The organism is Pandoraea pneumonica (assembly GCF_902459645.1).
GTDB classification, from domain to species: domain Bacteria; phylum Pseudomonadota; class Gammaproteobacteria; order Burkholderiales; family Burkholderiaceae; genus Pandoraea; species Pandoraea pneumonica.
The window spans coordinates 56,330-114,000 of the sequence record NZ_CABPSK010000004.1 but is presented as its reverse complement, the minus strand read 5'-3'; the positions used below and the strand labels follow the sequence as shown (position 1 = coordinate 114,000).

The 57,671-nt window shown below is 58.1% G+C and carries 48 protein-coding genes, 1 tRNA gene and 2 pseudogenes (1 of these 51 cut by a window edge); 26 read left to right on the top strand and 25 right to left on the bottom strand.

The features are described from left to right. The first annotated feature begins 45 nt into the window (after window positions 1-45). On the top strand, window positions 46-783 hold the full coding sequence (gene aqpZ / locus PPN31114_RS19795) for an aquaporin Z (protein ID WP_150681242.1): 738 nt from the start codon (window positions 46-48) through the stop codon (window positions 781-783). A 55-nt stretch (window positions 784-838) separates the two neighbouring features. On the opposite strand, the gene PPN31114_RS19790 is transcribed toward aqpZ, so the two are convergent. Together PPN31114_RS19790 and PPN31114_RS19785 are read right to left on the bottom strand one after the other, a co-directional pair. Then, window positions 839-1,480 carry an HD domain-containing protein gene (locus tag PPN31114_RS19790; RefSeq protein WP_150681241.1) on the bottom strand — a complete coding sequence of 214 codons (642 nt, stop codon included), beginning with the start codon at window positions 1,478-1,480 and terminating at the stop codon, window positions 839-841. A 147-nt stretch (window positions 1,481-1,627) separates the two neighbouring features. After that, window positions 1,628-2,533 carry a LysR family transcriptional regulator gene (locus PPN31114_RS19785; protein ID WP_150681240.1) on the bottom strand — a complete coding sequence of 302 codons (906 nt, stop codon included), beginning with the start codon at window positions 2,531-2,533 and terminating at the stop codon, window positions 1,628-1,630. A 156-nt stretch (window positions 2,534-2,689) separates the two neighbouring features. On the opposite strand from PPN31114_RS19785, the gene PPN31114_RS19780 reads away from it, so the two are divergent. Continuing rightward, window positions 2,690-4,255: an MFS transporter gene (locus PPN31114_RS19780; RefSeq protein WP_150681239.1), complete on the top strand. Its 1,566-nt coding sequence runs from the start codon at window positions 2,690-2,692 to the stop codon at window positions 4,253-4,255. A gap of 539 nt (window positions 4,256-4,794) precedes the next feature. Here PPN31114_RS19780 and acnB read toward each other — a convergent pair. Continuing rightward, window positions 4,795-7,380, bottom strand: coding sequence for a bifunctional aconitate hydratase 2/2-methylisocitrate dehydratase (acnB, locus tag PPN31114_RS19770; RefSeq protein ID WP_150681238.1), 2,586 nt, complete (start codon window positions 7,378-7,380; stop codon window positions 4,795-4,797). Between the two features lie 247 nt (window positions 7,381-7,627). Here acnB and PPN31114_RS19765 point away from each other — a divergent pair, with 247 nt between their 5' ends. The 3 genes from PPN31114_RS19765 (at window position 7,628) to PPN31114_RS19755 (ending at window position 10,690) form a co-directional block, all read left to right on the top strand. Beyond that, on the top strand, window positions 7,628-7,840 hold the full coding sequence (locus PPN31114_RS19765; protein WP_150681237.1) for a DUF1059 domain-containing protein: 213 nt from the start codon (window positions 7,628-7,630) through the stop codon (window positions 7,838-7,840). 128 nt (window positions 7,841-7,968) lie between these two features. Further along, complete coding sequence (locus tag PPN31114_RS19760) at window positions 7,969-9,360, top strand: FAD-binding oxidoreductase (RefSeq protein ID WP_150681236.1); 1,392 nt, start codon at window positions 7,969-7,971, stop codon at window positions 9,358-9,360. Window positions 9,361-9,508: 148 nt separating this feature from the next. Then, entirely contained in the window at window positions 9,509-10,690 is a 1,182-nt protein-coding gene (locus PPN31114_RS19755) for an alpha/beta hydrolase (RefSeq protein ID WP_150681235.1), read from the top strand. A 41-nt stretch (window positions 10,691-10,731) separates the two neighbouring features. Here PPN31114_RS19755 and PPN31114_RS19750 read toward each other — a convergent pair whose 3' ends face one another. Continuing rightward, a complete protein-coding gene (locus PPN31114_RS19750; RefSeq protein ID WP_150681234.1) occupies window positions 10,732-11,658 on the bottom strand; it encodes a LysR family transcriptional regulator in 927 nt (308 codons plus the stop codon). Window positions 11,659-11,828: 170 nt separating this feature from the next. Between PPN31114_RS19750 and PPN31114_RS19745 the strand changes: the two genes are divergently transcribed. After that, window positions 11,829-13,238, top strand: a complete 1,410-nt coding sequence (locus PPN31114_RS19745) for a dipeptidase (protein WP_246182658.1) — start codon at window positions 11,829-11,831, stop codon at window positions 13,236-13,238. 18 nt (window positions 13,239-13,256) lie between these two features. After that, a complete protein-coding gene (locus PPN31114_RS19740; protein WP_150681233.1) occupies window positions 13,257-14,582 on the top strand; it encodes an MFS transporter in 1,326 nt (441 codons plus the stop codon). A 37-nt stretch (window positions 14,583-14,619) separates the two neighbouring features. Here PPN31114_RS19740 and PPN31114_RS19735 read toward each other — a convergent pair whose 3' ends face one another. From PPN31114_RS19735 to PPN31114_RS19715, 5 genes are all read right to left on the bottom strand, one after another. After that, window positions 14,620-15,423, bottom strand: coding sequence for an alpha/beta fold hydrolase (locus tag PPN31114_RS19735; RefSeq protein WP_150681232.1), 804 nt, complete (start codon window positions 15,421-15,423; stop codon window positions 14,620-14,622). Between the two features lie 95 nt (window positions 15,424-15,518). Further along, window positions 15,519-16,208 carry an AroM family protein gene (locus tag PPN31114_RS19730; RefSeq protein ID WP_150681231.1) on the bottom strand — a complete coding sequence of 230 codons (690 nt, stop codon included), beginning with the start codon at window positions 16,206-16,208 and terminating at the stop codon, window positions 15,519-15,521. A gap of 10 nt (window positions 16,209-16,218) precedes the next feature. After that, a complete protein-coding gene (locus PPN31114_RS19725; RefSeq protein ID WP_150681230.1) occupies window positions 16,219-17,160 on the bottom strand; it encodes a DUF1177 domain-containing protein in 942 nt (313 codons plus the stop codon). A gap of 48 nt (window positions 17,161-17,208) precedes the next feature. After that, complete coding sequence (locus PPN31114_RS19720) at window positions 17,209-18,855, bottom strand: OPT/YSL family transporter (protein WP_246182657.1); 1,647 nt, start codon at window positions 18,853-18,855, stop codon at window positions 17,209-17,211. Window positions 18,856-18,881: 26 nt separating this feature from the next. Next, a complete protein-coding gene (locus PPN31114_RS19715) occupies window positions 18,882-19,658 on the bottom strand; it encodes an IclR family transcriptional regulator (protein WP_150681229.1) in 777 nt (258 codons plus the stop codon). Window positions 19,659-19,882: 224 nt separating this feature from the next. Here PPN31114_RS19715 and PPN31114_RS19710 point away from each other — a divergent pair, with 224 nt between their 5' ends. The 10 genes from PPN31114_RS19710 to PPN31114_RS19665 all read left to right on the top strand — a co-directional run bounded on the left by PPN31114_RS19710 (window position 19,883) and on the right by PPN31114_RS19665 (window position 31,002). Further along, on the top strand, window positions 19,883-20,737 hold the full coding sequence (locus PPN31114_RS19710) for a MurR/RpiR family transcriptional regulator (protein WP_246182656.1): 855 nt from the start codon (window positions 19,883-19,885) through the stop codon (window positions 20,735-20,737). A gap of 190 nt (window positions 20,738-20,927) precedes the next feature. Continuing rightward, complete coding sequence (locus PPN31114_RS19705) at window positions 20,928-22,391, top strand: MFS transporter (RefSeq protein ID WP_150681227.1); 1,464 nt, start codon at window positions 20,928-20,930, stop codon at window positions 22,389-22,391. Window positions 22,392-22,433: 42 nt separating this feature from the next. Continuing rightward, window positions 22,434-23,111: an aspartate/glutamate racemase family protein gene (locus tag PPN31114_RS19700; protein WP_150681226.1), complete on the top strand. Its 678-nt coding sequence runs from the start codon at window positions 22,434-22,436 to the stop codon at window positions 23,109-23,111. Window positions 23,112-23,201: 90 nt separating this feature from the next. Further along, on the top strand, window positions 23,202-24,560 hold the full coding sequence (locus tag PPN31114_RS19695; protein ID WP_306439740.1) for an MFS transporter: 1,359 nt from the start codon (window positions 23,202-23,204) through the stop codon (window positions 24,558-24,560). Between the two features lie 170 nt (window positions 24,561-24,730). Further along, window positions 24,731-25,351, top strand: coding sequence for a hypothetical protein (locus PPN31114_RS19690; RefSeq protein ID WP_150681225.1), 621 nt, complete (start codon window positions 24,731-24,733; stop codon window positions 25,349-25,351). A gap of 5 nt (window positions 25,352-25,356) precedes the next feature. Beyond that, complete coding sequence (locus tag PPN31114_RS19685) at window positions 25,357-25,713, top strand: hypothetical protein (protein ID WP_150681224.1); 357 nt, start codon at window positions 25,357-25,359, stop codon at window positions 25,711-25,713. 357 nt (window positions 25,714-26,070) lie between these two features. Next, entirely contained in the window at window positions 26,071-27,228 is a 1,158-nt protein-coding gene (locus PPN31114_RS19680) for a tyrosine-type recombinase/integrase (protein WP_150681223.1), read from the top strand. Between the two features lie 376 nt (window positions 27,229-27,604). Then, window positions 27,605-27,892, top strand: coding sequence for a helix-turn-helix transcriptional regulator (locus PPN31114_RS19675; protein WP_150681222.1), 288 nt, complete (start codon window positions 27,605-27,607; stop codon window positions 27,890-27,892). Continuing rightward, window positions 27,889-29,667 carry a DUF927 domain-containing protein gene (locus PPN31114_RS19670; protein WP_150681221.1) on the top strand — a complete coding sequence of 593 codons (1,779 nt, stop codon included), beginning with the start codon at window positions 27,889-27,891 and terminating at the stop codon, window positions 29,665-29,667. The genes PPN31114_RS19675 and PPN31114_RS19670 overlap by 4 nt, the downstream gene beginning before the upstream one ends. 264 nt (window positions 29,668-29,931) lie before the next feature. Then, window positions 29,932-31,002: a phage/plasmid replication protein, II/X family gene (locus PPN31114_RS19665; protein WP_174988265.1), complete on the top strand. Its 1,071-nt coding sequence runs from the start codon at window positions 29,932-29,934 to the stop codon at window positions 31,000-31,002. A 160-nt stretch (window positions 31,003-31,162) separates the two neighbouring features. On the opposite strand, the gene PPN31114_RS19660 is transcribed toward PPN31114_RS19665, so the two are convergent. Continuing rightward, on the bottom strand, window positions 31,163-31,396 hold the full coding sequence (locus PPN31114_RS19660) for a hypothetical protein (RefSeq protein WP_150681219.1): 234 nt from the start codon (window positions 31,394-31,396) through the stop codon (window positions 31,163-31,165). A 394-nt stretch (window positions 31,397-31,790) separates the two neighbouring features. Between PPN31114_RS19660 and PPN31114_RS26565 the strand changes: the two genes are divergently transcribed. Further along, window positions 31,791-31,913 carry a DUF2514 family protein gene (locus PPN31114_RS26565; RefSeq protein WP_150681722.1) on the top strand — a complete coding sequence of 41 codons (123 nt, stop codon included), beginning with the start codon at window positions 31,791-31,793 and terminating at the stop codon, window positions 31,911-31,913. Between the two features lie 110 nt (window positions 31,914-32,023). On the opposite strand, the gene PPN31114_RS19650 is transcribed toward PPN31114_RS26565, so the two are convergent. The 6 genes from PPN31114_RS19650 to PPN31114_RS19625 form a co-directional block, all read right to left on the bottom strand. Next, entirely contained in the window at window positions 32,024-32,227 is a 204-nt protein-coding gene (locus PPN31114_RS19650) for a hypothetical protein (protein WP_150681218.1), read from the bottom strand. A gap of 608 nt (window positions 32,228-32,835) precedes the next feature. Then, window positions 32,836-33,048, bottom strand: a complete 213-nt coding sequence (locus PPN31114_RS19645; protein ID WP_150681217.1) for a cold-shock protein — start codon at window positions 33,046-33,048, stop codon at window positions 32,836-32,838. A 463-nt stretch (window positions 33,049-33,511) separates the two neighbouring features. Beyond that, window positions 33,512-33,742 carry a hypothetical protein gene (locus tag PPN31114_RS19640; RefSeq protein WP_150665769.1) on the bottom strand — a complete coding sequence of 77 codons (231 nt, stop codon included), beginning with the start codon at window positions 33,740-33,742 and terminating at the stop codon, window positions 33,512-33,514. Window positions 33,743-33,935: 193 nt separating this feature from the next. After that, the gene (locus tag PPN31114_RS19635) at window positions 33,936-34,139 is read right to left on the bottom strand and encodes a cold-shock protein (RefSeq protein ID WP_107338538.1); all 204 of its coding nucleotides are present in this window, start codon (window positions 34,137-34,139) and stop codon (window positions 33,936-33,938) included. A gap of 655 nt (window positions 34,140-34,794) precedes the next feature. After that, window positions 34,795-35,034 (bottom strand): hypothetical protein, encoded by a 240-nt coding sequence (locus PPN31114_RS19630; protein ID WP_150681216.1) that lies wholly within the window; start codon window positions 35,032-35,034, stop codon window positions 34,795-34,797. 244 nt (window positions 35,035-35,278) lie between these two features. Continuing rightward, window positions 35,279-35,971 carry a hypothetical protein gene (locus PPN31114_RS19625; RefSeq protein ID WP_246182655.1) on the bottom strand — a complete coding sequence of 231 codons (693 nt, stop codon included), beginning with the start codon at window positions 35,969-35,971 and terminating at the stop codon, window positions 35,279-35,281. 38 nt (window positions 35,972-36,009) lie between these two features. On the opposite strand from PPN31114_RS19625, the gene PPN31114_RS19620 reads away from it, so the two are divergent. Continuing rightward, entirely contained in the window at window positions 36,010-36,402 is a 393-nt protein-coding gene (locus tag PPN31114_RS19620) for a helix-turn-helix domain-containing protein (protein WP_246182654.1), read from the top strand. 1,671 nt (window positions 36,403-38,073) lie between these two features. Here the strand turns inward: PPN31114_RS19620 and PPN31114_RS19605 are convergent. Then, window positions 38,074-38,400, bottom strand: coding sequence for a helix-turn-helix domain-containing protein (locus PPN31114_RS19605; protein ID WP_150681214.1), 327 nt, complete (start codon window positions 38,398-38,400; stop codon window positions 38,074-38,076). A 193-nt stretch (window positions 38,401-38,593) separates the two neighbouring features. Here PPN31114_RS19605 and PPN31114_RS19600 point away from each other — a divergent pair, with 193 nt between their 5' ends. From PPN31114_RS19600 to PPN31114_RS19590, 4 genes and pseudogenes are all read left to right on the top strand, one after another. After that, complete coding sequence (locus PPN31114_RS19600; RefSeq protein ID WP_150681213.1) at window positions 38,594-39,352, top strand: class I SAM-dependent methyltransferase; 759 nt, start codon at window positions 38,594-38,596, stop codon at window positions 39,350-39,352. Window positions 39,353-40,849: 1,497 nt separating this feature from the next. After that, the gene (locus PPN31114_RS19595) at window positions 40,850-42,277 is read left to right on the top strand and encodes a hypothetical protein (RefSeq protein WP_217426970.1); all 1,428 of its coding nucleotides are present in this window, start codon (window positions 40,850-40,852) and stop codon (window positions 42,275-42,277) included. 604 nt (window positions 42,278-42,881) lie between these two features. Further along, window positions 42,882-42,962 (top strand): annotated as a pseudogene (locus tag PPN31114_RS26315) (VapC toxin family PIN domain ribonuclease); the annotation flags it as partial. An 80-nt stretch (window positions 42,963-43,042) separates the two neighbouring features. Beyond that, window positions 43,043-43,162, top strand: a pseudogene (locus PPN31114_RS19590) (transposase); the annotation flags it as partial. Between the two features lie 77 nt (window positions 43,163-43,239). Here PPN31114_RS19590 and PPN31114_RS19585 read toward each other — a convergent pair. Together PPN31114_RS19585 and PPN31114_RS19580 are read right to left on the bottom strand one after the other, a co-directional pair. Then, window positions 43,240-45,876 carry an autotransporter family protein gene (locus PPN31114_RS19585; RefSeq protein ID WP_174988260.1) on the bottom strand — a complete coding sequence of 879 codons (2,637 nt, stop codon included), beginning with the start codon at window positions 45,874-45,876 and terminating at the stop codon, window positions 43,240-43,242. A 754-nt stretch (window positions 45,877-46,630) separates the two neighbouring features. After that, window positions 46,631-47,584 (bottom strand): SphA family protein, encoded by a 954-nt coding sequence (locus PPN31114_RS19580; RefSeq protein ID WP_150681211.1) that lies wholly within the window; start codon window positions 47,582-47,584, stop codon window positions 46,631-46,633. A gap of 724 nt (window positions 47,585-48,308) precedes the next feature. Here PPN31114_RS19580 and PPN31114_RS19575 point away from each other — a divergent pair. Further along, window positions 48,309-48,908 (top strand): recombinase family protein, encoded by a 600-nt coding sequence (locus PPN31114_RS19575; RefSeq protein ID WP_150681210.1) that lies wholly within the window; start codon window positions 48,309-48,311, stop codon window positions 48,906-48,908. Window positions 48,909-49,223: 315 nt separating this feature from the next. Here PPN31114_RS19575 and PPN31114_RS19570 read toward each other — a convergent pair whose 3' ends face one another. Then, window positions 49,224-50,936 (bottom strand): coiled-coil domain-containing protein, encoded by a 1,713-nt coding sequence (locus PPN31114_RS19570; RefSeq protein WP_150681209.1) that lies wholly within the window; start codon window positions 50,934-50,936, stop codon window positions 49,224-49,226. Between the two features lie 53 nt (window positions 50,937-50,989). Beyond that, window positions 50,990-52,147 carry a dsDNA nuclease domain-containing protein gene (locus tag PPN31114_RS19565; protein ID WP_150681208.1) on the bottom strand — a complete coding sequence of 386 codons (1,158 nt, stop codon included), beginning with the start codon at window positions 52,145-52,147 and terminating at the stop codon, window positions 50,990-50,992. 242 nt (window positions 52,148-52,389) lie between these two features. Between PPN31114_RS19565 and PPN31114_RS26650 the strand changes: the two genes are divergently transcribed. After that, entirely contained in the window at window positions 52,390-53,226 is an 837-nt protein-coding gene (locus tag PPN31114_RS26650; RefSeq protein WP_370865903.1) for a DUF6216 family protein, read from the top strand. 219 nt (window positions 53,227-53,445) lie between these two features. Here PPN31114_RS26650 and PPN31114_RS19560 read toward each other — a convergent pair. Continuing rightward, a tRNA-Ser gene (locus PPN31114_RS19560) sits at window positions 53,446-53,535 on the bottom strand. 315 nt (window positions 53,536-53,850) lie between these two features. Between PPN31114_RS19560 and PPN31114_RS19555 the strand changes: the two genes are divergently transcribed. After that, window positions 53,851-55,593 carry an acyl-CoA synthetase gene (locus tag PPN31114_RS19555; protein ID WP_150681207.1) on the top strand — a complete coding sequence of 581 codons (1,743 nt, stop codon included), beginning with the start codon at window positions 53,851-53,853 and terminating at the stop codon, window positions 55,591-55,593. 102 nt (window positions 55,594-55,695) lie between these two features. Here PPN31114_RS19555 and hemW read toward each other — a convergent pair whose 3' ends face one another. The 3 genes in view from hemW to rph are tightly spaced (at most 5 nt apart) and all read right to left on the bottom strand, a layout consistent with a single transcriptional unit that may run on beyond the window. Beyond that, a complete protein-coding gene (hemW, locus tag PPN31114_RS19550; protein ID WP_150681206.1) occupies window positions 55,696-56,916 on the bottom strand; it encodes a radical SAM family heme chaperone HemW in 1,221 nt (406 codons plus the stop codon). A 5-nt stretch (window positions 56,917-56,921) separates the two neighbouring features. Further along, window positions 56,922-57,539 carry an RdgB/HAM1 family non-canonical purine NTP pyrophosphatase gene (rdgB, locus tag PPN31114_RS19545; protein ID WP_150681205.1) on the bottom strand — a complete coding sequence of 206 codons (618 nt, stop codon included), beginning with the start codon at window positions 57,537-57,539 and terminating at the stop codon, window positions 56,922-56,924. Between the two features lie 2 nt (window positions 57,540-57,541). Next, a protein-coding gene (rph, locus tag PPN31114_RS19540) for a ribonuclease PH (RefSeq protein ID WP_150681204.1) crosses the window boundary here: on the bottom strand, window positions 57,542-57,671 show its end. It continues 599 nt past the right edge of the window; the window shows 130 of its 729 coding nt (coding positions 600-729); its start codon lies off the right edge, out of view — the gene reads right to left on this strand; it ends in the stop codon at window positions 57,542-57,544.

The following is a 57,671-nucleotide window of genomic DNA, read 5'->3' as shown; positions in this document are numbered from 1 at the left end:
TCCCTACGCAGCCGTAACATCGCGCCTCTTTTCATCGGAGGCATCATGATGCGACCTATGTTGGCGGAAGGTATCGGGACGTTCTGGCTGGTGTTTGGCGGCTGTGGCAGTGCCGTGCTGGCGGCCGCGTTTCCGCAATTGGGTATCGGCTTTGCTGGCGTCGCGCTGGCATTTGGCTTGAGCGTGCTGACCATGGCATACGCCGTCGGTCATATCTCCGGCGGGCATTTCAACCCGGCTGTGACGCTGGGGCAGTGGGCGGGTGGATTGTTCCCGGCCAATCGCATTGCGCCTTATGTGGTGGCACAGGTCGTTGGTGGCGTCGTCGCGGCGGGCGTGCTGTTCGTCATTGCAAGCGGGCTGCCCGGCTTCGACGCCGCAGCGTCGGGCTTCGCATCGAATGGGTACGGGGCGCATTCGCCAGGAAAATTTGCGCTGGCCGCGTGCTTGTTGATCGAACTGGTGCTCACGGCAGTGTTCGTGGTGATCATCAACGGCGTCGTGTCGCGCCCGTCGCTAGCGGCAGTGGCCCCGATTGCGATCGGCTTGGCGCTCACCCTGATTCACCTGATCTCGATTCCGGTCACCAACACGTCGGTGAACCCCGCGCGTAGCACCGCCGCAGCGATTTTTCAGGGCGGCTGGGCAATAGAGCAACTGTGGATGTTCTGGCTGATGCCGTTGCTTGGCGGCGTTATTGGCGGCGCAGTGTCGCGTGGCTTGCGCACGGCTGAGTCGGCGAACCGCCGGGGCCGAGGCGGGCTGATGTCAAACGCCCGATAAGAACGTATCGGACGTATCAAACAACATGCGGGCAGCGAGGCTGCCCGCCTGAGTTTCAGCCAATCCACGCGGAATTGCGAATCACGCTACAGAAATTGCCGCGATGGAAATGCGGGTCTTTGTCGGCCAGCACATCGGCCTTGACGTTACCGAACGTCGTTTCCGGCTTGTGCTTGATGCCGTCGTAGAACGCCTGAATGATGTCTTCCTTGAAATGCGCCGTGCGCGGATGCGCATGCACGACGGCTTCGCGCTCGACGTCGGTGTACTCGGGATAGGTCAAGCCCAGTACATCCATTTCGACGCCCGCCGTGACCAGCGCGATCAACGGGTGCATGTGCTGCGGAATGCCGGGGGTGGTGTGCAGTGCAATGGCGGTCCACACGAGGTCGATATCCTGTTGCGAAATACCTTTGCTCTTGAGGAAATCGCTGGCGGCATTGGCACCGTCGACTTCGAATCGCTCGCAGGCGCTGCTGTGTTGGTGCGTGAGCCCCATGTCGTGAAACATGCAGCCGCAGTACAGCAGTTCGGGGTCGAACTTCAGCCCGCGATGCTGACCGGCGAGCGCAGCGAAATAGAACACTCGGCTTGAGTGGTGGAACAGCAAGGGCGACGCCGTGTCGCGAACAATCTCGGTAATTTCACGGGCGAACTGGCTATCGGGAACGGCAATACCGGCAATGGCGGCAGACATAAGAGACCTCCAGAAGGGAACGAATCGAACAGTTCCATTCTGGACAGCGGCGCTTCGCATCGCCACCGGCGCGCGGTGCCCGTTTCCGCCAGATACGTGTTCATGTCGGCCAGCGCGTGGGTGCGCCGAGCGCGAATGCCGATGTGTTCAGTCGAGGTCGATCTTCGGAAGATTTGCCACCAGCGCGTCGATCGCACAGCGCGTTTTCAGCGGCATATAAGGCGTTTTCGGCCACACCGCATGGATCGCCAGCGGCCGCACGCCGCATCGCTCCCTTAGCGCTACCAGCTCACCCGAGGCGACGTAGCGTGCCATCAACCAGCACGGCAACTGCACCAGCCCCAGACCGGCAACCCCCGCGCCAGCAATCGCCTGCACATCGTCGAGACTGAGTTGCGGCTTGATCTGCAACTCACGCTCCACGCCTTGCGCGTCGTACATGCGCCAAGTGCTCACAACGCCCGCCCGGGAATACATCACGCCCGCATGCCCGGCAAAGTCGTCGATATCGACAGGGCTGCCGTGCTTCGCCAAATAGGCGGGCGAGCCGCCGATGCTCACGTCCTGAATGCCCAGACGCCGCGCCGCAAGGCTCGTGCTGTCGCGAAGCTCGCCAATGCGGACCGCAAGGTCGATGTTCTCTTCCACGAGATCGACGGCCCGGTCGGTGAAGGAGATATCGATCTGAAGTTCGGGGTGCTGGCGCGCGAGGTCGAACAGCACCGGCGCCACGCAGTGATGGCCGAAGGCAATGGGCGCACTCACGCGCAAACGCCCGCGCGGCTCGCCGTGGCCGCTGTCTAGCTCGGCTTCACCCGCTTCGAGTTCTGCAAGCGCGCGCACGCATCGATCGTAATAGGCCTGCCCGGCTTCCGTGAGGGTTTGACTGCGCGTGGTGCGGTGGAGCAAGCGCGCCCCCAACCGGTCTTCGAGGCGCGTAATGACCTTGCCGATGGCCGAGCGTGTGAGGTTCAGCCGCTCGGCTGCCAGCGTGAAGCTGCCTGCCTCGACCACTTGAACGAAGACGGCGACGCCGTCGAGATTGATCGACATATTCGGTCCTTGTGGTCGCAATTTATGGGAAAAACTGTCAGCAATGGGGAATCTTGTTCCCGATATAGTACAGCCAAGACGCAACTGTCGAGCACCCGTTGTTGTGCTTCGGTTGCGAATGGCGCCCACGGGCCAACACTTCTTTTCGCGATACCCATGACTGCCTCTCGAACTTCCAAGAACCACCTCGCGCTCGCTGCGATATGCCTGACATCGCTGATGTTCGGCCTAGAAATTTCGAGCGTGCCGACGGTCCTCCCCACCCTTGAGAGCGTGTTGCACGCGGACTTCAAGGCCCTGCAATGGATCATGAACGCCTACACGCTGGCCTGTACCACCGTCCTGATGGCGACGGGCACGCTGGCCGACCGCTTCGGGCGCCGACGTGTTTATGTGGCCAGCATCGTGGTGTTCGCGGTGACGTCGCTTATCTGCGGATTGGCGCAAAGCGCCTCTGTGTTGATCGTCAGCCGCTTTCTGCAAGGCGTGGGCGGCGGCGCGATGTTGATTTGTATGGTGGCGGTGTTGTCGCACCAATTTCGCGAGGGGCGTGAGCGCAGCCGGGCGTTCGGTGCTTGGGGGATCGTCTTCGGCAGCGGGCTGGGGTTTGGCCCCATCGTCGGCGGTTTGATCGTTGCGGTGTCCAGTTGGCAGTGGGTCTTTCTCATCCACGTGGTGATTGCGATGGTGGCGCTCGGCCTCGTCTTTGCAGGTGTGCAGGAGTCGCGCGACCCGCATGCCGAGCATCTAGATGTGCCGGGCATCGTGACGTTGTCGCTCTCGACGTTCGGCCTCGTCTACTACATCACGCAGGGGCCAGACTTTGGTTTTAACAGCCCCACGGGGTTGAGCATCATCGCGGCAACGGTGTTGAGTTTCATCGCGTTTCTTATCGTCGAGAAGCGCAATCCCCGGCCGATGTTCGACTTTTCGGTCTTCCGTATTCGTGCCTTTTCCGGTGCGATGTTTGGCTCGATGGGGATGAATTTCAGCTACTGGCCGTTCATCGTTTATCTGCCGATCTACTTTCAAGGCGCGCTCGGCTACAGCAGCGTGAACACCGGGTTATCGCTGCTGGCGTATACCGTGCCGACGCTCGTGGTGCCGCCGTTTGCCGAACGTCTGGCGCTTCGCATCGGCGCACATCGGGTGATTCCGCTGGGGATGTTCACGATCGGTCTTGGTTTCTTGTTGATGCGTTTCGGCATCGATATGGCGCATGCCAGTTGGCTCACAGTGTTGCCGGGATGCGTGTTGTGCGGGGCAGGGCTGGGAATGACCAACACGCCGGTGACGAACACGGCAACGGGGGCCGTGTCCTCGAACCGTGCTGGCATGGCGTCTGGCATCGACATGAGTGCGCGATTGATCAGTCTGGCCATCAACATCGCGGTGATGGGCTTCGTGTTGCTCGAAGGGGTGAGTGCTTATCTCACGCGTGCGTTGCCAGCGTCGACCGATGCGCTATCGCTGCGCTGGCTTGCCGAGAAGGTTGCCGCGGGCAATCTCGATCAACTCGCGCAAGGGAATGCTGCACTGGCCGTTGCCGACCCGAACGGTGCCATCGTTCACGCGGCGCTCGTGCACGGTTTCGGCGTGGTGATGTGGTACGGCGTGATCGGCGCGTGGGCGATGGCCGCATTGAGTGCGGTGGCGTTCGGCGCGGGGTCGCTACAGCCGAAGCGGGCGCTTGAAGGGGAGGCGCATCCGCCGGGTTTGTAGGCAGAGCTGGTGCCCACGAACTATCGGCTCACTTTCGAAAGTACGACTTGCTTCCGTTGTCGGAATAGCAAAAAGTACCGCCTCGCGGACCGGTACAAAACTTTCCGCTGCGACAATTGCATTCGTTATCGACGGTCGGTGACAGCGGCTTTGCGGTCAACGATAGCGCGCGAGCGCTTGAATCATTGCAAATGCGTTTCGATGCACTTATCGACCCATCTCTGCAAAGGAACTGTTCGCCGACACAATGATCGATGCCGCCCTTCTTTCCGGAGCATGGATAGTTCGTCGCATTGGCAGTCACCGTGAAAAACGCCATGACCAATAAAAGGCTAAGACGCATCGTAGTCCTTATCGAAAATTGGGAAATAATACGCCGAGTTTTCGATATTTAATGACGCCGCTTCTCTTTTCCTTCTTTATTTCGTTCATTGGCCAATCAATAAAAAAGCGCCCCGAGCATTTCACTCGGGGCGCTTTTTTACGCGAAGTAACGGCAGAACCGGTCAGAACCGACCTGCCGTAACCTCACCGCAGGCTTACGCCTTGACGGTGTCGGCGACTTCCTTGAAGTCAGCGATTTGATCGAAGTTCATGTACTGATAGATCTTGTCGCTGTTGGCCGTGAGCACGCCCATGTCGGCCATGTACTCTTCCTTGCTCGGAATCTTGCCCAGACGCGAGCAGATAGCGGCCAGTTCCGCCGAGCCAAGGTACACGTTCGTGTTCTTGCCCAGACGGTTCGGGAAGTTACGGGTCGACGTCGACATGACCGTGGCACCTTCGCGCACTTGTGCCTGGTTACCCATGCACAGCGAGCAGCCCGGCATTTCGGTGCGGGCACCGGCCGTGCCGAACACGCCGTAGTGGCCTTCTTCGGTCAGTTGCTTCTGGTCCATCTTGGTCGGCGGGGCCACCCACAGCTTCACCGGGATGTCGCGCTTGCCTTCGAGCAGCTTCGACGCGGCGCGGAAGTGGCCAATGTTGGTCATGCACGAGCCGATGAATACTTCGTCGATCTTGGCGCCAGCCACGTCCGACAGCGTCTTCACATCATCCGGGTCGTTCGGGCAGGCCACGATCGGCTCATGGATGTCGGCCAGATCGATCTCGATCACGGCAGCGTATTCAGCGTCGGCATCCGGCGACAGCAGTTGCGGGTCGGCCAGCCATTGCTCCATGCCAGCGATACGGCGTTGCAGGCTGCGCGGGTCTTGGTAACCCTCGGCGATCATCCACTTCAGCAGCGTGATATTGCTGTTGATGTACTCGATGATCGGATCCTTGTTCAGGTGAACCGTGCAACCGGCGGCCGAACGCTCAGCCGAGGCGTCCGACAATTCGAACGCTTGCTCGACCTTCAGATCGGGCAGGCCTTCGATTTCGAGAATACGGCCCGAGAAGATGTTCTTCTTGCCTTGCTTGGCCACCGTCAGCATGCCTTGCTTGATGGCGTACAGCGGAATGGCGTTGACCAGATCGCGCAGCGTCACGCCCGGCTGCATCTTGCCCTTGAAGCGGACCAGCACCGATTCCGGCATGTCCAGCGGCATCGTGCCGGTAGCTGCCGCGAAGGCGACCAGACCCGAGCCTGCCGGGAAGCTGATGCCGATCGGGAAACGGGTGTGCGAGTCGCCGCCCGTGCCCACCGTGTCGGGCAGCAGCATGCGGTTGAGCCACGAGTGGATCACGCCGTCGCCCGGGCGCAGCGAGATACCGCCGCGGTTGCTGATGAAGTTCGGCAGGGTGTGGTGCGTCTTCACGTCCACCGGCTTCGGATAAGCGGCGGTGTGGCAGAACGACTGCATGACGAGGTCGGCCGAGAAGCCCAGGCAGGCCAGATCCTTCAGTTCGTCACGGGTCATCGGGCCCGTGGTGTCTTGCGAGCCGACCGAGGTCATCTTCGGTTCGCAGTACGTGCCCGGACGCACGCCTTGACCTTCCGGCAGACCGCAAGCGCGGCCAACCATCTTCTGTGCCAGCGAGAAGCCACGGCCGCTGTTGACCGGCTGCTGCGGCAGGCGGAACAGCGTCGACGGGGCCAGACCCAGCGCTTCACGCGCCTTGGCGGTCAGGCCTCGGCCGATGATCAGGGGAATACGGCCACCGGCGCGCACTTCGTCGAACAGCACGTCCGACTTGACTTGGAATTCAGCGATGACTTCGCCGTTCTTGAGGGCTTTGCCGTCGTACGGGCGCAGCTCAACCACGTCGCCCATTTCCATCTGCGACACGTCGAGTTCGATCGGCAGGGCGCCGGCATCTTCCATCGTGTTGTAGAAGATCGGAGCGATCTTGCTGCCCAGACACACGCCACCGAAACGCTTGTTCGGCACGAACGGGATGTCTTCGCCCGTGAACCACAGCACCGAGTTGGTCGCCGACTTACGCGACGAGCCAGTACCGACCACATCGCCCACGTAGGCGACCAGATGGCCCTTTTCCTTCAGCGATTCAATGAACTTGATCGGGCCGCGCTTGCCGTCTTCTTCCGGGGTGATGCCGGGGCGAGCGTTCTTGAGCATCGCGAGCGCGTGCATCGGGATGTCCGGGCGCGTGGTCGCATCCGGGGCCGGCGACAGGTCGTCGGTGTTGGTTTCGCCCGTGACCTTGAAAACGGTGATCGTCAGGCTTTGCGGCACTTCCGGACGGCTGGTGAACCATTCGGCGTCGGCCCAGCTTTGCAGCACGGCCTTTGCGTTGGCGTTGCCCTTGTCGGCCAGTTCCTTGACGTCGTGGAACTGATCGAACATCAGCAGGGTTTTCTTCAGCGCGTCGGCGGCAACGGTGCCCACTTCGGCGTCGGCGAGCAGTTCGATGAGCGGGGCGATGTTATAGCCGCCGAGCATCGTGCCGAGCAGTTCGGTGGCACGGGCGCGCGAGATCAGCGAGCAAGCGGTCTGGCCCTTGGCCACGGCGGCCAGGAAGCCGGCCTTCACGCGGGCGGCTTCGTCGACGCCGGCGGGCACGCGGTGCGTGATCAGGTCGACCAGCGTTTGTTCTTCACCTGCGGGCGGGTTCGTCAGCAGTTCCACCAGTTCGGCGGTCTGTTGCGCCGACAGCGGCAGGGGGGGAATACCGAGTGCGGCGCGTTCGGCCACGTGAGCACGAAAGTTTTCAAGCATTTGGGGACCTGCTGGTATTGAGTTTCGGGGGGAGACCTTGTGAGCCTCCAAGGGTGTTCCGGGCAGTACTTTGTCCGCGATTTTAGTCCCCACGACTCATAAGGTCAAATGTCTTATGTCTTATATAAGAGTTGAAAAGCAACACTGACCGTCTGGACACCACTGTGTTCCGTGGCGAAGCCACATGCTGGGCACCTGCGACCTATACTTTTTAAGCGACTTTGTTCGCAAGAAGGAGGAGAGAGTCATGGCCCGAAAATACATCGATTGCCGGGAATTCCCGAGCGAAACGAACTGCTCGGTCGCCCTGTGTGCCGATTCTGAAGGTGAACTGTTGGAGGCTGCCGTGCAGCACGCGATCACGGTTCACAAGCACACCGATTCGCCGGAGTTGCGCTCGCAATTGAAAACACTTTTCCACGACGGCACCCCGCCCGTCGAAGCACCGCCGCGCGGTTAAATAGCGTCACACAGTCACCCAAGACGACACCCACAGTCGCGCCCCTTTTTAAGCGGGCAAAACCTTAGAGATTTATCGAGTCTCCCTGCGATTGCCTCAGGCCTGGGCCACACAGCATGAGGTGTCTTATGGCTAAGTTATCTACCGAAGCCATCGGCGCGCTAAGCGCGTCCGTCAGAGGCCGGGTGTTGCTGCCCGGCGACCCCGATTTCGATTCGTCACGACGGCTTTGGAATGCGATGATCGACCGCCATCCGGCCGTGATCGCACGCTGCGCGGGCGTCGCTGACGTTCGCTGCGCCGTGAATTTCGCACGCGAAAACCACTTGCCGCTCGCCGTGCGTGGCGGCGCGCACAACATCGCAGGCACGGCGGCGTGCGACGACGGGCTGATGATCGACTTGTCGCCAATGAAGTCCGTGCGCGTCGATCCGGCAGCGCGTCGAGCCTTTGTCGAACCGGGTGCCACGCTGCGCGATTTCGACCACGAGGCACAGGCGTTCGGCCTCGCGACACCGCTCGGTATCAACTCGACCACCGGCGTGTCGGGTTTGACGCTCGGCGGCGGGTTCGGCTGGCTGACCCGGAAATACGGCATGACCGTCGATAATCTCGTGTCGGCGGATGTCGTGACTGCCGCCGGGGAACTGGTGCACACCGCCGCCGATGCGCATGAGGACCTCTTCTGGGCGATTCGCGGCGGCGGTGGCAATTTCGGCGTCGTCACGATGTTCGAGTTTGCGCTGCACCGTGTCGGTCCCGAAGTGTACGGCGGGCTGGTGGTGTTGCCGTTGGCGGAGGCGAAAGATGCACTCCAACGCTATCGCGTCGCCGCGCGCGATATGCCAGACGAGCTTTCCGTATGGGCGGTGTTGCGCCTTGCACCGCCGTTGCCGTTTCTGCCAGAGGAGGTCCACGGCAAGCCGATGGTCGCGTTTGCGAGCTGTTACACCGGTGCCCTTGAAGACGGCCCGGCGGCGCTCGAGGCGGTGCGCCACTTCGGCACCCCGTATGGCGAGCACCTCGGCCCGATGCCGTACGCCATGTGGCAACAGGCGTTCGATCCGCTGTTGACCCCGGGTGCGCGCAATTACTGGAAGTCGCACAATCTCGCCGACTTGCCGGACGGACTGCTGGACGTATTGATCGACGCGATCGGCAGGCTGCCGTCGCCGCAATGCGAAATTTTCTTTGGACAGATTGGAGGGCAAGCCAGCCGCTATACGGAGGAGGCTACGGCTTACCCGAGCCGGAGTACCCAATATGTCATGAACGTGCACGGGCGCTGGGAAGACCCGGGCGACGATGCGCGCTGCATCGCGTGGGCACGCGCGTTCTTCGACGCGGCGGCGCCTTTTGCACTGGGTAGCGCTTACGTCAATTTCCTCACGCAGGACGAAGCGGAGCGGGTCGGCGCAGCCTATGGCCCGAACTACGAGCGTCTCGTAGCGGCGAAAACCCGGTATGACCCGCACAACCTGTTCCACCACAACCAGAACATCAAGCCTGCTGGTGTGTAGCGCTCGAAGCGGAGGGCTCGGGCGGGGGCGTCGTCGATGTCTGCCCCAGTAGCGGCGGTGCGAAAGATGCGGTAGCGTTGCGCGGAATTTGTTGGACTGCACTATCCACGTAAGCTGTCATTAGAACAACGCATCGGGGGAGGCTGCTATGAAACGGGGTTGGGGGCTTGGCGGGGTGTTGACGAGCGCGCTGCTGCTTGCGGCATGTACGTTACCGGGAGTAACGACCGACAAAACACTAAGTGCGGTGGGCTATCTGCCGCCGACAACGGGCGAAATACCGCTCAAGACAGGACCGACGGCGCAGACGTTCGACTATCCGGTCATGTTCGGTACGACGCGAAAGGCATTGCCCGCCGGGGCGGGCTTTTCCGACGATCGGGATGAGGCGCTGCACTATGGCCGCGTTTTCGTGACCATCCCCAAGAACCACCGGACGGGGTCGTTGGGCTCCACGCTCGGGACGGTGATGGGGACGGATCCAAAGCTAACCGTGAGCCGATTCGAGTCGGTCCAAAGCGAAGCGCAATTCCTTGCCCTTGCGCAACGCGCGCTTCAGCCGGTCACCGGGCCTGAGAACGGGTATGTCGTGGTGTTCATCCACGGCTACAACAACTCGTTCAACGCTGCGGCATTGCGCGCGGCGCAACTGGGGGCGGATCTGGATATCCCCGCGAACAACATGTTCATGTTTTCGTGGGCGGCGCGAAGCGATGTCATCAAGTACACCTTCGACGAGGCCACCGTCGATGCCAGCGAAGTCTATTTCCGTTCGTTCCTGAATACGGTTGCGCAGGCGGCGCATGGGCGAAAGATTCACATCGTGGCGCACAGCATGGGGAACCGGGCGTTGCTGCGCGTGATTGCGTCCGGGGTGAATGCGGTGTCGTCGGATCGGGGGATTCGATTCGGCCAGATCATTCTCGCTGCGGCCGATGTCGACCGGGATCTGTTTGCCCAACTTGGGCCCAATTACTTGAAGGTGGCGGACAGGACGACGGTTTATCTGTCGCCGTACGATTTTGCGGTGGCGGCATCGAGCCATGTTCACGACTATCCGCGGGTCGGATGCGGGACGGCGCCTCAAGTGATCGTTCCCGGCATCGACAACGTGGTGTCGAACCTGCCGGACGACTTCCCCTCGCATGCCTACTTTGCCGAGACGCTTCCCCTGCTCACGGACATCAAGAACCTAATGCTGCGCAATACGCCAGCGCGATCCGGTGACAAGTGGCGCTGGGCGAACGGCTATTGGACCGTCGGCGGAGACGCCAACAGCGCCAAGGTGGTCTGCCGCACGCGCAATACGTTGATGCCTGCGGCACGGTAACCCTGCGTCAGGTTGTCGTCGCCCACGGCAAGCGGGGGAGGCTATCGAGAGACGGGGCTCTGCTTCGACTCGCCCAGTGCTAGGTCGAAGCAGAACTGACGGACCGTCTCGAGCACGGGAGACTGCGTGCGCCCCTCCAGCGTGATGAACGCGTACTGTGCGCTGGCGGCCTCTGGTAGATCGAGGGGCACGACCGAGATATCGCCGCTGTTCAGCCACGCACGCGCTGTCGCGATGACGCCGAAGAAAACGGCGTCTGTTGTCAGCACTGTTTCGATCAGCGCAGCAACCGAGTCAGACGACGCACGCAGCAAATGCGCAGGATGCGCATCGGGACCGAAACGCTGCACGAGTTCGCGCGAAATCTCGTCACTGAGCATGGTCCCCACCACCGGGTACTGCATCAGATCGGCAAACTCCACCTTGCGTCGCTTCGACAACGGATGACCGCGCCGACACAAGAAGCCTGACTGCACGCTGCCAAGTAACTGGACGTGAAGGTCTTCCTGCGGCGCGATGGCACGCGAGTGCACCAGCAGCGCATCGAACGTGCGTTCGCGCAGCGCTGCGAGCTGTGCTTCCGGGCTGCCTGTCGACAGGTGAATGCCCACGTGCGGATAGTCACGCAGCATGTACGACAGCAATGGCCCGGCGAACATCGCATTGGGCGCTGATCCCAACCCGAGACGAACCGTTCCGCCATCGCCCTGCACGAGCAACTGAGCGGTGTGCTTCAAGTCGACCGAGTCCGACACGATCTTGCGCGCCCGCTCTGCCACCAACACGCCAAACGGTGTGAGTTCGTTGCGCTTCCCAATGCGGTCGATCAACCGCACCCCGAGTTCCTGCTCAAGCATCTGGATGCTGCGGCTCAAGGCGGGCTGCGTGAGATGGAGTGCCTCCGACGCTCTGCTGAAGGAGCCTGTCTCGACCAACGCCAGAAAGTGTTCAAGGTGATGCAAGTTCATCGCGAAATCCAGTGCGAGGGCGGGATGCGTTGCGTCATTCTCTCAGACTGGTATCAGGAAATGTAATTAAAATTACAAAAATAATGCATTGGACACATGGTTTTTGGGTTCCTAACATGAGCCATCACTTAGCGGCCTGCGAAGCCGATCATTCATCGATGGAGACACCCGTGGTCCAACGCGTACTGGAATTCCTTGAAACCGAACACGATGCGATTTTGTCGCGCCTGAAGACTTATCTGCGCATCCCGAGCGTCAGCCCCGATCCGGCATTCGGCGTGCACATGGCGCATGCACGGCAATATCTCGCCGCTCGCTTGAGCGACATCGGTCTGGCCAATATTCGTGAATTGGACGGCGGCGGCGAACCTGCCGTCTATGGCGAATGGCTCGGCGCGCCCGGCAAGCCGACAGTGCTGATCTACGGGCATTACGACGTGCAGCCCGAAGACCCTATCGAGCTTTGGAAGAGTCCGCCGTTCGAGCCGACCGAGCGCGACGGTTGCCTGTTTGCGCGTGGCGCGTCCGATGTGAAAGGGCCAACCAGCATTGCGCTGGAGGTTGTCGCGGCATTTCTAGCCGTGGCCGGTGGCTGCCCGGTCAACGTGAAGGTTTTTCTCGAAGGCGAGGAAGAAACCGGGAGCCCGACGCTCGCGGAAATCATCACGCGACATCGCGAGTTGCTCAGCGTGGATGCGGTGCTGTCTGCCGATGGTGGCCGCGCGAGCGCCGTCGTGCCGACCATCAACACCGGCGCACGCGGCAACGGGCAGTTGGAGTTTCGTATTCAGACGGCGGTGAAAGATTTGCACTCCGGGCGATATGGCGGATGCGTGCGCAACGCGCTGCACGAGATGGCGAGACTCGTGAGTTCGCTTCACGATAGCGATGGCGCGGTCGCCGTCGAGGGCTTTTACGCCGATGCCAAGACGCCGACATCGCTGCAACGATCCGACACCGCGGCATTTCCGTTCGATGAAAACGCGTTCATTGCCGACGTGGCCGCCAGCCATCACGGTGAGCCGGGCTTCACGCTGCGCGAACAGGTGACGCTGCGTCCGGCGCTCGATGTGAACGGGATGTGGGGCGGCTACACCGGGCAGGGCGGCAAGACGATCATTCCCAACGTCGCGACGGCAAAGCTCACGGTGCGATTGGTCGAGGGGCAGCAGTCGAAGGATGTTCTCGGGCACGTCGTGCAGCACCTGCGTCGCCATTGTCCTGAGGGCGTGTCGCTCGAAATTCTCCATCAACATAACGGGGCTCCGGCTTCATCGTTGCCGTCGTGGCATCCGCTGGTGCGCGCCACGCAAACGGTGCTGCGCAACGAGACGGGCCGCGAGCCGATACAGGTGCGGCTTGGTGCAAGTGTGCCGATCACCGCGATTTTCAAATCGATGCTGGGGATCGAAACGCTCATGTTCGGCTACAACCTGCCCGACGAAGATGTGCACGCACCGAATGAGTTTTTCCGCCTCCGCTCGATCGGTGAAGGGCTTCGCGGCTGGTCGCTTCTGCTCGACGAACTGGGCCGCTACGAGATTCCGGCCTTCCACACTGAAAGCGCTCGACAACGATAAGAACGTCAGGAGACGGACATGAGAGAGGCACGGAACACGGCGGCACTTCCGCCCGCGCGCACCACGCGCACCCGGTTGTTGGTGGCGACGACGATCGGCAACGCGATGGAGTTTTTCGATTTCACGGTATTCGGATTCTTTTCGATCGTGATCGGCCATTTGTTCTTTTCACCACTGAGCGCGGACGGGCAACTGATGTCGGCGGTCGCCACGTTCGGTGTGGGCTTCGTGATGCGGCCGATTGGCGGCATCGTCATTGGCATCTACGCCGATCGGGCTGGACGGCGCGCCGCGATGACGCTCACGCTCTCGCTGATGGCGCTGGGCGTTTGTATGGCGGGGCTGGCACCCACATATGCCGATATCGGTATTGCCGCACCGATCATCATGGTTTTGGCGCGTCTGATCCAAGGCTTTTCGGCGGGCGGTGAAGTCGGCCCTGCTACGACGGTGATGCTTGAGCATGCCCCGAAAGGCGCGCGTGCCTTCTATACGAGCTGGCAGCTTGCGAGCCAAGGCATGGGGATCTGCGCCGGTGCGGCGATGGCGGCGGCGCTCTCGCACTTTCTTTCGCCCGAAGCGCTGTACTCGTGGGGATGGCGCGTGCCGTTCCTGCTGGGCGCGTTGATTCTGCCCGCTGGTATTGTCATTCGGCGTCAGTTGGGGGCGATGGAGCCGCAGTCCTCGGACGGTGAGGTCACGCCCGAGCATTCGCCGCTGGGCGACTTGTTGCGCACGCAGCGGCGCAATCTCTTTGCTGGGATTTTGCTGGTCATGGGCGGTGTGGTGACGGCGTACATGCTGATCTTTTTCTTGCCGACGTACGCGATTCGGGAGTTGAAACTCGACGAGTCGGCGTCGTACGCGTGTGCGATGGCATCGGGCTTGATACTGGCTGTCGTGTCGCCGATTGCAGGGAAGATTGCTGATGCCTATGGCCGCATGAAGCCGATCTTGCTCTCGCGTCTGGTGCTGATCGGGATCTTGTATCCGGCGTACATGTGGCTCAGCAGCGGGCCGAGTGTATTCCGTCTGTTCGTGATCATCGTTGGCCTGAGCTTCGTGTACACGCTTCAGGGCGCGCCGTCGGTCACGCTGATTCCCGAACTGTTTCCCCGCTCGATGCGGGCTACGGCTACCGGGGCGGTGTATAGCTTCGGCGTCGCCATCTTCGGTGGACTCACGCAACTGGTCGCGGTTTGGCTGATTCACGTCACAGGCGACCGATCGTCGCCAGCGGTGGCCACAACGCTTTGTCTGATTCTCTCGACGTTCTCGCTGCTAATGATTCGGCCCGCGCCCGAGATGGAGGGGAATGGAAAACTCGGAGGCTATGCGGCGTGAATCGTGCGTTGCCGGTCAGTTGCCGGTCAGTTGCCGGTCAGTTGCTGGGATTGCGGATCCAGTCGGCGATCAAGTGGACGGTTTGTGGCTCGACGTTGGGGTAGCCGTGCCAATGCTGGGCTTCGCACGGGTCGCCCTTCGGTGGCCCGCCGCCGTCAACAAGGATGAACTTCTTCGCGGGGGCGTTCTTTAGCTCGCCGATGAGGGCTTCGGCCTGACTCGGCACGCAGATCGGGCAAGCATCGAACTTGTGGTGAAGCACCAGCGTGGGCATGACGATCTTTTCAATGTCCTGTGCACCAATCGCGCCGACCTTTCGATTGGTGACACTGGACGTCAACACCAAGCCCGCAATATGCGCTTTGCCGAGCGCGATGGCGGCCGCTGTGGCCGAGACGGTGCCGCGGCTGGTGCCTACGAGCCAGACCGGTTTGCCGAACGTCTGGGGCGCATAGTCGATCACGTTGCTGATTTCCTTCACGTGCTCGCTGCTGATGCGCTCGGGGAAATCCAGCGTTCGCAGGTCGCTCGCCCGGAACATCACCAGCACGTTGAAGCCCTCGTCGGCAAACAACTGCCGGGAACGCACAAGGAAGTTCATGCTGCCGGGCTGACCGTTGCTGAGGCGGCCCGTACCCGAGTCACCGCCGGGCAGCAGGATGACTGTCGCGGTGGCGTTGGGCTTCTCCATCGCGTACACCGGAACGTAGGCGTCAGCGCGTCCCGTATCGATGTGGACAAAGCCGTCGGCAGCGCGCGCAAAGACAGGCAGGACGAGCGCGATGACCCAAAGTATCGCGAGTTTGGCGAGTTTGGCGAGTTTGGCGTTAGGCAGACGCATGGTTGCCCCCTCGAGGGTGTCAATTCGATCGGATGCGATCTGAAGCGATCCGATGATAACGGACGAATATTTCCCTCGGGGGCGGTGTTGTCGCCTTACATCAACGTCGCAGTCAATCGCGCGACGAGCGTGTTGGACAACACTACGGGCAGGTTGGACGCCGCGCGCGCAATCTCGCGATGGCGCTCGACGAAACCCATGCAATCGAGCACCAGCATCTGTGCGCCCTGTTCGCGCAAGGCGAGTGCGGCGTTGGCGAGGGCTTCATCGCCCTCGGCACCCGCGGCATACGGCGACGCCGCCGCGCAGATCGGCGGGCGCTGCAACGCACCCCACTTGTGAAACTCGCTCTCGATCTGCCCGGCGAGCGGCACGACGATGCCGACCTGACGTTCACCGGCAAGGGCTGCGGCCGCTGGTGGAACGAGGCGGTCTGGTTCCACGAGCCAAGCGTGGCGGCACGCAAGGCCTTCGAATTCCCCCGTGCACAGAATCAGGATGACCGTGCAGCCCTGCGCTTCAAGCGCGTCGAGTTTTGCCTGCAACGCTCGCTGAATCGCGGGCTTGTCGAGTTCCACGGAGTCGCCGCTGAGCAGACGCGAAATCAATACGCCATTGCCCGCTTGCGGTGCGAAGGCGCGCCCGATGGTGGCGCGGTCCAGTCCGTCGAGCACGCCCATGTGGACGACTGGCACGTGGGCGGGCAGATAGGCGTCGAGAATCGGCGTGATGTCGGCGCGCGGCGCTTGCCCGATCGTCAGCGTCCCCAGTTTTGGCTGGCTCATCGGCAGTGCCTCATTTGGGTTGGCGCTTCGAGAGGTGGGCCAGCGAGCCGTACAACGCGATCAGCCGCGCATAGTCCTCGGTGTCGTAGAACTGACACGTGCCCCGGCCAAATTCCTTGGCGACCTCGACGGCAAACTTCACCGTGAGTGCGATATCCGCTTCATGGCTGGCTCCCGTGCCGCAGCCGGGCACGACGCTCTCGGTGGTGATCGCGACGCCAACCACCGGGGCACGGGTAGCGATCGACGGCTGCATGATGCTGTTCAGGTGATAGACGCCGTTGCCGTAAGGCGTGATGTCCTGCGTGGTTATCGGGAACGTGACAGCGGGCCGACCGCTCGTCATTTCCATAATGCGCAGCAGGTCTTCCGAGACGCGCAGGATGTAGCCCTCTTTGACCGTCGGCGAGATCGCATAGCCCTTGTGGTTGATGATGCGGTTGCCCTTGGTGGTGTCGAGGGAGAGCACCGCGTCCATCTCGTCCCACACTTCGTGGGCGTTCACATCTTCCGTGTCGATCGGGGAGTCCATGAAATCGACGGGTTCGTGCGGGCGCGTCGGGGCGTTGGGGCAAATATGCGTCGTGATGAAAACGTCACCGACAAGGGCGTCGCCCTGGGTGCGCATATGGGCGAGCTTGAGCGCGGCGGCGACAGCCGCGATGGCGCCGTCGGCGTCAGACACCAAGCCGATGCGCGACGGCCGGGCACCGATGCCGCCCAGACGGCCGACGATGCCGAGGCTTGGGGCCGTGCCACCGGCGCGCTTGCCAGCGGTGCCGGGGATGCAAATCTTGACGAAATCGGTCGCACCTTTCTGGCCTTCGATTTTCAGGACATCGACAGTGACACCCTGCGATGCATAGGGCGCGAGCAGGTCGACCACGGTTTGGCCCGACGCATGGGCGCTGTCGAAGGCTTCGAAGACTTGGAGTGTTTGGCTAAAGCTCATGATGACAATCTAGGGAAATGGGTGAGCGGGCATCGCGCAGCTTCAATCTCAATGCGTGCGCGAGCGGATTAACGAACTGCCGAAACTGAAGATGGCGTCGCCTGCGATGATCCCGGCGGCGAAGACTTCCATCGTGTTGCGTGTGCGCTCGCCAGTGGTGCGCTCGATGACGAAGCGCAAGGCGATCCCGACGAGCACAGCCCATCCGGCAGCGGGGTTGGCGATGAGCAGGCCCGTGGAGAACAGCACGCCGAGTTGGCGCTTGGGGCCGCCGATGAATTGCAGCGCAGCGCCCGCAATGGCCCAGAGCATCAGGGAGTGCAGGACGCCAGGTGCCACGCCGGCTTTGATCGTGGACACGTAGACCGCCGCCACAGGCGGCACTTGCCCGTTGGCGAAGAAGCTCGAATGGGCGAAGTAGACGACCGGAATCGCGATGACGAAGGCGAGCATCGCGGCCATCAACTGTTGTCGGCGGCCCGCGAGTTCGAAGGCCGGATCACTGCCGTGACCGCGCAGGATGAACCCTGCACGCAAGTCGTAGCCCATGTCGGCAAAGGCCGGGCCGGTAGCGGCTGAAAAGCCGCACAGCACCACGAGCGCCGCTGGCGGGAAGCCGATCAACATGCCGATCAGCAGCGTGATGAGCGCGACGGCAAACGCCGGGAACCAGCCCGAGTGCATCGCGGCAATGCCGACGATCAATTCATGCACGAACGCGGCGAACGCGGCATACACGATGAACAGGATCAACATGCCTGGCGACATGTCGGCATAGAGGCCCGCGCCGAACGCGACGAGCGTCGCCAAGCCGATATAAGCCACGCCACCGAAACGCAACGAGCGGCGGATGCTGGGGGTGCCTGCCGGATTGGTTACGCGCTGTTCAGCCGCGTTGTCGGTAGCGCTGCGTACCGGCCGGTCGCGCCAGACCATTCTTACGATCTGGAGCAGCGCGACGATGCCCGCGCCGATCATCATGCCGTGCGGAATGTAGGCCTTCTCGACAGCGAAACCGAACAACGGCATCGAATAACCGCGCAGTAGAAAGCCGAAGCCGAGCATGGTCAGCGCCCAGATGTTGCCGATGAAGGCGGTACCGAATGCCGACATCGGGATGCCGAACCACGAGCCGAGCATGCCGATGCCGAGACCCGCACCGAGCACGCGTGCCTGACGTCCGCCGACGTCGCCCGCCTTGATCGCTTCAGCCGCCGCGACGCCCTGCGGCCACGTACCGGTCGCAGGGAAAATCTTGGTGTCGAACATGCGGTAGAGCATGTAGCCGTCGAGCAGCATTGCCAGTGAGACGCCGATAAACATCGGCATCACAAGGTCGGCGCGGCCCATCAAAAACGGAATGCCGATGGGCAGCAACAGGCTGTTGGCGGCACCGAATGTGGCGGCGGAGATGGCGCTTTGCGCGAGGTTCTGCACGTGAATCGAGCGGTACTGTGCGAAGGCCCGCAACGGCACGCGGGCGCAAATCATGGCGACCAGCGCCCCAATGATCGCGGTGTTGGGCGTGACGCCCAGCTTGACCAGCAGTTCGATGCCGATGATGGCGCCGAAGACGCTCAGGACGCTGAGCAACAGCAGATTGGCGGGTGAGAAAGTCGACGGATGTTGCGGCGGCGGAGCCTCGGTGCTCGTGGCATCGGGAGGCGTCGGCATGGCAGAGGACGACGGATTCATGGTGAGAGATCGACAGGGCGTGCAGATTAACGGAGCGAGGTCCAGAACGGATCGCCAACGGAGCGACCGATCAGCTCTGCGTGGGAGGCCACGCGCTGCGCAATCGCCTGAATTTCCGCCGCGGGGAGCATCGCGGAGGGAAAAGTCATACAGAACGACAAACACTCGCCGCTGTTGGGATCGGCGACAGCGCATCCCACCGAGCAGACGCCAGAGAGGGCTTCGTTCTCTGCCACCGCGTAGCGACGCTCGCGCACGGTTTGAAGTTTCGTCAGAAGGGCATCGAGCGTGGCGGGGCCGCCGATGGGCTGGCCGTTTTCGCGCAACGTCGGCAAGCCGTCGGGGAAGCGGGCGCGGATCTGGTCATCGGTTTCGCGCGCCAGGAGCGAGCGACCGGTGGAGGTCGCCCACGAGGCCAATCGATGCCCCGGGTTGGTCATGGCGCGCAGTGCCTGCGAGCCGGGCCGCACGCGCAGGACAACGACATCGTCACCGTCGAGCACCGAGACGTAGCCCGTGTGGCCATATGTCTGACCCAGTTCGTCGAGTGCCTGTGCGCACATTTCGATCAGCGGCGTCGATGCGCGCACCAGATGAGAGAGTTCGAGCAACAGCAGCGAAGGGCGATAAGCCAGCGTTGTCGCGTTGCGAACCAACAGGCCCTCGTCGGCCATTTGTTTCAGCACGCGCGAGGCGGTGCTCTTTGGCATGGCGAGGTGATCGACCAGATCGGTCATCGTCACTTCGGCTTGTCGTGTCGCCATCAGGCGCAGCACGGCCGTTGCGGTTTCCAAGATGCTCATTTGCGTTAGCGGCTACGTGATCGGTTGGGCCATCGGTTCCATAAAATGGAACTGAGTTCCATTTAATAAGATCCAGTCTATGCCGCAAAATCGAGCGTCAAAATGAAATCGATCTAGATGTTTACCCTTGGATGAATTCGCGATATTCCGCGACGCGCCCGAATTCCCGTGGATTCGCGCGACAATAGCCCGCCCCAACCACGCATACGTTTATGGCATCGCACGTGAAGAAGTCTTTCGTCGGCAGGATTCGAGAACAGTTGGATCAACTCTCGCCATCGGAGCGTCGTCTGGCGGAATTCGCCTTGGATCTGCCGGGCGATTTGGCGGGGTACACGGCGTCGGAGCTCGCGACGCTGGCGCAGGTGTCGAATGCCACGGTCACGCGTTTCGTGCGGCGTCTGGGCTACGCGTCGTTCGACGATGCGCGTAAGCATGTCCGTTCAGAGCAACGTGCGGGTTCGCCGTTGGCGATGGCTGCGACGACGCCAGTGACGGAAGCGGTCGCGGACGATTTCGTCGGCGCGCACCGCCAACAGAGTCTCGCGAATATCGATGCGACCTATCGGCGGCTCTCTTCCAACGAAATCTCGCAGATTGCTGAGGCGATTCTCGCGGCGCGCAAGGTGTGGGTGGTGGGCTTTCGGTCGAGCCATCCGCTCGCGATGTACTTCCGCTGGCAATTGCTACAAATCGTGCCTAGCGCGCAAGTGATTCCGGGCGCAGGGGAGACGCTGGGCGAGCATCTCGCGGGCATTAGTGCTGACGATGTTGTGATCGTGTTTGCGCTGCGCCGACGTATTCGTCCGATGCCCGCCATCGTGGCGCAACTGGCCAAGGCTTGCCCGAATCTCGTCTACATCACCGAGCGTAACGTTTTGGCAAAGGCTTCGGCAAAGACGCCCGCAAAGTGGTCGCTGCAATGCGACGTGCAAGGGCCGGGCGTGCTCGACAACCACACAGCCGTGATTGGTCTGTGTCACCTGATCGTGATGCAAGTCATGACGCTGGCAGGCAATCCGGGGCGTCGTCAGCTTGGATTGGTCGAGGCGTTTCACGACGCGCTGGACGAGATCTAAGTCCTACTTTTCCTGATTGGTTTTTCGCGATTGGCGTCTCTCGCCAAGGACTTCGCACGTCCGGTGAAACCCGAATATGAAAAATAATTTTCAAAAACAAATAATCTGAAAAAATATTAACCGAATCGGATTCATCAGAGGGCGAGGCAATCGGTCGCAAGGCGCTAATTGAGGCGCAGGGAGTTTTACGATGGGCGCAGAAGTGGTCGTATCTTCGTCGGAACCGAGGTTGCAGCAGCTTGAGAAAGCGCTCGACGACATTGGCGTGACGCCGTCACACAAGAAAATCCTCGCGCTGATTCTGTTCGGGGTGTTGTTCGACGTTTTCGAGCAAAACGCCGTTGGCCTCGTCGGGCCACTGCTGCGTGAGTACTGGGGCCTTTCCGGCGCGCAGATCGGCTTTCTCAATACGCTGACGTTCGGTGCTGCCGCGATTGGGCGGTTGGGGTCGGGATACATCGCCGACCGCTACGGACGCCGCACCATGCTGAGCATCAACCTGATGCTCTTCACGCTGGGCGCACTGATCTGCGCACTGGCGACCAACTACACCATGCTTGCCGCAGGACGCTTCATCGTCGGCTTCGGTTTGGGCGGTGAGATATCGATCGCCGTCACGATGCTCGCGGAGTTCTGCTCCTCGCGCTTCCGTGGTGTGGCGGTGGGGGCGATCAACGTCGCTGGGGGCGGGCTGGGGAATATGCTCGCGCCGGCGTTCGGTCTGGCGGTGTTTGCGTTCTTCCCCGGGCCGGATAGCTGGCGCTGGCTGTTCGGGTGTCTGGTGCTGCCCGCGTTCTTCGTGCTGCTGTATCGCCGCTTTATTCCTGAGACGCCGCGGTTTCTGTTCTCCAAAGGCCGGGTGGAGGAAGCGAATCGTGTGCTCAATATTCTTGCCTCGGGCAAGCTCGGCAAGCGTGCTGGCGGGGAGAAGCGCTATCTGAGCGAAGCGCCAGAGGGGGCGCATCACGCGGAGAAAGTGCGGTTGCGTGAAGTCTTTGTCGGGCCGCTGGCTCGCCGCACGGTGGCTGTCGGCATCGCCGTTTGCATGACGTACGGCGCGCAGATTTCGGTGCTCACGCTGATGCCGACGATTCTCATGGCGCAGGGCTATACGCTCTCCAAGAGCTTCGTGTTCACCATCGTGATGCAGTCGGGCAGCTTGCTCGGGGCGATCACGGCGTCTTATTTCGGTTTCCGCTTTCCGCGCAAACGTGTGCTGACGATCGGTGCGATTGCGGCGTGCGTGATTGGGTTGTGCTTCGGCTTTCTGTCGAAATCGCAGCCGCTGATTCTTGCGTTCGGGGCAGCGTTTCAGTTTTGTGTGCTGCTGCTGAATACGTCCATTTGGATTTATGCGCCTGAGTTGTACCCGACGCGAGTGCGTGCGTTTGGTACGGCGTTCATCCTCGCGCTGGGCACGTTGGCAGGTGCTGCTATGCCGCTGATCGCCGGACGCGTGTTCGATCAATACGGTATCGGCGGGATGTTCGGAATGATGGCGGCGATGTACGCCGTGTTCGCCATCGCGCTGACGTTTGCGCCGGAGACGTTTGGTAAGCCGATCGATGGTCCCGATGCGCCGGGGGAGGGGGCGAGCGATGCGAATACGCCTGCTGCTGCGCGTACGGCTGCCGGTGCGTCGCCCGCCGCCTGATGCTTTTGATGTTCCCAATTGTTCTGACTCGCCGAGATTTTCATGACTCAAATCCTGCTTATCAATCCGAATACGTCGACGGCGACGACGCAAATGATGGTCGACATCGCTCGATCGTATTTCGCCAGCGTGATGGCGTCGCCGCCGACGGTGATCGGCGCGACAGTGGCGCGCGGTGCGCCGATGATCGTCAATGAACAGAATCTTGCTGTGGCGGCGGAGGCGATGAATGACCCGCAGATTCTGGCGCTGGCGTCGCAAGCGGATGGGGTGATCGTCGGCGCGTTTGGTGACCCCGGCATAGAGGCTTTGCGGGCGCGTTTGGAGGTGCCGGTCGTGGGGATCGGCTCGGCCTCGGTGCGTGAGGCGGGGGAGGGCGGGCGACGTTTCGGTATCGCTACTACTACGCCGTTGTTGGCCGATTCGATTGCGGCGAATGTTCGCAAGCTTGGGTTAGGTGCGAGCTTTACTGGATCGCGCTTTACGACGGGTGACCCGTTGGCGCTTGGGGATGTGCCGGTGCAATTGGAGAACAGTCTTGCCAGTGCGGTGCAGGCTTGCATTGCGCAAGACGGTGCGCAAGCCGTGGTCATAGGCGGTGGGCCGTTAGGGGAGGCAGCGCAGGCGTTGTGCGAACGCTTCTCGATCCCCGTGATCGGGCCGGTGCCTGCCGCGTGCCGTGCGTTGCTTCAGGCGATGCGTTTGGATGAGGCGGCTTGAATCTGCTTGCTCCGTAACGCGACATAACAACTCAACATGTGCGCCCTTGATGGCGCGCAACACCGAATGCCGAATCCGGCAGGAGATGCCATGAACCAACAACCCATGTCGCCGACACGCGATGCGAACAATGCGTTCGCGAATCCGAGCCAGCAAATGCTCGACCCCATCTACAAGAAGATCATGTGGCGGATCATCCCGTTCATCTTCGTGCTGTGGATGCTGGCGTGGATCGACCGCGTGAACGTCGGTTTCGCGAAGCTGCAAATGCAGCAGGATCTGGGCTTTAGCGAAACGGTGTACGGCATCGGCGCGGGCATCTTCTTCCTCGGATACTTCTTTCTGGAGATTCCGAGCAACTGGCTGTTGCTGCGCATCGGTGCGCGACGCACGCTGGCGCGCATCACATTGGGCTGGGGAACGATCTGCGTGCTGATGATGTTCACGCATTCGCCTGCTTATTTTTATGTGATGCGGTTTTTGCTCGGAGCATTTGAAGCGGGTTTTCAGCCGGGCGTGTTGCTCTATCTGACGTTCTGGTTTCCGGCGCATCGACGTGCGAAAGCGTTTGCTTGGTTTATTTCTGCATCGGCGGTGTCGTCCGTCGTGGGGGCGCCGCTGGCCGGAGCGATTCTCAACGGGATGCACGGCGTGAATGGATGGGCAGGATGGCAATGGTTGTTCCTGCTTGAAGGCGTGCCGACGGTGCTTGCTGGCGTGTTGGCGGTTTGGTTTTTGGTGGATAAGCCGGAGCAGGCTAGCTGGTTGTCGGAGCACGAGAAGCGGTTGCTGCAAGCGGATTTGGATATCGATCGTGCGAGTGCCGGTAAGCGCGAACACAGCTTCATGCTGGCGGTGCGTAGCCCGAAGCTGTGGCTGCTCACGGGGATCTACTTCGGCATCGTGGCGGCGAACGCGACGCTCTCGTTCTTCGCACCGACCATCGTTCGCGCGTTGGGGCCGACCAATCCGTTGCATATCGGATTGCTGGTTGGCGTGATGTACGTGTTCGGGGCGATCTTCCAAATTGCGATTGGATACAGCGCGGATAAACGTCGCGAGGCACGGATGCATTGCGCGATTCCGGTGTTTATTGGCGCTTGTGGACTGGCAGGGGTAGGGGTGTTTGCTGGGAGCAACGGCGTCGCGGCATTCCTGTGCCTTGTGGTGGCCGTGTCGGGAACGATGGGCGCGATTCCAGTGTTCTGGCAACTGCCGAATGCCTACCTTGCGGGTGGTGCCGCCGCGATGGGGGTGGCGTTTATCAACTCGGTGGCGAATCTGGCAGGTTTCGGCTCGCCGTACTTGCTGGGTATCGTCAAGGACGCGACGGGTAACTTCAACGCGGGTCTGTGGATCGTGGCGGCGCTCGAAGCGTTTGTCGCGGTGCTGATCTGGTGGCGGATGCGTCGGAAAGAGACGCCGGCTGGGGTGGGGGCGTTGGCTTGATTGGCGCTGTGCTTCAACTGACGGGGTGGTTCTCCCCACATGATAAGTGATGCTAAAGAAAATTTAGGATGTGCCGATAACGCCATTGGGGTGTGGTGTTGCATCTCCGTAGTTTCAGATGACAGATTGATGTTGCTGAAAGACGGCGAGTTAATCAAATACTTATAAACATGCTCGATATCTTAAATGTCTTATTTTTGACCGGAACTATCGCTAGTCAAACGCTAAATGTTGTTGGTCTTGCAGAATCAGATGTTAAGGTCCAGGAGGATGTGCGGGTCTACGCCATCGCGATGAAGCAACAGGGGCCGTTTTGGGTGGACAAATGCCACTACGATGGCGTGATGGTGCAGTACGCCCGCGACTGGGAAGAAGTACAGCGGGTGACTGGCGTGGTATTCCCGCCAGAACCCGATAAGCCAGTTGGGTACGCATTAATCCTGACGCAAGAGAAATGTCCCGGTAAGGATGAGCGAAACATTTTTAGTGTGGATAGTAAGTATTTTTATCCATTCAATAAATCGTACGTGATCCGTGAGGGACACCGGATGGATGCGGTCGACTATGCGAGTCTGAGTGAAGACGCGAGGCCAAAATGGATGCCTCAGGTCCTCAAGACAATCGAGGCAGACGCGCCGCGAAACGCTGCGGCGCAAAGCTTCCTTGCGGAGATGAAGGCTCGTGCTGCGCCAGGCGCTGTTGTCGAAAGTGTGCCGCCTGCGTCTGCTGCGTTGCCATCCGACGCGCTCAACGAAACCAAACCGACTAACCAACAACGTCTTGACGAGTAAGAAGAATGAAGAAACTGCTTTTCCCAATGGCTGTTGCCGCCACCTTGTTTGCGCCGGTAGCCCACGCTCAGCAATCGGTGCTCTCGTGTGTCGTTAAGGTGGCAAGTGGCAGCGCAAAAACTAGACCCGTAGCCGAAATTAGCGTTGGTTCGACGCTGGATATTCCGGTCGATGGGTTGAAATCAAGTGGCTCGAAGTACGAAGGTCGCGACATTTTCAATACGGAAAGGAATGGTGAGCACACAAGTATCACCATCAACCGAGAGACGGGCGAATTCAAATTCTCATCCTGGAGTTACGGCGTAGACGACACCAGCAAAACGGCGAGCGGCGATTGCAGAGCTAAAAAACTGAAGCTGTAAGTCTGCAAGCCTTTTTCTCAGGGTGGATATGGTGCGGCAGATCGCACGGAATATTTCGTGCGATCCTGAATTTGTGAGCGCTCACATTGGTAGTCATTTCTATCAGGCAGCGTCGAAATCTGCCTGAATGCAAAGGGAGTTGCGGACTCTGGGAATTCTGGCGGAGGCGGTGTCCGCCGAAATATAATTCAACCACATTCGTTGCTCATCGTGCTGGTCTGATATCTAATTGAATATATTGGGATTTTGGTCCGTATCAGTTCGTCGTTGTTCGATGGATCGCGCTATAATCCGGAGATTAATTGATAGTCAAATTGATAGTCGAAAATGCCGCGAGCGATCAATCGATTGAGTACGATGAAGGTAACCAAGACAACCAAGCCGGGGCTGTACGCGGATGGTGGCGGGCTGTACCTTCAAATAACTAAGGCAGGCGTAAAGTCCTGGCTGTTTAGGTACATGCTGTCTGGGAGAGCAAGAGGGATGGGACTCGGGCCGATACATACCATTGGCCTGGCCGAGGCGCGTTCACGAGCACTCGATTGCCGCCGACTGCTACTGGACGGTGTTGACCCTATTGATAGCCGCAATGCATCTCGGTTGGCAAACGCTTCTGCTAGCGGCGTCACGTTCCAACATTGCGCCGATAAATACATCGAGGCACACAAAGCGAGCTGGAAAAACGCGAAGCACGTAGACCAGTGGACCAACACGCTCGCCACATATGCGTCCCCGATTTTCGGTGCACTGCCCGTGTCCGCAGTAGACACGTCCCTCGTTATGCGGGTGCTTGAGCCGATCTGGGTGGAAAAATCGGAAACCGCGTCACGATTGCGCGGGCGCATCGAATCTGTGCTGGATTGGGCTACCGTGAGAGGCTACCGGACCGGGGAGAATCCGGCGCGGCTCAAGGGGCATCTGGATGCGTTGTTGCCAAACCGTGCACGCGTTCAAAAAACTCAGCATCACCCGGCGTTACCTTATGCGGATGTTGCTGTCTTTGTGAACAAACTACGGGCGGAAGATGGGGTTGCCGCAATGGCTCTTGAACTTCTGATTCTGACAGCGACGCGCACGAATGAAGTGATCGGGGCGACCTGGCAGGAGTTCGATATCGATGGAAGCGTGTGGACGATTCCTGCAGATCGAATGAAGATGAAGCGGGAGCACCGAGTTCCCTTGTCTGATGATGCCATCGCGATTATCAAGAGGCTGCGCGACGTTCAGCGTGGTCCGTACGTCTTTCCCGGTGCGCGCGGTCAAAAGCCGCTATCTAATATGGCGATGCTGCAACTGCTTAAGCGCATGGAGTATGAACAGATCACTGTTCACGGTTTTCGCTCTACGTTCCGCGATTGGGCAGGTGAAACGACGCACTATCCTCGCGAGGTATGCGAGGCTGCGCTTGCACATGGCATCAAGGACAAAGCAGAAGCAGCATATGCACGCGGCGATCTATTCGCCAAGCGGTCGGCGTTGATGATTGACTGGGCTGCATTTTGCAACCAAGCCTGACCCGAGCGTTCGGCACGTCATTCGCAGATTCGATATAATTGTCGGGCCACACAGGTAGGTCTGAAGACAAACCGAACATAGGACGCTCGTTCGTCCGAGTGTGCCCCTCGGGGCAGGCTAGAGGGGAGTATGCACCCCTCGAATCCGTATGGTCGCCGCCGACTGGCACTAGGCCAACGTGACCACCTCCGGGTGCTGCGCGCAGTTTTACCCTTTGCGTTCTGGAAGTCCCACCGCAGCCATAGGTGGACTAGCTTCCGCGACAGACCGCTTAGGCACACGAGCCTGTTTGCTCATGACATTCGACGCCGATGTCAACTGGTCCCACTCCGACAAAGGTCGGCGTGGACGTTGACTCGACCGTTATGGATTGTCTATGAGCTACTCCACTTCCCGTGGTGTGCGGCCGCCGCAGTTGCCCACGCCCACGCTTTGTCACGCTCCTGGGGCCGGCGGCGCCTCCTCTGATAGCTGCCCGCCCGTCATTGACCCTATCCTCCTGCTGCCCGAGGTGCTGACGATTGTCCGCATTGGCAGAACGACCCTTTACAAGATGATTAAGGAAGGGACGTTCCCGGCCCCGCTGCACTTGTCGTCGCGCATTCGCGGCTGGCGTATGTCCTCGGTCAAGGCGTTCCTGGATTCTCTGGAGAGCGCCGCATGACCCTCTCGCACAAACCGAAACGCATCGGCGGTGAAGAGCCGCACAGCTACTTTCGAAAACCGCGCCCCAAAACTAAGCCGAAAAGCACATCGCGGCAAGCGGTGGGCAAATCTTCACGCGTCTCGTCACGCTCTCAAGCTGGCGAAGCTAACGTTCGCGATGGCCGCGGCGAAATGCTCCCCTCCGGCATGAAGTTGGTGCGCACTGTCGTCGATGCCGATGGCGGCCGCCCCGCGTATGAGCTTGATGTTCCTGCGCTTCATGGCGCACGCAAGCGCATCGAGGTGCCATATGAGCTGGCTAACAAGCCCGGCAAGCTGATTGATCACCTGATCACGCTTGGCGTCAAAGTCGACCAGGAGAGCGCGGCCGCAGTTGCGAAATATCTGGCAGCCCAGCCGGAGCGCGCGGTCTGCTTCCGCACGATTCACGAGGGCTGGCAGCGAATTGGTGGCGACGAAGCGTATGTGTACGGCGACGAAGCATTCCGCTCCTCTGGGGCCTCGCTTGCAGTCACGCACCTGGCGCAATTTCCGCGGCGGGCAAAGAAAGGCTCACGCAAACAATGGGAGTCGATTGTCCACATGTGCAAGGGCAATCCGTTGCTTCTTGCCTCATTGTGCGCGGGCTTCGCCTCCGCTCTGTTGCACCCGCTGAATCACGCCCCGTTCGGCGTATCCATAGTCGGTCGTTCTAGCACGGGCAAAACCACTGCGCTGCGCTTGGTAAAAGCGCTTTTCGATGCACCGGTCAGCATGGCAACCTGGGCGGGCACCGAAAGCGGTGTCGAGGCTCTCGCTGCAACACACGCGCACTTACCGCTGGTACTTGATGAGATTGGGCAGGCTGCACCTCGTGTGCTGTCCGATGCGGCGTACCGGCTGATGAACGGCACCGGTAAGCTGCGAGCCCATAGCGATGGGACCCTTGCTGCGGGGAATTTCATGACATCGGTCGTAATTACCTCCGGCGAGGAGAGCATTGTCGAACGAATTGGGCAGGCACGTCATCCGACGAAGCTTGGTCAGTTCGCGCGATTTATTACGCTCGCTGCAGACTACGAGCACGGCGCATTCGCGAACTTGCACGGTCGACCGAACGGCGCCTCGTTCGCGAAGTCCCTGAATGACTCGGCATATGAAACTCATGGTGTCGCCTGGGGCGATTTCGTTAGCTACCTCTGCCGTCACCTGAGCAAGATCAAAGCGGTGCACATCGCGAATGACCGGAAGGTAAAAGCAAGCTTAGTTGAGGGGACGAACATCGACATGAGCGACGGTATCTGTGCTCGTGTCGTTGGAAATTTCTCGCTGTTGTACCGTGCGGGCAGTGTCGCCCATCAGGCAGGAGTTTTTCCTGTCGACGAAGCCGAAATTCGTAGCGCACTTTGCCAGCTCCTGAATACGTGGCATTTGAACTACCAGCAACATTTGCGCTCGCCGCGGGAAGCCATCCTCGATGATGTCCGAAGCTTCGTTCAAAAGCATCGACATGACTTCCCCGATTGGTCGAGCTATACCGACCCGAATCAGAAGACCGCGATCGGCTTTACCTATCCTCAACGTGATGGCAGTAAGTCTTACGCGATTTTCAAGTGGGCGTTCGAAGAGCTGGAGAAGAAGCACGGGCGTGCGGCGCTTCACGATGCGCTGATAGATAAGGGGTGGTTAGCCCCGGGCTCCGACAATCGTCCGACGCAGCAACTTCGCTTACTGCGTGGAGCCGGTCGCGTCTCTATGTATGTGATTCGTAAAAGCGCAGTCATGGACCAATAATGGATGTGCGCGGCGAAGTCTACAAAACTACGTAGGCTTCGCCTGAAGGGCCGCCCCAAAAAGACGCATCATCGCTGATTCTGCCCCTCGGCTCCCTCCGCGCAGCAAATACTAATCTATATCCCCTCATATACGTTCTAGTACTAGGCTCCCCGCAAGAAATCACGTAAATCCTCGCAGTTCTCCTCATCTACGACATCGAATCCTGAAAGTTGTAAAGGGCACGTGCAGTTCCCTTTCACTCAACTTGCATAAAGGATTCATGTGATTGATCTGGTCAACATCACATTCCCGTTTCGACACAAACCGTTCGGTAACGAACGCGTCAAAGTCGCAGAAAAAACACGTCCGAAAACGCCTGAATCGAAACGCTTTAGCACCACGGTATCGCTGCATCCGAACGGCGTACCCATAACGGTAACGTCGCTCGAAAACGGTGCAGCGATCAACATCTGCTCGTCACCGCTCACCCCGCTGCAAGGCCACAACGTGTTCGGTTCGGACAACGTTCGCGTGTTGTGCTCGACATTGATTTGCGCGGTGCTCAACGCGCTACAGCTCGAGTACACGGAGCGACAACGTGTAGCCTGGCGCGCTGGCAAATTCACACTGGGAGCATTCGATATTACGTACCGGTTTGGCTTACCTGAAGGCGTTACGCTGAAGCAAATTCTCGAGCATATTCGTTTGACTTTGCCGTGGGAATTCCGCCCGGCGGTGTCGTCTCAGGGTGTTGGCATTCGTTTCGAAGTGCCTCGTCGTAACGCTGCGTTCTTGCTCTACGACAAAGCGCAGAAACTGACCGACCAGCGCACGCGTTCGCTCAAATATCTGCGCGCGGTCGTCGGCGACGATGATGTGGAGAAAATCTTGGCAGGTCTCAACGCCGCCGCGTTGAATAGTGTTCGCGTCGAGCTCAAGCTGGACAAGAAGTACTTGGCGCAACACAAGCTGAATCGCGGTTCCGCGTGGACGGTGGAGAAGGTGCGTGAAGTGTTCTGGGAGGAAACGGCCCATCTTCGCCTTGAGTCGTACGTGCCTCTGCGTCAGCTGCGCAACAAGATCGACGGTGTTGGTAAGCATCTGCACTACATACTGGAACTGTGGGCTCGTGAGGCTGATCTGCGGGCGATCTGCCCGGCGTCGACGTTTGATCGTCACCGCAGCGCAATCCGCAAAGCGACGGGCATCGACATCTTGCTCGACCATCCGATGATCGAACCTTTGCCTCTGGCGGAGATTTTCTCCCAGGCCAACATGCGCTCGGATTTCCCCAAATGGACAGGCCGTTACCCGGCGTGTGCGTTCCGCGCTCGTGCCCGCCGCATTGTGTGAGATTGCATGAGGTGGTGTGTAGTGCAGTTGTCGCTCGCACCACCTCAGCGCTCCAATGAAATGCTCGACGACACTAATCCTGCTCCTCCAAGCGCACGCATTTCACATGGGCTGCCCCCTCCATATCTACGAATGTCGACCCTGGCACGCTCTGTTGGTCTTAACACCCCACCAAGCGATGATCAATTGCCCGTTGGACTTCGTTGATCAGTTCGCTGGTAATGACGTCTAGTTCCTCCGTCTTGGGTAGCTTCAGCTTCTTCGCTGCGATAGGCTCGATCAGCTCGACGCCCTCGTAGGGTGTCACTTCAATAGTGATGTCCCACAAGGTCGCTCGCTCTCCGACATCGATGTCTACGACGCATCCGCGATATACGAAATTGATGGTCGGCATGGCATGCTCCTGCGTCAAGGCCCCTAACATGGTAGAACGATTCAGCGAGCTTTGATTGAGAGTGTGCATCGTAGCGGCCGAAAGACAAATACCCGGGGTGGCATATGAATTTCGACCAAATTGCCTGTGGTGTTAACAAAAGCCGGTGCGACACCATGAAACGGCCAAATATGCTCGAAAGTCTGCTTGCGACCCGAAGCGGACGTTACGTGGTTCTGGCTAGATATCCATCGAAGATACTGTTTACAACATTTCAACGATGTCGGAATAGTTTTCGAAAACGTATTGGGCCGAGGTGCTGGCTTTGTCCAAAACGACACGCAATCACGCGAAGATATTACGGCGCTTGTGAAAGCCGTGGCTACGTGAAGCCTGAAAGCGCCCTTGGTAAGGCATCCACCGGTCGCTCAGTCGGACTGACCAGGCTGCGGAAGAACTTGCTCGATACGCTGATGCAGCTCACATCGAAGGACTTACCTGCGAGCGCACCTATGACGCATTGACGATACGCGATTAATGTGAGCTAGAGGTTCGACAGCATCATTTTCCGCCCACCTCGACGACTTTCGCCACTAGTTCAGATAGACTTTTGCGAAACCAGTTCGTACGGCTGCGAACGGTGTCCGACTAGGTATACCATCCTGGACGGATGGTATAGGCCTGGCGGAAATATGAGCGACCGAATTGGGTCGGCTCGAAATGCTTGCCGACTCGATGTATCAATTCGCGTGCGAGCAACGCATTGATAACCGCGTCTGAAGGTTGCTTCGGGTTTTTTTCCGCAATGCGTTGAAGCGCCGCAGTTATGGCTTGTGCTGAAAGGGCGAGCATGTTCGCTCCTGTAAAAGTTTTATGACCCTGTGCGCCGCGCTTCGATAAAGCCGCTCAGTTGGGCAATTTGCGTTCAGCGGCCCGCCAACGTAGCCACTTAACGACGGGGCCGTGCTGCGCATGCGCAGACGCTTCCGTCCGATTGCTCAGACAAATCGCGCGTGCGATCGATCCGAAAGAAAGCAGGCGTGCCGCGTCAGCTGGCACGTAGCCGGAATACAAGAACCAGTTAGGAGAAGCGCCCATGGGGTTATGCCTCCAACGAAGCCTTGTTAATAAAGCCGTCTATCAGTGTGCGGCCGAACTCATCGCCAGCGCGCCGTGCATTGCCGATTGAATCGAACAGGACTGTCTCAAGTCGAAACACTCGCGATTCTGGCGACGGAACTGAACCGACGTCCGCACTCGGGGTGATGCGCACGGATACAGCCAGCAACCTTTCGTGTTTACGGCTCGCTTGGGTTGTATCCGGGTCTAAGAACACCAGAGTTTCCAAGCTGAATCCTCTGTATGAGGGCGACGTGTGTGACATATTTCCTCCGACATGGCGAGCAATGCCGCATCGCCGTATTGGCACGGCGATGCTAACGAGCGATTCAGGGAAGACGCTACGCGGGCTTGATGTTGGATGCCTGCAAACCTTTCGGGCCGCGCGTGAGGTCGAAGGAAACGTGTTGGTTCTCTTGCAGGGTGCGAAACTCCGTGCGCCCTTGAGGTTGAATTTCTGAGAAGTGGGCGAACAAGTCGTCCCCGCCATCATCCGGCGTGATAAAACCAAAGCCCTTGCTGCCGTTGAACCACTTTACAATTCCGGTGCTCATGTGAACCCCAGGTTTTCCCTGCGAATAGTCATCGCGGAACGCGAAACTGGGCGCAAGTGGCGGACAACCAAGAAATTCAGAGATCGGAAGTGTCTCGCAATGATCGATGAGATCGACGCTTGATCGATTAACGTCAGACTTGATGTTCGATATATTGCTTATACGCCCATTGCATCGAGGACTCAATGCATATTGTGTAAGCGTTTCCCAGCCTGTTCTGCCTTCGCATTGCGCTAGCTTCTCAAGTTTCACCGTGTCTTGACCAGCTCACATCCCTTTACTTGGCGCGGCATCCGCTTTCGGGTAGGCGTGTCAAATGCGTGGAGACGACATGGGCGCAGAATTCACTCAATGGGGCGCGGGATTGACGCGATTTTATGTCGACGGGTCACCGCAATTCTGATGACGAAGCGCAGACGGACGACGATCGCGCATCTTGCGATGTGGCCGGATGCTACGACGATTAACCGCGATTGTCGATCCAGTCGCGTGCCCATGCACTGGCGTGCCCCAGGGCTTGCAGTTCGGTGTCGAAATAGTCCAGCGCATGGAATGTGTAGGCGGCGGGCGCCGCGTGGGCGGCATCGCCCCGCTCGAGCAGGAGGTTGGCCGCAAACCAGCCGTCCGGAAGCTGGTACGCGGAGGGGGAAACCAGATACCCGTTGTAATGGTGGTTATGGTTATTATTTTTCATAGATGGAATGCGAGTGACGCTTGCATGGCATTCGGGCCATACAAGTCGAAAACTTCGAAAATGGGAGCGAGACAGATCGTGTCGGAAAGACAAATGACGCACACCTCGAAATGGTGCGATCAAGTCGGGAGCGCAAAGGCTCCGCGCGGATGCTATACAAGCAAAGGGCCGGTGAGCCGGCCCCTGAACTACGTTACTGCGGGGTGATATTCGATGCCTGCAGGCCCTTGGGGCCGCGCTTGGTCTCGTAGCTAACCTTTTGATTCTCTGCGAGCGACTTGAAGCCTTCGCCTCGCACTTCGGAGAAGTGGGCGAACAGGTCGTCGCCGCCAGCATCCGGTGTAATGAAGCCGAAGCCCTTGCTATCGTTGAACCACTTAACGGTACCAGTTTCCATGATGAATCCTTGAAATAATCAAATTAGCTCCGTTGCGGAGCGAGAAAAACTTCAAGGAGGGAGAGAGGATAGCGACTACCGCGCGGAAAACGCAGAAAAATGATGATCAGCAATCGAGCTTCTTGAATGTTTCTCTGTACACACTACCTTGGCAGTCTGGCACCGTCAAGGTATTTCGAGCGGCAGAGACGCCTTCGGTCAAATTGCGATAGAGCATGATTGGCTTTATTTATCTGCCGGGGCATCACTCATTAACGACGCGCTTGCGCAAACTAAGGAGCGAAAAGCGACCGGTGACCATCACCAAGCGAGACGATTGATGTGAGTGGGTGGGATTCGGGTTCGCTCGGCGAACGCGGTCGTACTTGTCGCGGCCCGATGCTCACAGAACCAATGTGTAGCCCGCACTAAAGGCCCGCGTGAGAATCGTCGTCAGCAAAGATATTAAGCAATCGCCTAATATTACGCCATACGAATCAATAGATTGACTCCAACGAAAAAACCCGCACAGCCAATGACTGTGAGGGTTCTGTTCTGGTCCGGGCGAGAGGATTTGAACCTCCGACCACCTGCACCCCATGCAGGTACGCTAGTTCGGGAGCAGCAGCCCCGCCGTACGCCAAATGACTCCTTCCGACCCTGAGCGGAAGTTGCCTCAGATGCGCGACTTGCCCCGGAGGACCGTACATCGCCCTCCTTTGGCCGCCATGTATTCCTCAGCCTCAGCTATTAGGCGTGCGCGGCGTTCAGCAGAACAATGAAAATCGCCTTCCCAAAGCAACAGCCCCCCGTCCACACCATATTCGACCACGCCCTCGACAATCCCGAACTCGTCCTCGTAGATGAGGCGTTGACACTGATGATGTAGATATTCGAGTCGGATAGCGGGCTTCATGAGTTTTCCTAAACCGTTGATTTTTCACTAGCCGGATAGCCTCGCCATTTTCGGGGAATTCCGATTCAACAAGAAGATCGCTGTGTTGACAGATTAAGATTCAGACTGAAAGCGAACTGTCATTGTCTCGATTCCACACGCAATCGTCGAGAGACCGCTTCTGGCCGTTAGCAGCCGTTGGTCAGTTAGTTGTTACAGTTTGCTGTCCGCCCGCATGAACTTGGGCGGACAGCATCTCGAATAGTCACCACTTCCGGCGCACACATGGCGTGCCGCGACGATAGCAACCATCGTAGTAGTCGGTGATGGCAGCACCTTTTGCTGGACTCGTTACGTCGTCCTCATAGACGTCCTGCAGCATGGACGCCATGTAAGCTTGCGCAAGGACAGGCATCCCACCAACGAAAGTCATTTGCTGTGGCATGGTTAGCCCTTGATTTCGGCAGCGAATGAAACGCTCGGCGATGTTGTATCTCTCGTCCACTAATGCAGGGCACGCTGCGGCCACTTTCGTCGCTTCGTCCCGTTGCGTTTTTGCTTCCTGCTGGCCGCGTTGCTGCGAAGCCTTGTACTTCGCAATGTCTGCCGCATCCTGCTCCGCGACCATTTGCTGTGCCCGCTGTTTTCCGGCCGCCGCTCTTTGATCCGTCTGGGCTCGATATGTTGCGTCCTGGCTCTGCGTAGCATTCTGCCCAGACTGCTGCGGTAATACCTGTGCTGCTTGAGTTGCGGCACTTTGCGCCGACTGGATCACCCCGAGAATCTGATTGAGCTGAGCGTGAGCAACTGGTGAAGCAAATGCAGCAGCAACAGCAAAAATACGTGCAAGTTTCATGATGAAAATCCCCATCGCAATTGAAGGTTTACTTACTTTTCCAAAATATTCTACATGACGAATATTATTCGTTATGACGCCCTTCTCCAGTAGTGCGCTCACGGCTGACACTTTCCCGTCAAACAAGGAGGGTTTCAGGCTTGGGCAACGTAGATCAGCTCGCACGGTCAATTGGGGCAGCCATTGCAGCGCGCCGAAAGGCACTCGACATGACTCAGGAACGGTTGTCCGAGCTGATCCAGGTTGAACAGTCGTCGCTTTCGCGGATAGAACGAGGGACACTGATCCCAAGCTTGGAGCGCCTCGCCGGTATTGCAGATAATCTTCAGTGCCGACTTGCTGACTTGTTCAACACGGCCGGAATCAGTTCACACGACCGCGCGTCGAGAGTTCACGAAAAGCTTTCATCGCTGACACCAGCACAGCAGGAAATCGTCGAGCGGTTGGTCGATGACGCCCTTGCCCTTCTGGATACGACACAAGGAAGGCGCTCACAGCGTGTCGGCACGAAGTCAGGCAAGAAGGGGGTGTGAGCACGTCCGCCTGGTTCTTCAAGTGCTCGCCTAGCTTTCCCGACTCGCCGTGAGCACGCCCAGGAGAGCTCGAAATTTCCGAGCGCATTGAGCCCATTCGCTACGACTTCGGCGGCCTGTCTGAGCGTCGCCGCCTCTTACTCACCGAGCGAAGCGATATAGCTTCTGTTACGACCACTCGTTTTCGATCAAACGTGGTTTCGTAGACGGAATGTCCGTCGCAGGTTCGATTGCCGTTGGCCCACGTCAGGCGAGCGTTGTAAGCCGCTAGACTTGGCTCACCTTCCGACGAGTCAATTGCCAAGAGAGTGTGCCCATCGAACACTCGTCCAATCTGTCGACCTTCAACCCCGACAATCAGGACGGCGTGTTGGCCAACTCGATGGCTCTCTCGAAAAGCCATCACTACCGGCCACCCTTGTCGAACTTCCTGCTCGCAGAATCGAATCACATCGGAGTGAGTACCTTCGAAGAGGAGCGGTCTAAGCCCAAGGTTCAGCTCCCAAATCAAGGTATGCAGGTCTGCCATAGAGATTCCTGAATGCCAGTACGGAAGAACTTGGCGGATGAACTTGCGCTCGTCCGGGTTGTATCGAGACGTCGGCCGCAGCGGGTTCAGCATCCGACGTTGCAGCGCAAGCGCCATGGCAGTTGCATGCAACGCGCACGAAGAATCGAAGCTGCCCTGAAAACTGAACGTGGGTGAGTCCGATCCGTCGATAAACAGACGTCTTCCCGATCTCAGTGCTGGATGAAGTTTTTGCACTGTGAGCTCCATCAGCATTCCGCCGACTTCAAGATGGTCGTAGCGCTTCGGTCAGCCTCAGTAATGATCCATACCCGCTCCCTCTGAGGCCCAATCTCGTACGCAGAAAGAATCCTCCCCTTCCCAGTAATTGCTTGCTCGTTAAACAGTGCGTCGGCTGCACACACGACGCCCCAGTCACCTGAAACATGGCGTCTCAGCAGTTCAACGGCGTTCGTGTTTGTGCGATTAAGTACTTCGACGGCCCCGGCTGTGGCGAGAATGTCGCCGAGTGGAAATTTATGTTCTTTAGGTTGATCGCTTTTCATATATAGGTGTACTAAATAAATAGGCGAAAACAGGCCACCGCCGATGCGGAAAAAGGAAATTTAAGGCTTAGGGGAATCAGTCGATGGAGACTTAGGCGCGCCGTTCGGCGTTAGCCCGAAGACACCTGAAGTTGGCGTTCGGTCGACTGCTCAAGTGCGAGGAAAAACGCAGAGATGAGCGGCATTGCTGCAGGCGATTGACGTCACCGAGGAAGCTTCGAACCAGGAGGATCACTTTCGGGTTGATCAGACAAAAAACACCGATTCGAGAAATAAATCCTCAAAAAATCAGAAAAATTCGCATGAATTATTCGTAATTTTCGGAAATCCTAGCACAGTTTTCGCTGCATTTTCGGTCGCGACGCCGAGTCAACAATACCGGCGATAGTGCCAATTGTTGCTTTCTTGCAACAATTGGGTGGGGTTTGTGTCCGTGCACGGGCCAAACACCACGGCGCAATGGCTTCTCCGGGCCATAAAACGCGTTTGGATGGGCTCTGTTTCGTGCAGGACAGGGGTTGGACACCCCCGTCTGATACAGCGGCCCTAGCGTGACTAGGGCCGCGACGCCGCGCATGATTAACCAAGGGTAAACCCCTATCTCAGCCGGGTGCGTTTGATTTCCGGCGGAGTGGCGGCGTTTGTCCGGCGCTCGCCGGTCGGTTCGAGTGACACGTCATCAAGCGTTGCGAACAGTTCCGACAACGTGTAGCCGAGCGCGAAGCAGATATTCGCAATTGTTTCGATGGTGGGATTCGCAATCCCTCGCTCGATTGCGGATATGTAGGTGCGGTCCACCTGCGCCTCAAAAGCTAGTGTTTCCTGCGACTTTTCCACTTCATGACGGCACTCCTTGATGCGTCGGCCGATCGCCTCGGAGATGGTCGATGGGACGGCAGGTGCCGGGAGTTTCTTCTTTGCCATGCCGGGCAGGATGCCCGTATGACGACTGATTAACGACGTAGTACACACGACAAACATTGTCGAGTTTACTCTACAATGCGATTTCTTTAGTTTTCCCCTTGAGTCCTTCCCCGGTCTTTCGTTCGTCGCATGCGATTGCTGGTTGGTAGCCGACGCCGAGGGTTCGTTGAGCAACGTCGAGAAGAAAACCGCTATGTTCGAGAAAGAAATCGGGGCTGGAATCGGGAAGAACGTCGACCGGATTCTGAGGGGGCGAAGTGACTGGAGCGGCAAGACCGTTGTCGATCTCGCATGCGGGGACGGACGGACAACGTATGTGCTACGGAACCTCGGCGCAGACGTGCGGCCTTACGACATCCTGCCGGAAAGATGCAAGTTGGAAGGCGGCGCGCAATACGCCGACATCATGGAGGGACTACCGATCGAAAGCGATTCCGTCGATGTGGTGATTTTGCAGGAGGTGATCGAGCACCTTCCGAACCACTTGTCGGCGTTACAAGAGATTTGTCGAATCCTCAAGCCGGGCGGAGAGCTATTCCTGACTACGCCGAATCGCAGCTCATTGGCGTCAAAGTTGGCGTATCTCTTCTTTGAAAGCGAGATTCTGCGCGGTACGCCACCGAGCGCGATGGAGAGCGTCTGGGGCGAATCTGGCGACAAGCGGTATTACGGTCACTTGTTTCTGATGGGGGCGCAGCAACTTCGGACGCTGTCCATGCTGGCTGGCTTCAGTTCGATGGAGGTTCATCGAACTGAAAAGAGCACGTCGTCACAGTGGTTGATGTTGCCGCTCTATCCTGCGCTTCTTGGGATCAGCTATCGCGCTTACCGGCGAGCAGTTCGAAATCCGGTGAGTCATGCATATGCGAGCGAAAAAATGGCTCAATTGAAGCTGAACGTCATTGGACGTGTGCTTACTAACAAATTCCTTATCGCATCCCTGACCAAATAGGCGGGATCAAAAGCGAGGGTCTTTTCACCTCTCTCAACAGTCTGACATCCCAACATTTGATATCAGTTGATTTAGTGGTCGAGATATTCAAAGCGCCCCCCACTCGCCGGATGGTCGAATTCCCGTCAGTCACTTTGGTGCGTGATCGCACATCCAATGCGAAGCGGAACATGCGATATCCGAAGGTGGGCACGGGCCGTTAATGGACGTCTATTGCCCGTCGGATCACCAGGTATTTGCCGAGCGCGACAGCCTCATAAGGCTTCTGCATAGCGCTCGCGACATCTCGCAGGCGTTTGGGACGAATACCCACACGGTCGGCGCCCCAGGCATCAACCGCGAAAGAAGTTCGGGCGCAAGTCTGATTTTTGACGCGTTCGCACTACAAGCACTCATCCGCCCCTGCGGTTTATAAATCTGTTTGATGGTCCGGGCCAGCGGCTTTTTCTTTGGCGGCGCAGATGCAGGGAGATACCCCTTGGGTCGCCCTTCGGGCTCAAGCGACACGCACGGGCGTCCCAAATCATGGTCAACCGCACTCGTGTGGCCGATCGCTAGACGGAATATCGAACGATTGTTTGGAGATTTTCACTGCACATCGTTGTATAGAGTAGAAAATCTTTAGCAGGCGACGCCTCCGTTCCGCCTTCGGCCCCTCGGTGGAACGTTTCTGGCCCACAGTCTGGCTAGTGGGCTTTTTTTCGTCACGCAGGACAGGTGCCAAGAGGAGTGAACATGCTTCAGCATCTACCCACCCACTTCCTATTGACGATTCCCTTCTTGCACAGCAACGGTTACTTTGTTTGGACAATCCAGGCAATGTACTCGCGGGGCCCCGGAGCCATTATTGAGGGTAGCGCGGGCTACTTTTCGCGCGAAGACGCACTGCAGGACGCAATCAGATTTTTCTCAACACTCGCAACGGGATGCCCAATGATTGATGAGTCTGGGGAAAGATACTACTCAGTGCGCCCTGATCGTCGTCTTAGTTTAGATATTCAGCGAGGCACGCATCGGAAATGACATAAGTCAGCAAGCAAGTCCCGCCAGAAAAGCCAGAGCGCAAAATCTCGCTGCCGAGCAGCGAACCGAGATTTCTCGGATTGGTGACTTCGCGAAAATTTCAACCATGACAAAAATAGAGCGCATCGAGCCAGCACGAAATACGGCTGACAAATGTTGTTTCTTATATATTCTGTCGTGAGGCGGATTGGTAACGTTTAGCAAGATGCACTGTGTCGATTGACGCGGGATGAAATTCCAATTCTGGAGGACTTAATGACAAGTCGTCGCGATTTTATTCTCTCGGGGGCAAGTGTCCTTCTCATACCAGCCATCGGCTCCGGATGCGCCTCGCAGAACTCTGTTGCGGGACGTGCGCAACCGAATATGCCCGCGCAAAACCCGTGGTTGACCAATAGCGTTTACCCGACTTCGCATTTCAATGGAGGGGCGACGGACTCAGTCCTTATTGCCGGTCCCGTCAAAGGAAGATCCTTGACGTTGAACACGGATCTGAAGGTCGTCCCTAACTTGATGGTATCGAATCCGACCATCAAGAACGTCGGCCCGGATACCGTGCTGTTTGCGAGCGGGACGCTGGGTGTGAGGAAGATCATCGCCACCGGCAAGCGCTTCGAGTCGGTGTCCTTCCTGCCTTACCCAGGGTATGAGGAGAAAGCGGGCAAGGCCAGTGATGGGGCAGTAGCTGCGTTACTGGATCGCTTCAATCAGGCCCGAGCGTCCAGGGACGACGCGGCAATGCTTGCGGCCGTTGGCGGATTCGAGGCCCTCGGCGTGACCACTGCCGATGGGATCAACGGCGTCTATAACATGTTCGACCGAGATGGCTATCATTACTGCGTCTACGGTGGAACAAAGGTTCTGAAAACGACGGATGACAATGTCGTTTCCGGTCCGGTTCGCGTTGTCAAATCTGCTGATGTCGCGAAAGCCATGCCTGCTGCTGCGGCGAAAGCGGTTTCGCGCATCATCGGTCTGAACATGACCTACGACGGTTTTATCGTTGCGGCTGCGCCGGGCGCCCTAGTGGTTCTCGATCGAGACCTGAACGTCAAGTCTTTCATTACTTTCGCGAATGAGGCCGTCGACAACAGCATCGCGATCGATGAGAAGAATGGGATCTATGTGGTGACATCTCGCCGGATGCTCAAGGTCATTTGGAACGGCACTTCGCTATCGACTGACGAGAAAGATGGCGCCTGGGAATCCGGTTATGAGTGGACGCCTGACGAAAAAGCTCTGGCTGCGGGGGCAATATCAAGAGGATCGGGTACCACGCCAACGCTCGTTGGGTTCGGTGACGATCCGGACAAGCTTGTCGTGATCGCCGACGCGGCGGAAAGCGGTACGAACGCCGTCGCCTTCTGGCGAGACGCTATCCCGGCAGATTTTAAGCAGAAGCCCGGCACGAAATCCCGTCGCATTGCCGATCAGACTCGAATCGAGATATCTCAACTGACTATCGAACCTTCGCCGAATGCGCTCGGCTATGGCGTGACTTTCATCAACGGTTCCTACCCCCAGCCGGTCAAAACACCGGGGGCTCCCAACGCGTTCACCGCTGGCGTAACACGCCCAGCGCCCAAGGGCGTGCAGAAGTTCAACTGGAATCCACAGACACACCAGTTCGACACGGCGTGGATCAACCGGGACGTGGACAATTCAGACATCATGGTGCCGGTCGTGTCTGCGGCAACGGGTTTGCTCTATTGTGCGCACAAGGAGAACGGCGATTACCAGTACGTAGGTCTGGACTGGCAGACCGGCGAACTCCGCGAGCGCTGGATCTTCCCTGATCAGAGCCGAATCTGGAATGCGTTTGGCGGTATCACAACAGTCATGGCGGACGGCGATCTGTTAATCGGCGGCGCATTTGGGGTGAAGCGCATCTTTGCCAGCTAGAGGCAAGGAAGCGTGAAGTATTCAGCACTCCCGGATAGGCGGTCACTGCCATGCGGTATTCTGGCGCATGCGTGACCTCGCGAGATTGACGACTCCTGGCTGTGGATTTCAATCGATCGTTCGCATTGCTCAGAGATGGGCGAGCATCTTCTACGCCCCGCGCGATGGGAGTCACCTCAGTTTGCCATAACTGACTGTGGAGCTCTGGTCCCTCGTCTGTTTAGCCGCCTCCCTGCGATGCGGTTCGCCTCGCCTGCTCTGAATGCCGACGCTTCTTTCGCGGCGGTTGCCGCCGCGAAAGAAGCGTCGGGAGTCGGTCGTCGTCTCCGACATGATGTGTCTCGCAGGCTGGCTTCGCGAAACGCCCCGGGCGCCATGGCTCGAGAGGATTACAGTACCTATGCACCGCTTCTTGAGGACGCAAAATGCCGAAGTCAACGGGACCGGCCTTGGGCCTCACATCCACAGTCGGATGGGGAATAGGCATTTTCGCAGTCTGGCTAATGACTGCCTATCTGGCTCGGTCAATTGGTACGACGGGGTTGCTCGGAGCCACGGCGTGGCTGCCCGCGGGTGTAGCCTTTAGCGCATGGTTAGTAACCCACGGGCTGTCGGCGTTGCCGAGTCGGTCTTGCGTCGATGGGTTGATCAGCTCCAGCTTGAACGCCGGGGTGTTACCCCTCAGTGCCCCTACCCCAGAAAACAGTACCACTGAAAAATAGAAAATCCGGCATGATTTTGACAGTTTGAAACGGAAGACATGCCATGAAGACGAGCAAGTTCACGGAAGCACAGATCGCGTTATCTTTGAAGCAAGCGGAGCTGGGTACGAAGGTCGAAGAGGTGTGCCGTAAGCTGGGAATCAGCGAGGCGATCCTATTCAGTGTGCTCTGATCGACGTCGTAGTTTAGATATTCAGCACGGCACCTGTCGTGGGGAGGTACTTCCAAGCGCGAAGCCAGCTAGAACAAGTAACGAGCCCCCGCATTAAGCAACCATCCACGCATTCCCGAACCTCCTACGTCTTGAGCCCAAGACACGCGACCGTAGAGAGTCATGCGCTCTGACATCGTCGCATTGGCACCGAAAGACAGCCGTAGCGAATCGCCCAGTTTTCCGCCGGTGAACCCCACACCAGCGACAGTGATCTGAGTACCCCCTGTGAATGCATGAAGGTAATCGATAGCCACGTATGGCGTGACGCGGCCTGTCCCCACTTCAAAGGGCCGTGTAAGACGGACGCCAACACGGCCGAGCAGTTGATTTTGGCCACCAATGTTGACAGGTAATCCGTCGGCATCCACTCGGTTATTGAATGATGCATGTTGTCCGACCAACTGTACCTGGGGTTCGACATTCAGACCTGCCCCCACGTAAAAGGGATATCCGGCCTCGATCGAAGCTGCGACGTCGCGCCCACGCAGGTCCATCGCTGTGCTGTATGCCGATGTACTCACTCGTCCATCAAACCATCCGAATGAGAGCACATTGTCAACGTACCACCCTTGCGCGCTCTGATACGTCGCATAAGCCGAGAGTCTGTACGTATTCCCGGCTGTCGCGCTGTAGCCATCTACAGCTTCTGGTTCGAAATGAAGCCAGCCAATGGACCCGGCAAGGCCGAATCGCCATAGTCCCTCGTCGTCGCGCCGTTTGAATAAATTGCCACCAAACTGGACGGCACTGTAATCGCCGGTTGCGTTGTAGCCATATTGCAAGAAGGAGCGGTTGCTGTTGTAGTTAAAGTGACCTCCGTACACGCGCACGAACGCCTCTCCAGCGCCCGAGTCGCGCCCCAGAGTTCTGTCGTCTCGCACTTCCCCTAAGCGCCGGTGTAGCGTGTCGATGTCGACTAAGCCTGCATACAGCAGCGCTGCAGGTACAGTGAGATACGACGCGACCTGCGGCGCCACTTCAGGTCTGGCATTCTCTGGAATAGGCTCAGGCTGTCCTGGGTCCTCGGGAATCACCGGTCCCTCGGGTGTAACAAACGCAGTTTGAAGCCGATAGTCCCAAAAGGCGGTTCCGCCTCCGACCAATGATTGCGATGCGTCTGCGGCGCCGTACTCGGACCCGGGGCCGTAAGCATATAAGTGGTACTGGAATGGCAAATTATCCGCCGTTACGTAGCCGTTCTTCAGTGCAAAAGCATCCTGCGTCGACGTACCGGCGACTTGTATGATGGAGATGCCATCTGTAGCGGTAAAGAGATGAAAGGCGGGAGCCCGCAACGTCCCCCGAAGCAAGTGAGCTTGATAAGCCGATGTCGGCCCCGGACTGCCGAAAACCGGATTGACATCGACCAGAGTTGTGCCAGTGGCATTCCCGCCAATCAGCAGTCGGTCAGTGAACTGGCGCGAAAGCGGGCCTCCTAAGTTCAGATATGTATTAATCGCAAGGGCACCATTGTTGCCCGCATAGTTTCCCGAAACGACGACGGGCGTATATGAGGAGGGGGTGGTAGGAGCGCTGCCCTGATTCGCTTTGGATACGACGTTCACGAGACTTTCTGTGTTTTCGAGCGTCGTCATGTTTGAATCCCCGACGACATTCCATGTCGAGCCATTGCGCAGTGCCACGTTTGCGGTGCTCTGAGCGTCGGTGAGGATGCTGCCGGTTAGCATTGACCCCTCCGATAGGAGCGTGGCAGCTCCGGCTGAGGTGCCGTCTGCATTTACGTTAAGGGCAGAAAACCCCCGGGGCGCTATCACTTTGGAGCCATTGGTCAATACAACCGACGCTGCGGGCCCTGTGACATGTATGGCATCGGACTGGGCACTCTGAATCGTAGAAGCATCGAAGGAGGCTTGCTCGGTCGATCCTGGAACCCCAGTCATATGAATTCCGTATGCGTTGCTACCCTGAGCGAGAAACGTTGTTCCCGAGGCGGTAAGTGAAGCGGTATCGCCGCCAAAGAGATTCATCAATACAACTGCGTGTGCGGAGTCACCGCTTGTTGTGACCGATGAAGCGGTACCGCCGGACCCGCGAATCGTCAAGTTCGGGCTGCCGGTTGAGGCTGTTCCAAAATCCGAGTCAACAAGCCGAATGCCATAAGCACTGGTACCAGTAGTCCCTATGATCGAATTGACCACGACGGTCGCGCCGTTACCTTCAGCATCGATGCCATGCGAATACGCCCCACTCGTCAGGACTGTACCTGTGTCGTACTCCAGGGCGGCATTTCCCTCGTAGGCGCCATGGCTTGCACGGTTTAGTAACCCGTACGCTTGGGTCCCATAAGTCCTGATGCTGCTATTGGTTAGCTTAATGGTGCCGCCGCCTACGGCACCGGCACCTTGCGCATAGTCGCCGTTCGTCGTAATGATTAACCGATCCCCGGTTATGGTTCCTCCCGAGGTTGCCCATAAGCCAGCCCCCGAAGTTCCGCCACCTGTGACTACCGTCGTGCCTGTACCGAGATTTGCAGTTGCCAATCCGCCGTTGGTGGCACTAACGACGACGCCGAACGAGTAGTTCCCAACGCCTTGAATCGCTACACCGTACCCGTTTGAAGAATTAATGGTAAAGGTCGCGAAGGAGTTGGCCCCCGATGCCGACACTTGAATCGCGGTGTTGGTGGGGCTGGTTACCGACATGTCGCTCACAGGCGCAAATGTCAGGGATGTCGTCCGGCCCGCCGAGGAACTGACACGAACGGCAGTGGAGGCGTTCTGCGTGCCGTTCGTGTAGGTGGCGCTTGCACCGTTCGATAGAAATATTGCTGTTGCGGGAGGGAGAGTCTGTGCTTGGACGACAACGCTTGGGGCGCTTAGCGTGGCCGCGCAGGCCACTGCCAAAATCGTGAATCCCGTAAGTTCTGGATGCCGCCTCTGGATCCGAAGGCTGACAGCCGGTTTCGAATACGTTGCGTCATAGAATGGCATAGAACGCCCCTTTTGATAAAGCGAAAGGTATTCTATTTTTTTACATTAAACATAAGCCAGCGCAAGGGGAATTTTATTATTAAGTTAGCGCAGTAATTTTTATTATCCGAAATCTATGGACAATGGATTTAACGACGTCATGTCGGAGGCCATATTCTGTTGATCTGGACTTCTTCCGGGATCGTAAGCACTTCTGCGCCTATAATTTAAGCATAGGAGGAAGTCTATGAGTGCAGAACTGCCCCCCGAATTCAAGGAAGAAGCGGGTCGTCAGATCGTCTAGCGAGATCAATCTGTGGCCGAGGTAACTGGCCACCTTGGTGTCTCGGCGCATAGCCTCCACAAGTGGGTCAAGGCGGTCAGTCCTGACAAAACTGAAAGTCAAGCAACGGAACTGGTCGAGGCCAAGAGCGAGATCGCCAACGAAAGGCCACGTCGCGCCGCTCACGACGATCATGCGGAAGGCTTAAAAGCCGATAGTTGCAGTTGCCATGACTGTCGACGTACTCGAAAGCCGGTTCTTGCTGGCAACAGTGGGGACCCAACGCAGCGTCAGGCTAAGCGGATTTTTGCCGCCAATTTTTGTGTCATAGGTGACGATCGGGCCTATAGACCAATCGTAGCCACGAAAGCCATTCAGTCTGTCCGCCGTAGGACCGCTATCGTTATCGACCTGCTGAACCGTGCCGACGATAACACCGGCTCCCAGTCCATTAGCGAAGCGCTTGAGCGCCAGCACGTCTAGGGTGAACAGCGGTGCGTTCTGATAATCGGTCGCCGAATTGCGCGTGTAAAACTGGACGCCAGCGCTCACGTTGAATTCTGCGTCGATGGAGGGCACCAGCTTTGTATAGGAAACCGTTGGAATGAACGTCCAGTTGTTCAGACTGACGTTGGCGATGCTGCCCGGATCGTACTTGCCTGTGGGTGCCCAGATATTGACGCTAAACGAAATGTGATCGGTTTTTGAGAAATGGTAGCCAGCAGTCAGCGGTGTAAAGGTCAGGTCAAACAGACCCGACGCGTCCTGCCTGATGCTGGGTGTGCGGTTACCAATGCCGAGTGCTGCACTCGCACTGGTCCACGCGTACGGCAGGGTAACGCTGGACGCGAAATTCCAGGGTCCGGTGCCGGTATCCCAAACTTTCAGCAAAGTGGCCAGTGTGAAAGAGACCTTAGCTTCCAGGCCCAATGTCGTCTTGCCGCCGACCGGTACGGCACGTGACGAACTGATAGAACCGTCGTAATAGATTTCAGCAAGATTGACGAACCACCCTGGTTCCGGCGGCACGATACCCGCGTCCGGCGTCACCCCCGTACCAGAAATAGGGCGGCCCAACGCTCCTTCTGTACCCCGCGCGGCCAATGGCAACCCCAGCGACAACCCAACTCCGAAAACGGTAACGATTCGCTTGAGCATGGCTTGGTGTCTTAAAAAAGTTGTTAGTTTCTACACCTAAACGAAACTCCGCTCACCTATAGCGAAACCCAATTGCAAGGACGATATTAAGGTTTACTCAGGAACTTGCCAAATTTTTGTTGGTGTTTTGCAAGTCATAGGACGACGGGATTCGCTAAGATGCGCAACTCGTCCTCTTTGCTCTAATGCAACGTTCGCTTACACTGAGGCACTAGACATTGCGATGAATTTCTTAAGGTTCCTTGGTGAGTCGAAAGCCGCGGTTCGTGAGCGGCATCGATCGCGAGGATATAGTCATCCTAGCGTTAACGCATGGTGTTCCGAGCGTTAACAAATAAGCCTCTTGTGTCGATGTCGCGTACGCACGGCATGTTCTCAATTGGCCACTGCTGAAGCAATAAACCCGCGCCGCAACTCACAAGCCGACGGTCAATCGCTAGGTGCCTTTTATCAATAAGTGCCCCTAGATGACGTCCAATAATTTTCCCTTCGCAAGTTTTATCTCCCTGGCCCCGACCGGTTCGGGCAGTTGTATGCCATCAAACGGCGGTATGCGAATAGACATGCCCCGCTGGTCGCGTTGTTCGGTGACAGATTGTGGCTCATTACGGTACACCGTAATGAGCTAACCACTTGGGCGCTGCCCGGTTGGATCAATAGAATTAACCACTAAATTGAGCCATGTTATAATTGATCCATTAATTCTAATGATCCATCAGATGCCATGCGCAAGCTGTATTACGGCAGGATTTCGACAACCGACGGTCAGTCGTCGGCAAGCCAGTACGACGACGCCAAAGCCCACGGTGTGCACGACAAGGACGTGTTCATCGATGAGGGTGTGAGTGGTTACCATGTGGCCCCTGACGCGCGGGACGAGTGGCGTAAAGTCGAGCATGATTTACGTCACGGTGGCGTGCTTATTGTGCGGTGGCTCGACCGCATTAGCCGCCGATACGATGAACTGCATCGCACGATGCGTCGGTTGATGGACTTTGGCGTCCGCGTCGAATGCACGCTCAACGGGATGGTTTTTGATGGAAATGCCAAGGGCGCTATTGAGAAAGCAACGCGGGATGCCGTGCTGGCGTTCATGGCTGCCCAGGGCGAGGCGGATTATCTGAACCGCGCTGAAATGCAACGGCGCGGTGTGGCAATCGCAAAAGCGGACGGGAAATATAAGGGGCGAGCGCGATCACAGGATTATGCGGCGATAAAAGCATGGCGAGCTGAGCACGGTGCAAGCATTCGAGAAACGGCGGAGAGGTTCGGCGTCGGCACGGCGACGGTGAAGCGTGCGTGCGCCGAGCAGATTGCGTCCTGATGCTCTCTGCCTTCCAAATTAATTTGGAAGGCGATCTTCAAATTCTGCGGCAGTTGTCCGCAGCCCTCAGGGTAGTCATCGATATAGTTGCTTACCGGCCCGTGTTATTTCCACTATCGCCTTGTGACCGGATCGCTCCTTACAGCATCGACCACATATCCAAAACTGTCTCTATCAAAGACGCGCGAAAGAGTACGGCGTGAGCACTCGTGTCACTGCCGAGATTTAGTATCGGTACGATTGCTCGGCGCGGGGCGTGCCGCCCCCGGTGGGGAGTCGCCGGTCACTGATGCCTCCCTAGACGCTCTGATCGCGCTATGTGGAAGCTCCCCCAAAGACACGAGCAAACATCGGAGCCAGCTTCTCATTCATGTCCTCGGCGAATAGCTTTTCAGGGCCTAGCTCGAATACGGTTGAACCAAGTTCTAGCGGATGCATGTCTTTGTGACGCGTGGCGCACACGATAATTTGTGTGTCGTCGGTGGCACGTTTCTTTAGTTCCGATGAGACGAGACCATAATTCAGCGCGCCTTGGTCTTGTTGATTAGGTGTATCCAGAATCAATGGAGGTAAAGCTTCTGTCTTAAAGTGCTGCACCAGTCTATGGACGGCAAGATGGTATGCCAACTGTAGGCGGCTGTTGTCGGCTGCGCCGCCGCGCTCGGCAAGCTCGTTGTAGTCAAACGGGGTTATGGTTTCAATGTCAAACCCGGGCTGAATTCTTAGGTTTTTGCAAAGTAGGGAGAGTTCGGTGCGGAAGTAACCGTTGATGGAGGACTCTAGGTCTCGATCTTCCATCTCCTTCTGCTCACGTCGTCGGCTACGCAGGCTTGCTTTCGCTTCTGTGATACGAGCGGACGCCTCAGTTGTGATGGTGTTTGCACGGCTCTTGATAGAGGCTGTGCCCATCCCTTCGAGCAGGCTCTTTACCGATACGTCTTTATCGAGCCGCTTAAATCTTCGATTCAGCTTGCTTAAGTCTTCGCGAGTGCTTTCCAGTCGACGCAGCGCACTTGAGATGGCAGATTCGACCTTGGCCTGATGTTCGGTCAGCTTAGCGACTTGAGCGAACGCTTGTTGACGATCCTGAAGTATTGCGGCGCGGTTCAATAGTGAATTGTCGTGCACAGTCGCGCAAAGCGGGCATACAAGCATGTCTTCAGACAAGTTGTTTACCGCGAAATCATAGTCTTTTTCGAGGTCTACGACTGCAGCCTCAGCAATGCCCTTTTGTACCTTTGTGAGCTCGAGCTCCTCTTGTCGGGCCGTCAATGAGGCGAGAGCTCTTTGCTCTCGTCGCTTTACTGCGACCATTGAATGTTGGATTTCCTGAATCGCACTGTCGAGTTCTTTGTCCGTAATGGGCAGCTCGTCTGGAGGGGCTAACAACTTTAGAACTTCGACGGCACGCGAGTACTTTTCGACTACTTTGACGTTCTCTTCTATGGCTTGCTGACCTTCCGCGATTCCTGCGCCGAGTTTGTAGTGCTCAGCTTTAAGATAGCCCGCATGAAAAGAAATGACTGGTCGCCTCCACTGCTCGTAGCGAAAGTCCGTGAAACTGCTCCAGGGCGCCACCCATCCCTTCCGCTGGTCGACATAGAACGCGGAGAAGTAATAAGCTGGTGGGGGAACTTCATGAATCCATTTTTGGCCCTTGCGAGGTAGCAACGCTCCAAAGCCGACTATTTTTGCAAACTCTTGAGCATACTCGCCGGATATCTTTTCATAGTTCGTCCAGTCGCCTTCGCCAATTTTCAGGAAAATTGAATTGCGATGACGCGCAACCGCGTATTCCGAATCTCCAACGGAGAACGTGAGGATTACGCGAGCGTCGTGCTGTCGCCAGTCTTCGTCGAATTTGAAGTCGCAGCCCAGCGCCCAAAGCGGCAAGCGAGCAAAGGTCGATTTGCCTATCGAATTGTCATCCCCGGTAATCAGATTCAAGCCGCTTCCGAACCGGAACCTGTTTGCCAGATTTTGGGTAGTCGATTGCACGAATAGTCGGTTGAATTTCAATGCGTTCATAAGCTTTCGTGCGTAGATTTCGAACTAGAAATTTATAATTTTGCTGGGTCATGTCAAGCCCGTAAATGTTCGATGAGATATGCGGCTTGGATGGAAACAATGTCAGGCAGGACGTCCTTCACAATTTGGGGAGCAGTACTGACGAGCAGATGTAAGTTTGTCAGTGAAATCGGCTGGGTCTTTAGCGTTGTGTTGAGATGTTCGCGAATCGCGCGCTGCGCCTGAATTTGACCAATCGAGCCACCTGCAAGAACTGATAACTCATAATCGCGTGCTGCCTGTCGAATTCGCCGACGTTCTAGCGTGGTCATCGCAAGCTCCCGGGCCAGCTCCCCGACGTCGGAAATCAGTTCGTCGACGGACCGAGACGAGCAAAATTGAGCGAATAGCGCTTCTACTCTACTGCCTGTCAGCCCCTTCTTTCGGACGAGTTCATCCCAGTCAGCATAATCCCATGCAACCGCGCCCTTTCGACGCAGCTCGTCGTTTAGAAGTAAATATATCTCTCTAGAGTTCCCACCGTCCTTGGGGCTTCGTTCGCTGATGAGTGTTGCAATCAGGCCCATTACCGTCAAGTCATGCTGCTGGGGGGCGAGCAGTGGTTGACAAAAGTGAAGCTTATCGATGCTTACGTCACTCCCGAGCTCGGTGCGCAAGGCCTGCCGAATGTGCTCCGCGTCAACACTGTCTAGATGTGTCCAGGCAAATTCTTCCAGCCGGAATCCGGTCGAAGACAACTTCAACGAGAAACCTGCAGTGGCGATCAAACGAACCTTTTCGACTCGCTCGTCTATCTGTTTGGTTGAGAGAGATGAGAATAATTTGGCGAGAACGGACTGCTTGTCCGCGGTTAGCGATGACGTCTTCGAATTCGGCTGTTGTGATTTTGGGAGTTTGGTTAGCGATTTCGCCGTGTATGAAGATTTCCCGCCTGCTTTGACTTGGCAAAATACGAAGCTAGCTGTTTCCGGTTCGCTCGAACTGCTGAAAACAACATCCTCATGAAATTCCATGAAAACGACATGCGCCTGGCCGCGACGATAGAGCTCAAGAAATTCATACAGAGCCCAATCATATTGGTAACCGAACCGATCAAAGGTAACTGCGCCAGCGAATTCCCGTTGCGGTTGGAATAACGGATTCCCCGCTGGTCGAGCACCCGGGAACTCGGTAGCTCTGTCTTCCCCATTATCGTGATGGTCGTTTACCATTCTGGTCACTAGTTTGATTTGTGCGAAAAATAATAACCGTGATTCGTGTTGGCTGTGAAGGGGCTCTTGGGGCGGAGGGGATGCTATCGCCGAAATGCTTAGGAATCGATCCTAGTTTTCTCTGCAATGGTGACTGGCGCGTCGCAATGGTTGCCATTGCCGCGACCTAACGCTGAGGGCAAAATTTAGGGCGATAGCTGGACCTGAGAAGGGCAGCTTCAATACAATTTCTTGCGAGACTAATGAGCAATACGGCCACATCCTTTTTCACGTCCCCATTTATTTCGACGCTCATCGTTCCGTTACTTCTGTTGCTTGCGTTTGTTTTTGTGCGGTGGAGGAGTGGGTCAGCCAATATCCTGCTGGATCGGATTTGGCGGGTAGTCGCGGGCAAACGGGAGGTTGAGGATCCGTCGATTCTTCGACATTTGCAGGAAATGCATGATCTGGAGGCCTTTTGCTTTCGTCATGGCATCAGGGTTGGCCGCTTAGGTGATGCGCGAAACTTGGTGTGGTTCGCCGATTCAAAGAGGATACCGATGAGGGATTTCTCAAGGGCTGCGCCTTGGGTGGACGTCACTCATCCAAATTTTGTAAGACCGCCGTCGCTTAGGCAGAGCGTCGGCATGTACGTGATCTTTGGTGTTTTGCTTGGGCTTGCCGCTGTTATCGTAAGCGCTGGTGAAAGTCGATCAGCTATGTTGACCACGCAGGGAAGCCGGGTCACCTTCCTCGCCGATTCGGATGGGATTAGGTCCCCCGCTAGTTTCGAAATCTCCGCTTTTGGGCGGTCACTCATGTCAACTTGGACCGTATCGACTTCGACGTGCAAGAGTGACCCCCTGGCGTTAGTCCGAGCTGCAGCCTTTACGGAGAGCGAATCAAAAGCAATCTGCTCGTCAATGCTTGACGGGAGCTTGAGCGATCAGATTCGTAAGAGCGTGGCCTTTCAGCGTCAAGCGGCGGGTGTCGCTGCATTGGTAGTCATGACATGCGCATCGATGTTGCTGCTTCACGTCCTTCGCGGCGTGAATGCAAGAAGACTGCTGAAGCGAATTGTAGATGCGCAGGCAAACTGAACGCCGTTGAGCTTTGCTTCGTATCTCTAGTTGTCGAGGGCGGGGGGGCGCGAAAGCCCTAAGTCCTCGACGTATGATTCTTTGCAAATTGCCACTCCGCCCTAGTCGTAGCAACAGGTTTCTTGAGATTGTTGCAGGGCTGAATTTGATAGTTTTTTTGTGAGTCGTTGGAAATTCGGATTTCTATCCTGCTGATTTTTAGACTGTTTTTTGAAATTCTGGCGGAGGCGGTGAGATTCGAACTCACGGAAGGGTTACCCCTTCGCTGGTTTTCAAGACCAGTCCATTAAACCACTCTGGCACGCCTCCGAGGCGTTGCGCACGACCGAATGTCGTGGCACGAGATGCCGTCTGGGATGACGGCTTTTGAGATGCGTGCGGTCCGGAGGAATCGGCGTCGGTATTCCCACGCAGACCGGTACCGCACGGCAGCGCGCATTATACCCGCTCGGCTCACGATGTGAAGCCCACGACGCAGCAAAATCGCCTCACACCCCGCTTAAATACAAGAGTTCCCCCGTCTCCCCCTTGTTTTGTCCGCCTCCGGCATGCATCATGCTTCAAGACGTGCGGTGACCGCTCCCGGCGTACCGTGCGAGGCCAGACATGACCCGGAGACACCGCATGGATGCCGATACCTCCCGCGACCACGCCCGCGAGACGTCGAATGACGCCAGTGGCGAGCGCGCGACTCCCATCCCGAACGACACCCCAACCAACGCCTCCGCCCCCTTCGCCTGGCAGATTCCCACGCTCTATAACATCGGCGTCGATGTCTGCGATAAATGGGCCGATGGCTCGAATCGCCTCGCGCTGATTCATGAGAGCAGCGACGGCGTTCACGTTAGGCTGACGTTCGATGTTCTGAAACAACTCTCCAACCAACTCGCCAACGAATGGCGCGCCAACGGCGTTAAAGCAGGCGACCGCATCGGTATCTTCCTGCCGCAGTCGCCCGCCACGCTCGTCGCCCACGTTGCTGCCTACAAGCTCGGCGCCATCGCTGTGCCGCTCTTCACGCTGTTCGGCCCCGAAGCGCTCGCCTATCGCCTGCAAAATTCAGGCGCCGCCGTGCTCGTCACCGACCTCGCCAGCATTGGCAAGATCGACGACATTCGTGGCGAATTGCCCGACTTGCGGCTCGTCTACGTCGTTCACGACGACCTGCCCGAAGTCCATCACCATGTCTCGGATGAGGAAGACTGGGGTGTGGCGGAAGATGGCCTGCTCGCCCTCTGGCCCGCCATCGTGCGACGGGAAACCGAGTTCGAACCCGTCCAGACGCGCGCCGACACGCCCGCGCTGATCATCTATACCTCCGGCACCACCGGCAAACCCAAAGGCGCGCTGCATGCGCACCGCGTGTTGTTGGGGCACTTGCCGGGCGTCGAGACGTCGCATAACGGATTCCCCCACGAAGGCGACCTGATCTGGACGCCCGCCGACTGGGCCTGGATCGGCGGCCTGCTGGATGTGCTGCTGCCAGCGCTGCATCACGGCGTGCCCGTGCTTTCGAGACGATTCGAGAAGTTCGACCCGGTGGCTGCCTTCGATTTGATGGCGCGCCACGGCGTGCGCAATACCTTCCTGCCGCCTACCGCGCTCAAGATGCTGCGCACTGTCCCGTCGCCACGCGAGCACTGGCCGCTGCAACTGCGCTCGGTCGCCAGCGGCGGCGAATCGCTCGGGCCGGAATTGCTGGCGTGGGGGCGCGAACACCTCGGCGTCGATATCAACGAGTTCTACGGGCAGACGGAATGCAATATGGTCGTGTCGTCGTGCGCCACGGAGTTTCCGGCGCTGCCCGGCGCCATCGGACGTGCCGTACGCGGCCACGCGGTGACCATCGTCGATGACGACGGCGTGCCGTTGCCGGTCGGCACCATCGGAAACATTGCCATCGCTCGACCCAATCCGGTGATGTTCCTCGGCTATTGGCATAACCCCGACGCCACGATGGACAAATATCGCGGCGATTTTCTGCTAACCGGAGACGCGGGTTTTGTCGACGAGCAGGGCTATATCACTTTCACCGGGCGCTCCGATGACGTGATTACCAGCGCGGGGTATCGCATCGGCCCGGGGCCGATTGAAGACTGTCTGATCCGCCATCCGTCGGTGCAGATCGCCGCCGTGATCGGTGAGCCGGATGAGCTTCGGACGGAAATCGTGAAGGCGTTTGTCGTGCTTCGGGAAGGGTTCGCGCCGTCGGAGGAACTGGCGCGAGAGATTCAGAACTTCGTGAAGACGCGACTCGCCGCGCATGAATATCCGCGCAAGGTCGTCTTTTTGCCGGAATTGCCGATGACCGTCACCGGCAAGATCATTCGGAAGGCGCTTCGGGAAGTGGGGTCCGCGCTGGGGTGAGGGCGCAGCGCGGAGTGCGCGCTAAAGATCGATCGTCAAAATGAAAATGCCGGGCACATCAGTTCAGATGCGCCCGGCATTTCACTTTCTCGTTTAGCGTTTTCAGCTACCCGAGCGGTCCAAAAACATCCCTTGCAGGTCGTTCAGGAATCGTTGCCCCATCTCGGTCGGGGCAATGCGTTGCGGATCATCGACCAGCAAACCCTTTTCGACACCCGCCGTCAACGCCTTCGCAATGCGCGACATCGGCATGCCGGTACGATCTGCGAACAACTCGCTTTTCACACCGCCCGTGAGGCGCAGCGCATTGAGCATGAATTCGAACGGCAAATCGCGCGCGTCGACTTCGTTCTCTTCCTGCACTGCGTTGCCTGCGGCAGCAGCTTCCATAAAGCGTTGCGGATGCTTGTGCCGAATCTGGCGCAAGACACGATGCGGGAACGAAATCTTGCTGTGCGCCCCCGCGCCAATGCCCAGATAGTCGCCGAACTCCCAGTAATTCTGGTTGTGCTTGGCGCGTCGATGCGGCTGCGCGTACGCCGACACTTCGTAGTGATCGAACCCGGCCGCCGTCGTGCGCTCGGCAATCCAGTCTTGCATGTCGGCGGCCGTGTCGTCGTCGGGCACGGTCGGCGGATATTTGTGGAATTGCGTGTTCGGTTCGAGCGTCAGGTGATACAGCGACAAGTGCGGCGGCGAGAACGACAGCGCCGTCTCCACGTCCTGCTGACATTGCGCAAGCGTCTGGTTCGGCAGCGCGTACATCAGGTCGAGGTTGAAGTTGTCGAAGTTCGCCTGCGCAATCTCGATGGCATGACGTGCTTCGTCACCATCGTGAATACGCCCGAGCGCCTTCAGATGTTCGCTGTTGAAGCTCTGAATACCGATCGACAGCCGGTTGATACCGCTCGCCCGGAAGCTGCGGAATTTGTCGGCTTCGAACGTGCCCGGGTTCGCCTCCATGGTGATCTCGGCGTCGGCATCCAGCGGCAGCAACGCGCGCAAGTCGGAGAGCAACCGGTCGAGACCTTCCGCCGACAGCAGGCTGGGCGTGCCGCCACCGATGAAAACGGTATGCACCGGACGGCCCCACACGAGCGGCAACGCCTGTTCCAGATCTTGACGCAATGCGTCGAGGTAAGCCTGCTCGGGGAAGGCTTGCGCGCCGCCCGCACCACGCCACTCATGCGAGTTGAAGTCGCAATACGGGCACTTGCGCACACACCACGGGAAATGCACGTACAGCGACATCGGCGGCAAGGCCGGCAGGCTGATCTTGCCGGGCCGCAGGAAGTTCTGCACGGGCAACGTGGAATCACTCATACCGCTCACGCCTCCCGGCCCAGCTTTTCAAGCAGCACGCGCAGCGCACGGGCGCGGTGGCTATGGGCGTTCTTGACGGCGGGATCCAATTCGGAGGCAGTTTGATTCAGCGAACGAATCAGGAAGTGCGGGTCGTAGCCGAAACCGTGCGTGCCGCGCGGCGTGTCGACGATTTCGCCATCCCAGCGTCCTTCGGCAATGATCGGTTGCGGATCTTCGGCATGACGCACCAGCACCAGCGCGGCGAAGTAATACGCGTCGCGATAGCCCGGTGTGTCGGCGTGCGGTGCGAGTTGTTCGATCAGATGCTTATTGTTCGCGGCATCCGACTTCTCGCGGCCCGCGCGTGCGGCATAGCGCGCCGAATACACGCCCGGCGCACCGCCGAGAATCGGCACACACAGCCCCGAGTCATCAGCCAGTGCGGGCAGGCCGGTCGCGGCTGCTGCGTGACGGGCTTTGGTCAGCGCGTTCTCGATGAAGGTCACATGCGGTTCTTCCGCTTCGGACACGCCGAGCATGCCCTGAGGCACCAGCTCAATGCCGAGCGGCTCGAACAGCGACGCGAACTCGCGCAGCTTGCCCGGGTTGTTCGACGCGAGGACGATTTTCTGCATCGCCATCGTTACACTCCCAGCGCGCGCTTTTGCGCTTCGATCAACTGGCGGATACCCGCGTCAGCCAGATCGAGCAGCACATTGCTTTGTTCACGCGTGAACGGAGCACCTTCTGCCGTGCCTTGAATTTCCACGAAA

Excerpts from the sequence above, each read along its gene's own strand:
- PPN31114_RS19780 (WP_150681239.1), top strand. The coding sequence starts at position 2,690 with ATGACTGCCTCTCGAACTTCCAAGAACCACCTCGCGCTCGCTGCGATA.
- PPN31114_RS19650 (WP_150681218.1), bottom strand. The coding sequence starts at position 32,227 with ATGCTCGCCCTTTCAGCACAAGCCATAACTGCGGCGCTTCAACGCATT.
- PPN31114_RS19585 (WP_174988260.1), bottom strand. The coding sequence starts at position 45,876 with ATGTCGGTAACCAGCCCCACCAACACCGCGATTCAAGTGTCGGCATCG.
- PPN31114_RS19645 (WP_150681217.1), bottom strand. The coding sequence starts at position 33,048 with ATGAGCACCGGAATTGTAAAGTGGTTCAACGGCAGCAAGGGCTTTGGT.
- PPN31114_RS19635 (WP_107338538.1), bottom strand. The coding sequence starts at position 34,139 with ATGGAAACTGGTACCGTTAAGTGGTTCAACGATAGCAAGGGCTTCGGC.
- PPN31114_RS19760 (WP_150681236.1), top strand. The coding sequence starts at position 7,969 with ATGGCTAAGTTATCTACCGAAGCCATCGGCGCGCTAAGCGCGTCCGTC.
- PPN31114_RS19670 (WP_150681221.1), top strand. The coding sequence starts at position 27,889 with ATGACCCTCTCGCACAAACCGAAACGCATCGGCGGTGAAGAGCCGCAC.
- PPN31114_RS19630 (WP_150681216.1), bottom strand. The coding sequence starts at position 35,034 with ATGAAGCCCGCTATCCGACTCGAATATCTACATCATCAGTGTCAACGC.
- PPN31114_RS19705 (WP_150681227.1), top strand. The coding sequence starts at position 20,928 with ATGGGCGCAGAAGTGGTCGTATCTTCGTCGGAACCGAGGTTGCAGCAG.
- PPN31114_RS19720 (WP_246182657.1), bottom strand. The coding sequence starts at position 18,855 with ATGAATCCGTCGTCCTCTGCCATGCCGACGCCTCCCGATGCCACGAGC.
- PPN31114_RS19685 (WP_150681224.1), top strand. The coding sequence starts at position 25,357 with ATGAAGAAACTGCTTTTCCCAATGGCTGTTGCCGCCACCTTGTTTGCG.
- PPN31114_RS19715 (WP_150681229.1), bottom strand. The coding sequence starts at position 19,658 with ATGAGCATCTTGGAAACCGCAACGGCCGTGCTGCGCCTGATGGCGACA.
- PPN31114_RS19690 (WP_150681225.1), top strand. The coding sequence starts at position 24,731 with ATGCTCGATATCTTAAATGTCTTATTTTTGACCGGAACTATCGCTAGT.
- PPN31114_RS19660 (WP_150681219.1), bottom strand. The coding sequence starts at position 31,396 with ATGCCGACCATCAATTTCGTATATCGCGGATGCGTCGTAGACATCGAT.
- PPN31114_RS19570 (WP_150681209.1), bottom strand. The coding sequence starts at position 50,936 with ATGAACGCATTGAAATTCAACCGACTATTCGTGCAATCGACTACCCAA.
- PPN31114_RS19605 (WP_150681214.1), bottom strand. The coding sequence starts at position 38,400 with ATGGCAAAGAAGAAACTCCCGGCACCTGCCGTCCCATCGACCATCTCC.
- PPN31114_RS19575 (WP_150681210.1), top strand. The coding sequence starts at position 48,309 with ATGCGCAAGCTGTATTACGGCAGGATTTCGACAACCGACGGTCAGTCG.
- acnB (WP_150681238.1), bottom strand. The coding sequence starts at position 7,380 with ATGCTTGAAAACTTTCGTGCTCACGTGGCCGAACGCGCCGCACTCGGT.
- PPN31114_RS19675 (WP_150681222.1), top strand. The coding sequence starts at position 27,605 with ATGAGCTACTCCACTTCCCGTGGTGTGCGGCCGCCGCAGTTGCCCACG.
- PPN31114_RS19735 (WP_150681232.1), bottom strand. The coding sequence starts at position 15,423 with ATGCGTCTGCCTAACGCCAAACTCGCCAAACTCGCCAAACTCGCGATA.
- rdgB (WP_150681205.1), bottom strand. The coding sequence starts at position 57,539 with ATGGCGATGCAGAAAATCGTCCTCGCGTCGAACAACCCGGGCAAGCTG.
- PPN31114_RS19565 (WP_150681208.1), bottom strand. The coding sequence starts at position 52,147 with ATGGTAAACGACCATCACGATAATGGGGAAGACAGAGCTACCGAGTTC.
- PPN31114_RS19640 (WP_150665769.1), bottom strand. The coding sequence starts at position 33,742 with ATGAAAAATAATAACCATAACCACCATTACAACGGGTATCTGGTTTCC.
- aqpZ (WP_150681242.1), top strand. The coding sequence starts at position 46 with ATGATGCGACCTATGTTGGCGGAAGGTATCGGGACGTTCTGGCTGGTG.
- PPN31114_RS26650 (WP_370865903.1), top strand. The coding sequence starts at position 52,390 with ATGAGCAATACGGCCACATCCTTTTTCACGTCCCCATTTATTTCGACG.
- PPN31114_RS19600 (WP_150681213.1), top strand. The coding sequence starts at position 38,594 with ATGTTCGAGAAAGAAATCGGGGCTGGAATCGGGAAGAACGTCGACCGG.
- PPN31114_RS19790 (WP_150681241.1), bottom strand. The coding sequence starts at position 1,480 with ATGTCTGCCGCCATTGCCGGTATTGCCGTTCCCGATAGCCAGTTCGCC.
- PPN31114_RS19755 (WP_150681235.1), top strand. The coding sequence starts at position 9,509 with ATGAAACGGGGTTGGGGGCTTGGCGGGGTGTTGACGAGCGCGCTGCTG.
- PPN31114_RS19580 (WP_150681211.1), bottom strand. The coding sequence starts at position 47,584 with ATGCTCAAGCGAATCGTTACCGTTTTCGGAGTTGGGTTGTCGCTGGGG.
- PPN31114_RS19725 (WP_150681230.1), bottom strand. The coding sequence starts at position 17,160 with ATGAGCTTTAGCCAAACACTCCAAGTCTTCGAAGCCTTCGACAGCGCC.
- PPN31114_RS19730 (WP_150681231.1), bottom strand. The coding sequence starts at position 16,208 with ATGAGCCAGCCAAAACTGGGGACGCTGACGATCGGGCAAGCGCCGCGC.
- PPN31114_RS19695 (WP_306439740.1), top strand. The coding sequence starts at position 23,202 with ATGAACCAACAACCCATGTCGCCGACACGCGATGCGAACAATGCGTTC.
- PPN31114_RS19555 (WP_150681207.1), top strand. The coding sequence starts at position 53,851 with ATGGATGCCGATACCTCCCGCGACCACGCCCGCGAGACGTCGAATGAC.
- PPN31114_RS19700 (WP_150681226.1), top strand. The coding sequence starts at position 22,434 with ATGACTCAAATCCTGCTTATCAATCCGAATACGTCGACGGCGACGACG.
- PPN31114_RS19785 (WP_150681240.1), bottom strand. The coding sequence starts at position 2,533 with ATGTCGATCAATCTCGACGGCGTCGCCGTCTTCGTTCAAGTGGTCGAG.
- hemW (WP_150681206.1), bottom strand. The coding sequence starts at position 56,916 with ATGAGTGATTCCACGTTGCCCGTGCAGAACTTCCTGCGGCCCGGCAAG.
- PPN31114_RS19765 (WP_150681237.1), top strand. The coding sequence starts at position 7,628 with ATGGCCCGAAAATACATCGATTGCCGGGAATTCCCGAGCGAAACGAAC.
- PPN31114_RS19680 (WP_150681223.1), top strand. The coding sequence starts at position 26,071 with ATGAAGGTAACCAAGACAACCAAGCCGGGGCTGTACGCGGATGGTGGC.
- PPN31114_RS19740 (WP_150681233.1), top strand. The coding sequence starts at position 13,257 with ATGAGAGAGGCACGGAACACGGCGGCACTTCCGCCCGCGCGCACCACG.
- PPN31114_RS19750 (WP_150681234.1), bottom strand. The coding sequence starts at position 11,658 with ATGAACTTGCATCACCTTGAACACTTTCTGGCGTTGGTCGAGACAGGC.